The sequence below is a fragment of the Streptomyces sp. NPDC034099 genome (genome assembly GCF_055575415.1).
Genome location: NZ_JBVISR010000011.1, coordinates 165,592 through 220,725, shown reverse-complemented (window position 1 = coordinate 220,725; position 55,134 = coordinate 165,592). Strand labels below are relative to the sequence as shown.

Below are 55,134 nucleotides of genomic sequence, written 5' to 3'. Positions count from 1 at the left end.
CGAGGCCGTCCATGGTCCCGCCAACACCGGCAGCGACTGGGCCGCCACCTGGAACCGCCTGGACGGCTGGAAACGCTGGCTGACCGTAACGGGGGCCGGGCACTTCTCCTTCACCGACATCCCCTGGCTGGCCGAGCAGCTGGGGCTCGCTGATCCGGAGGTTCCACTCCCGGGTGAGCGGGGTTGGTACATCACCCGCGACTATGTCCGAGCCTTCTTCGACCTCCACCTGCGGGGCGTCCCCCAGCCGCTCCTCAATGGTCCTACGGCCTCCCACCCGGAGGTCGTTTTCCACCAGCCGTAGAAGCCCCCCGGCAGCCTCACTCCAGCCCCTCCGCCAGCACCTCCGCCAGATGCCGCCCCCGCACCCCCGCCAGCTGCTCCAGCTGGGTCCGGCACGAGAAACCGTCCGCCAGGACCACCGCGCCCCCGGGCGCCTCGCGCACCGCCGGGAGCAGCTGGTCCTCCGCGCAGGCGGCCGACACCTCGTAGTGACCGGCCTCGAAACCGAAGTTGCCCGCGAGACCGCAGCAGCCGCCGCTCAGCTCGCCGGTCAGGCCCGCCGACGCGCGCAGCCGACGGTCGGCCGCGTCGCCCAGGACCGCGTGCTGGTGGCAGTGGGTCTGGCCGGTGACTGGACGGTTCACGGCGGGCGGGGTCCAGTCGGGGGCGTGGCGTTCCAGGGCCTCCGCGAAGGTCAGGACGCGCGAGGCCAGCCGGGCCGCGCGCGGGTCGTCGTGCAGCAGCTCGGGCAGGTCCGTGCGCAGGGCGGCGGCGCAGCTCGGCTCCAGGACGACGACCGGCGCGGACGTCTCCAGCACCGGGGCCATCAGGTCCAGCGTGCGGCGCATCACCGCGCGGGCGCGGTCCAGTTGGCCCGTGGAGACGTACGTCAGACCGCAGCAGACCCGGCCCCGGCGTGCCGTCAGCGAAGACAGGAGCGGGGCCGCCGACCTCGACCTACCGTCCCCGACCACCGCCCGACCCCGCAGCGTCGGCGGCAGCACCACCCGCAGCCCCGCCGCCTCCAGCACCCGTACGGCCGCGCGGCCCACGGAGGGCGAAAGGTGGTCGGTGAAGGTGTCGGGCCACAGGACCACCAGGTCCCCTCCCTCGACCGGTCCGCCCCGCCCCCGCCACCACCTGCTGAACGTCTCCCCCGCCAGCCGCGGCACCTCCCGCTCCCCCGCGATCCCGCCGAGCCGCTTCGCCACCGCGGCCAACGGCCGCACCGACGCGAGCGCGTTGACGACCGGCGCCATCCGCGCCCGTGCCGCCCAGCGCAGCCACACCGGCAGCCGGCCCATCGTGTAGTGGGCGGCGGGCCGGCGGCGCCCCTCGTAGTGGTGGTGCAGGAACTCCGCCTTGTACGTGGCCATGTCGACCTCGACCGGGCAGTCGGAGCGGCAGCCCTTGCAGGACAGGCACAGATCGAGGGCGTCCCGGACCTCCGGCGAGCGCCAGCCGTCCGTCACCAGCTCACCCGCGAGCATCTCGTGCAGCAGGCGGGCCCGGCCGCGCGTGGAGTGCGCCTCGTCCCCCGTCGCGCGGAACGACGGGCACATCACCGCCGGCCCGGACACGGACGTCGTACGGCACTTGGCGACCCCCACGCAGCGGCGCACCGCGGCCGAGAAGTCCCCGCCGTCGGACGGGTAGCCGAACTCCACGTCCACGGGCTCCCGCGGCAACACGGCAAAGCGCAGGTTCGCGTCGAGCGGGGCCGGGCGGACCAGCATGCCGGGGTTGAGGAGGTCGTCCGGGTCCCAGACGGCCTTCGCGCGTTCGAAGAGGGCGACCGTCTCCGCGCCGTACATCCTCGGCAGCAGCTCGGCCCGCGCCTGCCCGTCGCCGTGCTCCCCGGAGAGGGAGCCGCCGTGCGCCACGACCACGTCCGCCAGCTCCTGCGAGAAGCGGCGGAAGCGGGCCACCCCGGCCTCCGTCAGCAGGTCGAAGTCGATGCGTACGTGGATGCAGCCGTCACCGAAGTGCCCGTACGGCGTGCCGCGCAGGCCGTGAGCCGACAGCAGGCTCCGGAAATCGCGCAGATAGCCGCCCAGCCGGGCCGGTGGCACCGCGCAGTCCTCCCACCCCGGCCACGCCTCCGAGCCGTCCGCCATCCTGGTCGCCGTACCGCTGGCGTCCTCCCGGACGCGCCACAGCGTCCGCTGCCCGGCCGGGTCGGTGACCACGAGGGCGTCCACGACGTCCGCCGCGCGGACCACCGCCTCCGCACGCGCGCGGGCCTCCGCCTCCGTGTCGCCGCCGGTCTCCACGAACAGCCAGGCCCCGCCCCGCGGCAGCCCCTCCGTGGACGGCACCAGGTCCACCGCCATGCCCTCCACGGTCAGCGGGCCGAGCGGCAGCAACCCGGCCGCCGCCTCGGCCGCGCCCGCCTCGTCGGCGTATCCCAGCACCGCCAGCGCTCGCGCGCGGGGCGACTCGACCAGCCGCACCACCGCCTCGGTCAGCACGCCGAGCGTGCCCTCCGAGCCGCAGAAGGAGCGGGCCACGTCCGCGCCCTTCTCCGGAAGCAGGGCGTCCAGCGCGTAGCCGGAGATGCGGCGGGGGAGGTCGGGGAAGCCGGTGCGCAGGCGGGCCAGGTCGCCGTCCACGAGATCGCGCAGGCCCTCCGGGGCTCCGGCCCACTCCTGCCCGAGCCGCAGCCGCCGCCCGCGCGCGGTCAGCACCGACAGCTCGCGCACGCTGTCGGCCGTCGTGCCCCAGGCCACCGAGTGGGAGCCGCAGGAGTTGTTGCCGATCATGCCGCCGAGGGTGCAGCGGCTGTGGGTGGAGGGATCGGGTCCGAAGCGCAGCCCGTGCGGGGCGGCGGCGTCCTGGAGGCGGTCCAGGACCAGCCCCGGCTGGACGACGGCCGTACGGGCCTGCGGATCGAGGGCGAGCAGCCGGTTCATGTGCCGGGTGAAGTCCAGCACCACGCCCGTGCCCGTCGCCTGCCCGGCGATCGACGTCCCGCCGCCCCGCGCCACGACCGGTACGCCGTGCTCCCGGCACACCTCCAGTACCGCCGCCACGTCGTCGGCGTCCCTCGGCGCCACGACACCGAGCGGGACCCTCCGGTAGTTCGAGGCGTCCATGGTGGTCAGCGCCCGGGAGGTGACGTCGAACCCGACCTCGCCGCGGACGGCCCTGCGCAGTGCTGCCTCCAGATCGGTCATGCCCTCCAGCATGGGCTCTCGTGGGTCCGTACAGGTCCGCACGGCGGAGATCTCGTCTCATCGGACGGACATGTCTTCGCCCGGTTTGGCCGAGGCGATACCCTCCGGCTCGTGGCTGAGATCCAGATTCCTGCTGACATCAAGCCCGCGGACGGTCGATTCGGCGCGGGCCCCTCCAAGGTGCGGGTGGAGGCGCTGGACGCCCTGGCCGCCACCGGTACGTCCCTGCTCGGCACCTCCCACCGCCAGGCGCCCGTGAAGAACCTGGTCGGCAAGGTCCGCGAGGGCATCCGCGACCTGTTCCGGCTCCCGGACGGCTACGAGGTGATCCTCGGCAACGGCGGCTCCACCGCGTTCTGGGACGTCGCGACCCACGGCCTGATCGAGAACAAGTCGCAGCACCTGAGCTTCGGCGAGTTCTCCTCCAAGTTCGCCAAGGCCGCGAAGCTCGCCCCCTGGCTCGCCGAGCCGACCGTCGTCTCCTCCGACCCGGGCACCCACCCCGAGGCGCGCGCCGAGGCCGGCGTGGACGTGTACGGCCTCACGCACAACGAGACCTCGACCGGCGTCGCCATGCCGATCAAGCGCGTGGCCGGTGCCGACGAGGGCGCCCTCGTGCTGGTCGACGCGACGTCCGGCGCGGGCGGCCTGCCGGTGGACATCACCGAGACCGACGTCTACTACTTCGCCCCGCAGAAGTCCTTCGCCTCCGACGGCGGCCTGTGGATCGGCGTGTTCTCCCCGGCCGCGATCGAGCGCGCCGAGCGGGTCCACGCGTCCGGCCGCCACGTCCCGGAGTTCTTCTCGCTGCCGACCGCGATCGACAACTCCCGCAAGAACCAGACGTACAACACCCCGGCGCTGGCGACGCTCTTCCTGCTGGGCGAGCAGCTGGACTGGATGAACGGCCAGGGCGGCCTGGACTTCACCACCGCCCGCACCAAGGACTCCTCGTCCCGCCTGTACACGTGGGCCGACGAGTCCAAGTACGCCACCCCGTTCGTCTCGGACCCGGCCAAGCGCTCACAGGTCATCGGCACCATCGACTTCGCCGACGACATCGACGCCGCCGCCGTCGCCAAGGTGCTGCGCGCCAACGGCGTCGTCGACACCGAGCCGTACCGCAAGCTCGGCCGCAACCAGCTGCGCGTCGCGATGTTCCCGGCGATCGACCCGTCGGACGTCGAGGCACTCACGAAGTGCGTCGACTACGTCATCGAGAAGCTGTAGCCGCACCTCGTCGTACGACGACGAAGGCCGCCCGGCAGACCATCTGCCGGGCGGCCTTCGTATGTCCGCACGTTCTACTCGCCGACGAACAGCTCCTCGGCGTGCGTCGCGCTCAGCGAGCGGTCGAGCCAGGTGCCCAGAACATCGAGGTCGGTGCAGCCGACGACCCGCTCCCGGACGGAGTCGGAGATCTCGACACCCCGCGCATGGAGGATGTGCAGAATGGCCTCGGCCTTGCCCTCGCTCTGCCCCTTGGCGCGGCCCTCAAGCCAGGACTCCTCAACAATCGAGTTGCTGCCCGGAAAGTTCGGGGTATAAGTGGCCATCAGATGCCTCCAATAGTCACGACCCGGGCCCTCACCCAGACCGATTTCGACGATCTCCGCCCAGTCGACACGGTCGACGTCCCCAGACCCGGACTTCTCGGCGTCGTCCGCCACTCCTGACGCCAGCGCGTCCAGTATGGCAGTCAGCCCCGGGTCCGTGGCGTAGGCGAGTGCGGAGAAGACGGCGACTCCAAGATCCCGGGCCGCCTCGCCCGGCTCCGTGATCACGGGGAGAATTCCAGGTCCCAGGACCAGCGGAAAGACGACCATGCTCGTGTGGAACCCGCGACCAACACGGATCGGTTCCGCCGCCCATGACGCGGTCACCTTGTCCTTGCACACCACCAGAAGAAACGGCGGCAACCGGTACTTCGCGTACATGTGGGCCAAGTAGTACGTCCAGCTGTTGTACTTGTCCGGATCCGGCTTGCCCTGCGACTCCACGGCGAGCACGAAGCCGCCCTCTTCGCCGGGCACATGCACCCGGAACACGCTGTCCACTCGCCGCTCAAGTGGTCTGATCTCGGTGAGATCGGTGTCCAGGGGCTCGATCGCGGTGTGCTCCGGAAAATCAATGCCGGCCCGTGGCAGAAGCCGGGCGAACAGCCCCGGGTCCACCCGGAAGATCCGGTGCAACGCCTCATGCGGTGAACTGACCATGCGACGGAACGTAATCGCACGAGCACCAGACGTATGGTCATCCGACTCGAAGCTCAACCGGACGAGTGAAATTGCCGTTGGCCTATGCCAAACCCGGGGCGCGGGAGACGGCCGACGCCCCGGTGCGGGGGGACCATACGGCCTGGCGCTGGCTGCGGTTGACGATGCCGACCACGACCGGGACGCCGGAGGTGAGACCGAGCACCCAGGGCAGCTCCGGGTGCGAGCCGACCTTCCCGCAGCTGCCGGAAGACGACGAGGTCGACGTCGGGATCCACTCGGTCGTTGCTCCGACCAGGCGCTCAGCACCTGGACCCATGGGTGGAGCCGGGGGTGGAATTCCCCCGGCCCCCGGCTCCACCCCCAGACCGGCCGTGGGTCTCCACCGCCGCCCGGCCAGCCCGGACGCCATTACCTGCCGAGCCGCTGGAACCTGCGTACCGCCAGCGGCAGGAAGACCGCCGTCAGGACCACCGGCCACACACCCGCCATCAGCAGCGCGTGCTGCTCGACCCACGAGTCGCCGCCGCCGACCGGCGTGCCGAACAGCTCGCGGGCGGCCGCCGCCGTGGAGGAGATGGGGTTCCAGGCGGCCACCCAGCCCAGCCAGTCGGGCATGAGCTGCGGGGCGACGAAGATGCTGGAGATCATCGTCAGCGGGAAGGCCACGGCGAACAGGCCGCCCGCCGCCTCCGGGTTGGGGACCAGCAGGCCCAGCCACACCCCGATCCAGATCAGCGCGAACCGCAGCCACAGCAGCAGCCCGAACGCGGCCAGGAAGCCCCAGCCGCCGTCCGGACGCCAGCCCATGGCCATCGCCGTCAGCATCATGATGGCCAACTCCGCGCAGGCGACGAGCAGATCGGTCACCCCGCGTCCCGCCACCACCGCGGACGACGCCATCGGCATCGAGCGGAACCGGTCGATGACCCCCTTGGTGGAGTCGTACACGACGACGGTCGCCGTGTTGATGAAGCCGAACGCCATGGTCATCACGAACATGCCCGGCATCAGGAAGTCCTTGTAGTCCCCGCCGCCGGGCACCGTCATCGCGCTGCCGAAGACATAGCCGTAGAGGAGGACGGACAGGATCGGGAAGCCCAGCTGCCAGGCGATGTTGACGGGCTGGCGCTGGTAGTGGGTCAGGCCGCGGCGGACGATGTTGCCGCAGTCGGCCAGCAGCCAGTACAGCCACCCGCGCTCGGGCGGGGCCGTCGCCGGACCGGCGGCGCCGTCGAGGCCGAGGGTGCTCATGCCGCCACCGCCTCCTTCTCCGTGCTCTCCGGGTTCTCCGCGTTCTTCGCGTTCTTCGCGTTCTCCGCGCCCGTGCGGTGGCCGGTCAGACGCAGGAACACGTCGTCGAGGCTCGGCCTGCGCAGTCCGATGTCCTCCACGGCGACGCCCTCGTCCTGGAGGGTGCGCGCCACCTCGGTCAGGGCCGGCACCCGGTCGGTGACCGGGGCGTGCACACGCAGCGCCTCCTCCTCCACCGCGGGTTCGCCCTTGCAGACCCGGGCGACCGCCCTCACCACCCGCGGGATCTCGGCCCGGTCCGCGACCACGACCTCGATCCGGTCGCCGCCGACCAGGTTCTTCAGCCCGTCCGGGGTGTCGTCGGCGATGGCCCGGCCCCGGTCGATGACGGTGATGCGGGAGGCGAGCCTGTCGGCCTCCTCCAGGTACTGCGTGGTCAGCAGGACCGTCGTGCCGCCCGCCACCAGCGCCCGGACCGACTCCCAGACCTCGCCGCGGCTGCGCGGGTCCAGGCCCGTCGTCGGCTCGTCCAGGAACAGGACGGACGGGGCGAGGATCATCGACGCGGCGAGGTCCAGGCGGCGCCGCATGCCGCCGCTGTACTTGCCCACGCCCCGGTCGGCGGCGTCGGTCAGGTCGAACCGCTCCAGCAGCTCGACCGCACGGGCCCGGGCCCGCCTGCCGCCCAGGTGGAACAGGCGCCCGAACATCTCCAGGTTCTGCCGGCCGGTGAGCACCTCGTCCACGGCCGCGTACTGGCCGGTGAGGCCGATCCGCGCCCGCACCTCACGGGCCTGCCGGGCGAGGTCGAGGCCCGCCACCTCGGCCCGTCCGCCGTCGAGCCGGATCAACGTGGACAGGATGCGCACGGCCGTGGTCTTGCCCGCGCCGTTCGGTCCGAGCAGGCCGTGCACGGTGCCCTCGCGGACGGTCAGGTCGAAGCCGTCCAGGGCGCGTTTGTCGCCGTACCTCTTCTCCAGGCCCTCGGCCCGTACCGCGTACGTGTCGCTCATGGGTCCCAGCCCCCTTTCGCTTCCCAACTGAGTACACCGTACCCGATTGCGCGTACGCCGTACTCAGTTTTTCGGCGCGGACTTAAACTGACCCCATGGCGAGCGGTACGGAGACCAGCGGCAGCGGCGACATCGGCCGCACCCTCGAACTGTTGTGGGACACCGGCCGGCGCCCCAGCCGGGGCCCGAGGCCGGGGCTGACGCTGGAGCGGATCGTGGAGGCCGCCGTCGAGGTCGCGGACCGGGAGGGTCTCGGCGCGGTCTCGATGCGCCGGATCGCCACCGAGCTGGGCACCGGCACGATGTCCCTGTACCGCTACGTCCCCGGCAAGGGCGAGCTGCTCGACCTGATGCTGGACCGCGTGCAGCGCCCGTCAGAGAACCCCGCCGACCTGGGCGACGGCGGCTGGCGCCCGGCGCTGGAGGCCCTCGGCCACGCCACGCTCGCCCTCTACCGCCGCCACACCTGGCTGCTGGAGGTCAACCAGTCCCGCCCGATCCTCGGCCCGGCCGCCCTGGACGGCATGGAGAGGGTGCTCGCCCGGATCAAGCCGATGGGCCTGACCGACCCCGAGCTGGTCTCGGTGATCGTCATGATCGACGGGTACGTCGTCGGCGCCGCCCGCACGCAGGTGTACGAGCGGGAGGCCGAGCGCAGCTCCGGACTGACGGACGCGGAGTTCTGGCAGGCCCAGGAGCCGGTGCTGGTGAAGGCCATGAGCAGCGGGCGCTACCCCGTCCTGTCCTCCCTCTCCGAGGACGCCTTCGGCACCGGCTTCGACCACTTCGAGTTCGGGCTGCAACGCATCCTGGACGGGCTGGAGGTCCTGGTGACCGCACGCCGGGCCGCCGACGCCCCGGCCTCGGGGGACGACCCGGCCGCGGCGGACGGTCCGGCCGTGGCGGACGGCTCAGCGGCGGCGGGCGGCCCGGCGTAGGCCGAGCAGGGCCGCGAGCGCGACGAGCAGTCCGACCGCGCCGACCTTGAGCGTGATCCCGCCCGGGCCGTCGGACCCGTCGGAGTCCCCGCCCGAGGAGCCGGAACCATCCCCGCCCGAACCACCGCCCTTTCCGGGCACGTCCTCGGCCTTCACGGGGCTGTTCGCGCCCTCCATGCCGAGCAGCAGCTTCCTGCCGTCGGTGGTGTAGGTGGCGGACTCGCCCTGCCCCAGGGGCACGCTGATCCGGTCCTGGCGCTGGATCTTCCCGCCGTTCCAGCCGTACCAGATGCCCCCGAGGTAGCCGCGCACGGCGAGCTGCTCGCCGTCCGGGGAGAACGCGGCGTCCGTCGCCCAGAGGTCCACGGGGACGGTGGGCCTGAAGACGTTGGTGCCGGAGGACGACAGCTTCGCCGGGCCCTCGTACAGGTGCCCGCCGTCCTCGTGCTTGTCGATGATGTAGACCCGGCCGGTCCTGGGGTGGACGACCATCGACTCGGCGTCGCGGGAACCGTCCGCGTACTTCACCACGTACTGCGTCGCCCTGACCGTCTGGTCCTTCAGCTCCTTCGGCTCGGGCAGCTCGTAGATCCACACGTACGGCCAGGTCACGCCGTCGTTGTCGCCGATGTCGCCGACGAAGATCTTGTTGCCGGGTCCGATGGCGATCGCCTCGACGTCCCGGGGGGTGCCGACGCCGGACAGCGCGACGCGGGCGACGGTCTCGCCGGTGGCGCCGTCCACGGCGTAGAGGTAGGGCCCGGTGTCCTGGTCGTTGTGCGTCCAGTAGACGCCGGGGTGCAGGCGGGACGCGGCGAGGCCGCTGGACTCGGTGATGCGCGGGTCCTTGATGGTAAACCCGTCGCTCCCGGCGGGCCCGTCGTCCCCGTCCGCCGCTGAGGCGGGCACGGCGAACGCGCCCACGAGAAGGGCCGAGACGAGGAGGGCGAAGGGTCGGCGCATGCGCCAAGCCTGCCATCCCGCGCGGGCGTTCACGTCGCCGGTCACCCCGCCGGTCACCCTGCGTGGTCGGGCTCACATCGCGCCGGTCGGACCGATCGTCCATGATGAGCGGATGCTCAGGTTCATGTTCGTCGGTGACTCCATGACGATCGGAAGCGCCGGCGAACACACGTGGCGCTACCGGCTGTGGCAGCACCTGCGCGACTCCTACGGCCGCCTCTTCACCTTCGTCGGCCCGCGCGAGACCCTCCACGACCAGGTGACGGACGCCCCCACCTCGCACGCCTACGCCGAACCCGACTTCCCCCGCGCCCACCTGGCCGGCTGGGGCGAGGGCTGGCACCACATGGCCCCGCTGATCGAGGAGACGGTACGGACCTGCCGCGCGGACGTGCTCCTGGTCTCCCTGGGCCTGATCGACCTCGGCTTCTACACCAACGCCGAGCAGACCGCCGCCAACGTCCGCGCCTTCGTGGCCGCCGCCCGGTCGGCGAACCCGCGCGTCCGCGTCGCCGTGATGCCGGTGCTCCACAACATCCGGGGGGAGGCCGACCCGTCCTTCGCCGAGCAGGTCGCCCACTTCAACGAACTCCTCGCGAAGACCCTCACCGACCTCGACGACCCGGGCTCCCCGCTGCTGTTCGTCCCGCCGCCGGTGGCGTACGACTTCCACGCGGACACCTACGACGGCACGCATCCCAACGAGAGCGGCGAGCACCGCATCGCGGAGGCGTTCGCGACGGCGATGGACGAGGAGTGGGGGCTGGGCGGGCCCTACTCCCCCGCCCCGTAGGCCGCCCGGATCTCCCGGACCAGCCGGTCGGCACAGGACCGCACGGCCCGGCCGCTCCAGTCCTCCGTCTCCTGCCCGAGGTAGACGGCGCGCGCGTGGGCCAGCGGCGGACGGTACGAGGCGGGCAGCCGCCCCAGGGCCCAGTCCGCCGCCGCGTCCTTGGACCGGATGTCACCGGTGGCGAGCGTGGTCCAGACGCGGGCGAGGGTGAGCAGGACGTTGCGCGTGTCCGACTCCCGTTCCGCCAGCAGCCCCGGCACCCCGGCGGCGATCGCCCGGCGCAGGTCGCCGCGGGGCACGGGGTCGAGGAGGGCCGCGGGCGGCGGGCCGTACAGCGGGGCGTCGGCGCGCAGCACCATCGTCAGGAGCGGGGCCAGGTCGGGGTCGTCCTCCGGCTCCGGGACGGCGCCGCGTTCGTAGGTCTCGCGCAGCCACTCGCCGTACAGGTACTCCCGGCGGGGCGGGTACCGCCAGGGCCGGACCTCGTCCCGTACGACGGCGATCAGCTCGACGGGGCGTCCTTCGCCCCCTGACACACCGGGCAACTCCCGGGTGAGCCCTTCGCGTTGCCCGTGCGTCGTCGGACGCGCCAGCACGACGAGGAGATCGAGGTCGCTGTAGGGGCGCAACCCGCCGAGGGTGGCGGAACCGTGCGCGTAGACGCCGAGCACGGTGCCGTCGCCGAGGTGACGCCGGACGAGGGCGACGAGGTGGTCGGTGCGGTCCCGGTCCCGCTCTGGCATATGCGCGTCCTCCCGTGTCCAGGTCGCCGTGCGTATCGTTGTACCGCGCGGCTGCACTCGTCGTTGGTTCGGCCGGGGAGGATCGGCTCGGTGGATGCGAACACTCGGCGGCTGGACGCGTGGTTCGAGCAGTTGGAGCGGGTACCCCTCGCCGAGAAATTCAGAGTCGAAGTCGTCGGTGGCAACGTCCACATGACACCGCAGCGAACCACTCACTGGGAGATCATCCGCACGATCGCGCACGCCGTCGAGGATCGCTTCGGCAGGGACGCCACGATCTTCTCGAACGTCCGGATCGACTTCCCGGGTCCCGAGAACGGCTTCTGTCCGGACGTCGCCCTGCTCAGCGCGGCAGCGGAGGCCGTCGACGACGGCCACTGGCGCCACCAGGACGTCGAGTTCGTCGCCGAGGTCATCTCCCAGGGCACCGCCGCCAACGACTACGGCCCCAAGAAGCTCGCCTACGCCGCCGCCGAGGTCCCCCTCTACCTGATCGCCGACCCGTACCAGGGCCGCTGCCACATCTTCACGCACCCGAAGGACGGCGACTACACCACCGAGACCAGGGTCGTCTTCGGGGAGGACCTGGACCTCACCGGCACCGGCACCGTCCTCGGCCTCACCCTCAGGACCGACGTCTTCCCCCGCGACTGAGCGGGCCCGCTTGCCTGGAGCGCACTCCAAGTCGTTGGCTTGGGGACCATGAAGTACACGCAGCTCGGACGCACGGGACTCAAGGTCAGCCGGCTCGTCCTCGGCACCATGAACTTCGGTCCGCAGACCGACGAGGCCGACAGCCACGCCATCATGGACGCGGCGCTGGACGCCGGCATCAACTTCTTCGACACCGCCAACGTGTACGGCTGGGGCGAGAACAAGGGCCGTACCGAGGAGATCATCGGCAACTGGTTCGCCCAGGGCGGCGACCGGCGCGACAAGACCGTCATCGCCACCAAGGTGTACGGCAACATGGGGGCCGACGGCGAGGCGTGGCCCAACCACGACAAGCTGTCCGCCGTGAACATCCGGCGTGCCGTCGACGCCAGCCTCAAGCGGCTCCGGACCGACCACATCGACCTGTACCAGTTCCACCACATCGACCGCGCCACCGGATTCGACGAGATCTGGCAGGCCATCGACACCCTGGTCCAGCAGGGCAAGATCCTGTACGCCGGGTCGTCCAACTTCCCCGGGTACAAGATCGCGCAGGCCAACGAGACGGCCGCCCGGCGCGGCGGGACCATCGGGCTGGTCAGCGAGCAGTGCCTGTACAACCTGGCCGAGCGCCGCGCCGAGATGGAGGTGATCCCGGCCGCGCAGGACTACGGCCTCGGCGTCATCCCGTGGTCGCCGCTGCACGGCGGGCTGCTCGGCGGGGTCATCAAGAAGGAGGTCCAGGGCGGACGCCGGGCCTCGGGTCGCGCGGCCGACGCCCTGGCCGACCCGGCGAAGCGGGCGCAGATCCAGGCGTACGAGGACCTGCTCGACAAGCACGGGGTGGAACCCGGCGAGGCCGCGCTGGCCTGGCTGCTGACCCGGCCCGGCGTGACCGGCCCGATCGTGGGGCCGCGCACCGCCGAGCAGCTCGCGTCGGCGCTCAGGGCCGTGGAGCTGGAGCTGCCGGACGAGCTGCTGAGCGGGCTCGACGAGGTCTTCCCGGGCCCTGGGCCCGCTCCTGAGGCCTTCGCCTGGTAGCGGGGTGAGGTGGTGAGCGGGGCGGCGGCCGCCCCACGGGCGGGTCAGCCGAGGGCCGCCGCCACCGCCACCACCACGAGCATCAGCACGAGCACACCGGCCATGATCCGGTTACGGGTCTTCGGGTCCACGCCCCCGAGCCTAACCGGCGGCGCCGAGCGGGCTGCGGGCGACCGCCTCGTAACGGGGCTGCTCGCCCGGCACGCCCGACTCCGGCAGGTTGCTGCGGACCAGCGCCAGGTCGGTCACGGTCCAGGTGGGCCCGGTGAAGCCGGCCAGCGCCTCGACGTAGGGGCGGACGTCGCACGCCTGTCTGCTGCGGGCCAGGGTCAGGTGGGGCCGGTAGCGCCGGTGCTCGCCCATCGGGACGCCCGCCCTGCGCCCCGCCGCCTCCGCGCGGTCGGCCAGCAGCCGCAGTGTCGCGAGCCCGCCCTCCGCTCCCGCCCACAGGGCCCGCCCGCGTCCGAACTGGCCGCCGCCGCGCAGCGCCAGCTCGAACGGCGGCGTGCGGTGGGCCGCCCGCTCCAGGCGGGCCGACAGGTCGGGTACGAGTTCGTCGTCGACCTCACCGTAGAAGGCGAGCGTGAGGTGCCACCCGGGACGGCCGGTCCAGCGCAGCCCGTCCGCCCCGGGCAGCCCCCGCAGCACGCCCACCTCGTCGGCGAGCGAGGCGGTGACGTCCTCGGGCGGCAGCACGGCGGCGAAGAGTCTCATGCCGCCAGCCTGGCAGAGCCCCACCGCCCGGACCCCGGATTCCCACCCCTACGCCGCCGGTGCCAGCGCCTCCCGGCGGTCCCGCGGCACGAAACGGACCTGGGGGTGGCCGCGGTGCCAGCCGACCGACAGGCGCAGGTTGCCGACGCGGGCCAGGACCAGGCCGATGACGAGCGCGGCGGTGGCGGCCACCGCGCCGCCCGCGGCGAAGCCGACCCGGGCGCCGTAGGTGTCCGTGACCCAGCCGACGATCGGGGCGCCGACCGGGGAGCCGCCGAGGAAGACCATCATGTAGAGGGCCATCACGCGGCCCCGCATGGCCGGGTCGGTGGACATCTGGATGCTGGTGTTGGCGGTGACGTTGACCGTCATGCTGAAGACGCCGATGGGGACCATGAGCAGCGCGAAGAGCCACAGCTCGGGCGCGGTCGACGCCACGATCTCCAGGGCGCCGAAGCCGAGCGCCGCCGCGATCAGGACCCGCAGCCGGGCCGTGCCGCGACGGGCGGCGAGCAGCGCGCCGGCCAGGGAGCCGACGGCCATCAGGGTGTTGAAGAGGCTGTACGCTCCGGCACCCGCGTGGAAGACGTCGTCGGCGAAGGCGGACAGGAAGACCGGGAAGTTGAAGCCGAAGGTGCCGATGAAGCCGACCAGCACGATGGTCCAGATCAGCTCGGGGCGCCCGGCGACGTAGTGCAGACCCTCGCGCAGCTGGCCCTTGCCGCGCGGGGCGCGCTGGACGGTGTGCAGCTCGCGGGCGCGCATCAGCAGCAGGCAGCTGAGCGGCGCGACGAAGGACAGCCCGTTGGCGAGGAACGCCCAGCCGGTGCCCACGCCGGTGATCATCAGACCGGCGACGGCGGGGCCGACGAGCCGGGCGGACTGGAAGTTGGCCGAGTTCAGGCTGACCGCGTTCTGCAGCTGGTCCCGCCCGACCAGCTCGGAGACGAAGGACTGGCGGGCCGGGTTGTCCATGACGGTGGCCAGGCCCATCGCGAAGGCGGCGACGTAGACGTGCCAGACCTGGACGTGGCCGCTCAGGGTGAGGACGGCGAGGGCGAGCGCGGTCAGGGCCATCGCGGACTGGGTGACCAGCAGCGTGGGCCGCTTGCGCAGCCGGTCGACGAGGACGCCGCCGTAGAGGCCGAAGAGCAGCATCGGCAGGAACTGCAGGGCGGTGGTGATACCGACGGCGGCCGAGGAGCCGGTGAGGCTGAGCACCAGCCAGTCCTGGGCGATGCGCTGCATCCAGGTGCCGATGTTGGAGACGACCTGGCCCATGAAGAACAGGCGGTAGTTCCTGACCTTCAGGGAGGCGAACATCGACGTCTTGCGAGGGGCGTCGCAGGTGGTGGTGGTCGGGTTGTCGTGGCCGTCAGGTGCGGGGGCGGAAGCTGCTCCGGGTCCCGTACTCAAAAGGGTTCGCCTCCTCGCGAGAACTGCTTACTTGTGTGCGAGCTTCTCCAGTACGGGGGCGGCGGCGCGCAGTTTCGCCCACTCGTCCTCGTCGAGCCCCTCGACCAGGGTGGCCAGGAACGCGTTCCGCTTGCGGCGGCTCTCCTCGAGCATCACCACGGCCTGCTCGGTCTGCGTCACGACCTTCTGGCGCCGGTCCTCGGGGTGCGGCTCCAGCCGGACCAGCCCCTTGGCCTCGAGGAGTGCCACGATGCGGGTCATCGAGGGCGGCTGGACGTGTTCCTTGCGGGCCAGCTCGCCCGGGGTCGCGCTGCCGCAGTTGGACAGGGTGCCCAGCACCGACATCTCGGTGGGGCTGAGTGACTCGTCGACCCGCTGGTGCTTGAGCCGACGGGACAACCGCATCACGGCGGAGCGCAGGGAGTTCACGGCGGCGGCGTCGTCGCCATGCTTGAGGTCCGGCATGTTCCTTAGCGTAACTCATTAGTCTCGCGAAATACCACCGCTCAACCGCCCGTCTCCCCGTGACACCCGCCACTGAAACCCGCAGTTCACCCGTACGAGTGAGTCGTTTCCGGAAATCGGAGCATCACCCGGTGCGGCGGGGCGACCCTCGTGCTCATGGGGACCAGCGTGCTCAGCCTGCGGATAGACGGGGAGCTGCTCGACCGGCTCCGGGACCATGCCGCCAAAAGGGGAATGAGCGTCCAGGACTATGTCGTCCGGACGCTCATTCGCGATGACTTCGACGAGCGGTTCCAGTCCGCCGTGGAGGAGACGGAACGGTTCTACGGGGTGCCGTGACCCCGCGGGATCACGTCAGACCCAGGGCCGGCATCAGGTAGTAGAAGGCGAAGACCGCCGACACCACGTGCATCGCCACCGGCACCTCGCGGCCCCGTCCGGCCGCCAGGCGCAGCACCGAGAAGGTGATGAAGCCCATGCCGATGCCGTTGGTGATCGAGTAGGTGAACGGCATCATCAGCATCGTCACGAAGGCCGGGATGGCGATCGTGAAGTCCGACCAGTCGATCTCCCTGATCGAACCGGCCAGGATCAGGAAGCCGACCGCGATCAGCGCCGGGGTCGCCGCCTGGGACGGGACCATGGTGGCGACCGGCGTGAGGAACAGCGCCACGGCGAAGAGCCCGCCGGTGACGATGTTGGCGAAGCCGGTGCGGGCGCCCTCGCCGACGCCCGCCGTGGACTCCACGAAGCAGGTGGTGGCGGAGGCGGAGCTGGCGCCGCCCGCGGCGACCGCGATGCCGTCGACGAACAGGACCTTGTTGATGCCCGGCATCTGGCCCTCGCCGTCGGTCAGCTTCGCCTCGTCGCCGACGCCCATGATCGTGCCCATCGCGTCGAAGAAGCACGACAGCAGCACGGTGAAGACGAACAGCACGCCGGTCAGGACGCCGACCTTGTCGAACCCGCCGAACAGGCTGACCTCGCCGACCAGCCCGAAGTCGGGCGTGGCGACGGGGTTGCCGGGCCACTCGGGAGTGGTCAGGCCCCAGGACGGGATGTCGGTGACCGCGTTGATGATCATCGCGACGCCGGTCATCACCACGATGGAGATCAGGATGGCGCCCGGGGTCTTGCGGACGATCAGCGCGAGGGTCAGCAGCACGCCGAGGACGAAGACCAGAACCGGCCAGCCGTGCAGGTGGCCGCCCACGCCCAGCTGAAGCGGGACGGTGGTCTGCGCGGCGTCGGGCATCCGGGTGATGAAGCCCGAGTCGACGAGGCCGACGATCATGACGAACAGGCCGATACCGATGGAGATGGCCTTGCGCAGGCCGTAGGGCACCGCGTTCATCACGCGCTCCCGCAGACCGGTGGCGACCAGCAGCATGACGATGAAACCGGCCAGCACCACCATGCCCATGGCGTCCGGCCAGGACATCCGCGGGGCGAGCTGGAGGGCGACGACCGAGTTGACGCCGAGGCCCGCGGCGAGCGCGATCGGGACGTTGCCGATGACGCCCATCAGGAGGGTGGTGAAGGCCGCCGTCAGGGCGGTGGCGGTGACCAGCTGGCCGTTGTCGAGCTGGTTGCCGTACATGTCCTTCGCGCTGCCCAGGATGATCGGGTTCAGCACGATGATGTAGGCCATCGCGAAGAAGGTGGCGAAGCCGCCGCGGATCTCACGGGGCAGGGTGCTGCCGCGCTCGGAGATCTTGAAGTAGCGGTCGAGGCCGTTCTGCGGGGGCCGCCGGTCTTCCGGCGGCTCGGGGGACGGGGGGACCTTGGCGGAGGCCGAGGTGGACATGCGGGGACCTCATCACCAACAGGTTCCCCCACGGCCTTGTCGGTGTTCCTATTGGTGTTTTCTACGAATGAAAGCGGTCAGAGACAAACGGGTTCAGTATGAACGTATGAGCCACAGATCGCTATCTCCGCGCGTAGACCCCGGGTGGCGCCGCGCCGTCAACCCGTTCGCCCGCTCCTCGTAAGCTGTACGCATGACGAAGTGGACACCCACGCACGAGGCGCCGGAGCCCCTGGAGGGCCCCGTGGTTCCGACCGTCGTCGGCGGCACCATCCTCTGGTTCGTCCTCTTCCTGGTGCAGCTGCCCTTCTACGGCTGGTTCGACGACCACGGGCACACCTGGTGGGTGTGGACCTGCCTGGCCGGCGCCGGCCTCGGCCTGATCGGCATCTGGTACGTCCGGGGGCGCGACGCCGCGATCAAGCGGGACGCCGCCGCACAGGGATCGCGGGACGCCCGGACGGACCGGCCCACCGCCTAGTACCTGGGCAGCACACCGCGCCGGTACGCCTCGTACCCAGGTCGGATCTTCTCCGCACTCGGTGGGTGAAGCCGTAAAACCGCACGTACCGTCGATTGCATGACGCATCTCGACGCGGACAGACGCGATCCCGCGCACCCCGCGCACGCCGTTGACACCCCTTCGCCCGCGACCGGACTCACGGCGGCCGGGGTCGCCGAACGCATCGCCCGCGGCCAGGTCAACGACGTGCCGGTGCGCAGCAGCCGCTCACTGGCCGACATCGTCCGCGCCAACGTCTTCACCCGGTTCAACGCGGTCATCGGCGTGCTCTGGGTGATCATGCTGTTCGTGGCGCCGATCCAGGACAGCCTGTTCGGCTTCGTGATCCTCGCCAACACCGGTATCGGCATCGTCCAGGAGTGGCGGGCGAAGAAGACCCTCGACTCGCTGGCCCTGATCGGCGAGGTGCGGCCGACGGTGCGCCGGGACGGGAAGCCCGCCGAGATCAGTACGTCCGGGATCGTGCTGGACGACGTCATCGAGATCGGCCCCGGCGACAAGGCCGTCGTCGACGGGGTGTGCGTCGAGGCGGACGGGCTGGAGATCGACGAGTCGCTGCTGACCGGTGAAGCCGACCCGGTGGTCAAGCAGCCCGGCGACCAGGTCATGTCGGGCAGCTTCGTGGTCGCGGGCGGCGGCGCCTTCCGGGCCACCAAGGTGGGCCGCGAGGCGTACGCCGCCCAGCTCGCCGAGGAGGCCTCCCGCTTCACGCTGGTCCAGTCCGAGCTGCGCTCCGGCATCTCCACGATCCTCAAGTACGTCACGTGGATGATGGTCCCGACCGCGATCGGCCTGATCCTCAGCCAGCTGCTCGCCAAGGACAACGAGCTGGACGACTCGATCGCGCGCACCGTCGGCGGCATCGTGCCCATGGTCCCCGAGGGCCTGGTGCTGCTCACCTCCGTCGCCTTCGCGATCGGCGTGGTCCGCCTCGGCCGCAAGCAGTGCCTCGTCCAGGAGCTGCCCGCCATCGAGGGGCTGGCCCGGGTGGACACCGTCTGCCTGGACAAGACCGGCACGCTCACCGAGGGCGGCATGGACGTCACCGGCCTGCGCCTGCTCGACGGTGCCGACGAGGCGTACGTGCGCGCCGTGCTCGGCTCCCTCGGCGCCTCCGATCCGCGTCCCAACGCCTCCCTCCGGGCGATCATCGACACCTACCCGGTCGACGGGTCCGCCGGGGCGTGGCGGCGCACGGGGGCGCTGCCCTTCTCCTCGGCCCGCAAGTACAGCGGCGCCGCGTTCGACGAGGGCGACGGCGTCTCCCGTACGTGGCTGCTGGGCGCACCGGACGTGCTGCTGGCCGAGGACGACCCGGCACTCGCCGAGACCGGGCGGCTCAACGAGCAGGGGCTGCGGGTGCTGCTGCTGGCCCGCGCGGAGGGAGAGCTGGACGGCCCCGAGGTGGCCCGGGGGGTGACGCCCACCGCCCTGGTCGTCCTGGAGCAGCGGCTGCGCCCGGACGCCGCCGACACCCTGCGCTACTTCGCCGACCAGGACGTGCGCGCCAAGGTCGTCTCCGGCGACAACGCGGTGTCGGTCGGCGCGGTCGCCGCCAAGCTGGGGCTGTCCGGAGCCACCGTCGACGCGCGCCGGCTGCCGGCCGAACGGGAGGGGATGGCCGAGGCGCTGGACGAGGGGACGGTGTTCGGGCGGGTCACCCCGCAGCAGAAGCGGGACATGGTGGGCGCCCTCCAGTCACGCGGCCACACGGTCGCGATGACCGGCGACGGCGTCAACGACGTCCTCGCGCTCAAGGACGCCGACATCGGCGTGGCGATGGGCTCCGGCTCGGAGGCGACCCGGGCGGTCGCGCAGATCGTGCTGCTCGACAACAGCTTCGCCACGCTGCCGTCGGTGGTGGCCGAGGGCCGCCGGGTGATCGGCAACATCACGCGGGTGGCGACCCTGTTCCTGGTGAAGACCGTGTACTCGGTGCTGCTCGCGATCCTGGTGGTCTGCTCGCAGGTGGAGTACCCGTTCCTGCCTCGCCACCTGACCCTGCTCTCGACCCTCACCATCGGCGTCCCCGCGTTCTTCCTGGCCCTCGCCCCGAACAGGGAACGGGCCAGGCCCCACTTCGTCCGGCGCGTGATGCGGTACGCGATCCCGGGCGGCGTGCTGGCCGGGGCGGCGACCTTCGTGACGTACCTGGTCGCGCGGCACCACTACTCGGGGCCGGACGCGCTGGACGCGGAGACGAGCGCGGCGACGCTGACGCTGTTCCTGATCTCGATGTGGGTGCTGGCGATCATCGCCCGGCCGTACACCTGGTGGCGGGTGCTGCTGGTGGCGACGATGGGTCTGGCCTTCGTGGTGGTACTGGCGGTGCCGTGGTTGCAGGACTTCTTCGCGCTGAAGCTGGTGGGCGTGACGATGCCGTGGGCCGCGGTCGGCGTCGCGGTGGCCGCGGCGGCCGTTCTGGAACTCCTGTGGAGGTGGGTCGGCCGCCGCTTCCCCGCGTAGCGGGCTACTTCACGTCGACGAAGTCGGAGACCGAGGTGATCGCCCCGGACGCCGAGTTGCCGGCGAAGACGTAACGGTAGTAGCCGTCCGCGCCGGCCTTGACGGTGGTGCTGAGCTTGCCCGCCGAGTTGCTCTTGACGGTCTTCAGCACGGTGTACGCCTTGGTGCCCTTCTTCAGGTACTGGAGCTGCACCGACTGGCCGGAGTACGCCCCGTACTTGAGGGTCTCCCAGTTGGCCCGGCTCAGCTTGCCGGTGACCGTGAGGGTCTTGCCCTTCTTCACCGGCTCCGGCGCGGCGTTGGTCGTCAGGGCGCTGCCGCGCTGGAACTTGAAGGACCCGGCCTTGTCCTTCCACACGTAGTCGCCGTCCTTGGCGTCGACCCAGACGCCGACGTACCAGGTGCCGGCCATCGCGTTGCCGAGGTAGTCCGTGCGCGGGTCGATCTTCACCGAGGCCGTGCAGGTGGAGGTGGTCGCGCTGACCTTCTTGCAGGTCGGCTTGCCCGTCGTCTCGTATCCGTACCCCGGACCCTTCAGGTCGAAGGACTCGGCGCCCAGGATGCCGGAGTCGTCCGTGGCGGTCACGCTGACCGAGAAGGTCTTGGCGCTGCCGGTGCCGATGGACACCTTGTTGTCGCCGTCCACGACGACCTTGGTGATCCGGATGTCGCCGCTTCCGCCGTCGGCCTGCGCGGCCGGGACGGCGAGGGCGGTCAGGGCCAGGGCGCCGGTGGCGGCCGCCACCAGGACTCGTGTGCGCATGTGTTCCCCACGTGAGGACAAGGGGCCCCGGCGGTCGTCACCGCGCCGGGACCCGGAGGGTCGTGAGTCTGCTGACTCGAAACTCATAGATCCACGACGCGGCGCGATGGTTGTACGGAACGTGAAGAAAATGTGCCCACACCTTCACATCCGGCGGTCCGGGCGGAGCGGTTCAGTCGAACCAGCGGTCCCGGGCCAGTTCCTCCGTGCGCGACTCGTCCTCCAGCAGCGCCGCCACCTCGAAGCGCCGCGGCCACTGGCGCGCCGCCCAGGCGAGGCCGGCCGCCACGCCCTCCAGCGTCGCCGCGTGCAGAACACCGTCGTCCGTCAGCCGCCAGTCGATCTCCACCCCGTCGACGACCAGTTCCTCGTGCTCCACATACGTCGCCGGGGTCCGCGCCCCGAGCAGCACCCGCACCGGCTCCGGTACGCCGTGCTCGGCGCCCTCGGAGTCGACGCGCCCGGTGACGGACTCGCTCAGCCGGCGCACCTGGAACAGCTCCGCCAGTTCGGCGGCCCGGGCCGGGCGGACCGGCAGCAGCGGCACGCCGGACGTGAAGGGCAGCAGGTCGGGCGAGTCGACCACGACGGCGTCGGCGGCGTCCACCACGCGCACCTCGCCGTCGACCACGGCGCGTACGTCGTCCGGCAGAGTCACCCGCTCCGGGTCCAGCTCGGCCAGCGCCCCGTACAGGGCGTGCAGTTGGGCGGCCGTGACCGGGCGGTCGGGGTCGGCGAGGCGGTCCAGGAGTTCGGCCGCGCCGCCGGGTTCGTCGAGGAGCGCGGCGACCGAGGTGCGCACGCCCAGCGCCCGCAGCACCTGCTCGTCCTCGAAGCCGGTCGCGTCGGCCTCCTCGTACAGGCCCCGCAGCAACGGGTCGCCGCCCGCCGCGCGCAGACCGGCCGGGCGGCGTCCGCCGAGCACCGGGTGCCCGCGCAGCCACCACGCGGTGTACGGCCGTACGACCTCGTGGGTGCCGTCGGGCAGCAGGATGCGCACGGGCTGGACGAGCGCGTCGCGCAGCGGCGGCCGGGACAGCAGGGCGAGGGCCTCGGGCCAGTGGTCGTCGTCCACGAGGTCGAGGTCGCGCACGGCGACGATCTCGGTGGCCACCGGCGGGACGGGGGTGTCCGGGAAGCGGTCGAGGACGTCCTCGCTCCACACGTCGACGGCGTCGAGCAGTCCGGCGTCGTCGGGCTCGGCGAAGTCCCCCTCGCGGGGCTCCAGTTCGTCGGGGTCCAGGACCACGTCGGTGGCGCGGACCAGGGCGAAGGTGACCAGGACACCGCAGGCGGCCAGCGGCTCGGGGCCCCACCTCTCGGCGAGTCCGGCGTCCACGGCGGCGAGTTCGTCCTCGCGCATGACCCGGGCGAACGGGCCGCCGGGGAAGACGAGTTCGCCCGCCGGGGAGAGTTCGCCGTCCTCGTCGGTCAGGGCGAGGGCGCCCAGCCAGGGCTCGTCCCCGGGGTCGAGTCCGGCGTCGCGGACCAGGCCGAGCACGGTGTCGGCCAGTTCCTCGGCGTCGAGGGCGTCCTCCTCCCAGTTGGCGGCGCCCTCGTCGTCCAGGGAGGCGGCGACGGCGGCCCGGACCTGCGGGGTGGTCAGCACGGCGCGCGGGGTGGCCGGGAGGGCGCCGAGCTTCTCCAGGAGCGGGTGCGCGGCGTCCGGGTGGGCGACCTTCAGGCCGAGGCGGGTGAGGACCTCCGGGTCGAGCGAGGCGGCCTCCGGGGAGGGCAGCAGCACCTGCCGGGGCCCGATGGTCGTACGCCCGTCGGCGAGCGGCACGGGCAGCCCGGACAGCCGGTCGGGGTCGACCCCGGCGAGGCTGTCGTAGAGGCCGCGCCACCAGGCGGGCGCCTTCTCCAGGCCCGCCAGCCGGTCGATCGCGTCGGTCAGCGGCACCCGGGCCACGCCCAGCGTGCGCAGTTCGGCGCGGCGTTCGAGACCGGCGGGCAGCAGGGTCGGCAGCACCTCGGCCAGGACGCGCACGGTGTCGGCGCCCGCGCCCTCCACCACCTCGGCGTCGCGCGGCCGCAGGGACTCCGGAAGGTCGTCCTCCGCGTCCTGGCCCGCGGAGGGGGCGGCGGGCGGCAGGAAGGACGTACGCGGCAGCCGGTCGAGGATCGCCTGGCGCAGCGCGCCGTCCAGTTCGCCCCGGCCCAGCGCGCCGGGCACCAGGTCGATGAGGCCGGTGGTGACCGGGCGCCAGTCGGCGAGCAGTCGGGCGTAGGCGTCGGCGGCCCGCTCCGTCAGGAAGTCGGTGAGCGGTCCCGGCGCGGTGTGCCGCCGGGTGGCGTCCAGCGGGAAGGACGCGATGAGCAGGGCGGGCACGCCGAGGGGCTCGTCGCTGGGGGTGGGCGCGTGGACCACCGGGCTGGTGCGGGGGCGTTCGGGGGCACCGTCGGCGTCCACGGGCACCGCCCAGGTCACCGACCAGTGGGGGCGCAGCCGCTCCTCGACCGGCCGGTCGGCGAGGAGGCCGGCGGTGAGGGGGCCGTGCGCGGCGGCGGTGCGCCAGCGGGTGACGCCCTGCCGGGAGTCCTCCACGACGGTCAGGGCGTCCTCGGTGCGGCGCGTGAGGGTGCGTACCTCGTCGCCTGCCTCGATCACCACCTCCGCCAGGCCCGGCAGGGCGAGGAGCAGGGCGTCGTCCACCCCGTGCAGGAGCCGTTCGGCGAGGTCGGCGGCGGCCGTGTCGCGCAGCGGCAGGATGACGGCCGTGTCGTAGGGGGCGGGGGCGCTGCCCTCGGCGGGGAACGGCAGCCGCAGCAGCGGGACGTGCCCGTCGCGCCGCCGGATCTCGTCGCCCAGGCCGGGGCTGTGCCGGGCGGTGTCGGCGGCCAGGTCGCGGGCCTCGGCGAGCGACCAGCGCACCCCGCCGTGCCGGCCGACGACGGCGGGCTCGTCGGTGACGGCCAGGACGGCGGCGAAGCCGACCCCGAACCGGCCGACCGAGCCCTCCACCGCGTCCCGCTTGGCGGAGGCGCGCAGGGTGGACAGCGACTCGACGCCGGTCGCGTCGAGCGCGGCGCCGGTGTTGGCGGCGACGAGGACGCCGTCGCGCAGGGTGAGCCGGAGCCGGCCGGGCACGCCGGACCGCGCGGCGGCGTCGGCGGCGTTCTGCGCGAGTTCGACGACCAGCCGGTCGCGGTAGCCGCCGAGGACGAGGTCCTCCTCCGCGTTGGCGTCCTCACGGAACCGGGCCGGGCTCGTCGCCCAGGCGTCCAGCACCCCGCGCCGCAGCCGCGCCGTCCCGAACGGATCGGCACCCTCGGCGGCAGGCCGTACGAACATGCTCACGGTGACTCTCCTCATCGACGGACCACGAAGGTACCGCCCCGGCACTCACCCGTTGGACGCCGGCGACGCACCATCATGCCGACGGCGCCCTGCCGGCCCGGTCGGCATCATCCAGCCCGTTGGGGGTGCCCCCTCTGGGGGAGCTTGAGGACGAGGCCGTCAAGGCCGAAGGGGGGGTCCGGGGGCACGGCCTCCGGGGACGCGAGCCACGACGCACCCGCACCCTACGAATGCCCCAGCTCCGCCGAGGCCACGTCCTCGGCCACCGGCACCGAGCCGGAATCCGCGGCCGGCCGCAGCGGGAACGGGTCCACCCGCGTCTCGTCGATCACCGGCGGAGCCACCCGCGGCGGCTTCGGCATGACCGCCGCCTCGGAGTGCCCCCCGCACCCGTAGGCCAGCGACACGACATGCCCGTCGGCCGGGGAGAACTCGTTGGCGCAGACCCCGAAGGCCTGCCCGAGCGAGCCGCCGATCCTGGCGAGGAAGCCGCAGCTGACGCAGGAGGCGGGGGCCGCCTGGGCCATCGCGGTCTTGGGGCCGTAGCCCTCCTCCCAGCGGTCGGCCGCGACGTGCAGGCCGTACCGGGAGAGCACCCGGGTGCGGCGCAGGCCCAGCTCCTCGGCGACCGCCGAGATCGTGCCGCGGGCCGGGACGGCCGACAGCTCGGCGGGCGGCCCGGAGGTCACCTCGGCGTCCTCGGCCTCGACCAGGTCGGCCATCTCGTGGGAGACGGCGGAGTTCGGCGGCGGCTCGTCCTCGCCGGTCCAGCCGGGCTCGAGGCGCAGATCGTCCGCGTCGGTGGGCAGCAGGTCGCCGGGGCCCATGTCGCCGGGCCGCAGCCGCTCGCTCCACGGCACCCACTCGGGGGCCAGCAGCGCGTCGGGGCCGGGCAGCAGCACGGCCTCGTCCACCGTGACGATCTTGGCCCGGGAGGCGCGGGCCACCGTCACGGCCCAGCGCCAGCCCCGGTATCCCAGCTCCTTGCAGGCGAAGTAGTGCGTGACGACCCGGTCGCCCTCCGACACCATGCCCTCGTGCTCGCCGACGACGCCGGGTGCGGCGGCCTCCTCGGCTGCGGCGCGGGCGAGGTCGACGGCCTCGGCGCACAGACGGTCAGGGGTGCGGCTTCGCGTTGTCGCTGCGCTCACAGGTATCGCTTCTCTCCATACGCCGTCTCACGAGTGCGCCGCTGCCTGCGAGGGACGGACGGAGCGGACCTGTGGACCGCGTCGACGTCCGCGCCCGATCGCGCTCGGGCGCACCTACGTCATCCATTCTGCGGGATGGCCGTACGGCGCGCGGCCGAGAACGTTCGCCACGACGCGCTACGCACGCTACCTGCTCATGTGCCCTGGGCCTACACCGACGGGAGTTTCGGCGGGGTACGACCCGGTGTTCCCCGGCGGCGCGTGCGCCGGAGTCACTCGACCCGATCACCGCCATACGCGCCGTATCGACGCTACAGCGGCCGCTCTCGGGGCACTATGACGGGGTGGCAACCGCACGGACGGAGTTCAAGCGCGGGAGCCGGCGGCGCGGCCCCGGCTCCCGGTTCCGTGCGGTCGGCCGGGTTCTGCGCCTGCCGGTGACCGGCACCGCGCGCGGCATCCGGCGGGCGACGCACGCGCACGGCGCGGGCGAGTCGGGCCTCGGCAAGCTGATCGAGCTGCACGGGGTGAACGGCGCCGGGGACGTGATGATCACCGTCGCGCTGGCGTCCACCGTCTTCTTCTCCGTCCCCACCGACGAGGCGCGCGGGCGGGTCGCGCTGTACCTCGCCATCACCATGGCGCCGTTCACGCTCCTGGCGCCGGTGATCGGCCCGCTCCTCGACCGGCTGCCGCACGGCCGCCGCGCGGCGATGGCGACCGCGATGGGCGCCCGCGCGGTGCTCGCGCTGGTGCTGTCCGGCGCGGTCGTCACCGGCGGCATCGAGCTGTACCCGGCCGCGCTGGGCGTGCTGGTCGCCTCGAAGGCGTACGGGGTGGTCAGGAGCGCGGTGGTGCCGCGGCTGCTGCCGCCCCGGGTCTCCCTGGTGAAGGCGAACTCGCGGGTCACGCTGTGCGGGCTGCTGGCCACCGGCGTGGCCGCGCCGATCGGTGCGGGGCTCCAGCAGGTGGGGCCGCGATGGCCGCTGTACGGTGCCTTCGTGATCTTCGTGGCGGGCACCGTGCTGTCGTTCACGCTGCCGCGCAAGGTGGACTCCGCGCGCGGCGAGGACCGGGCGCTGCTCGCCGCGGACGAGGGGCACCTGCCGGGGCCGCTGCGGAAGCGGGGCAAGCGCCCCGGCCTGCGCACGGTGGGTCCGGCGGTGACGCACGCGCTGGCCGCCAACGCCGCCATCCGCTGTCTGACCGGCTTCCTGATCTTCTTCCTGGCGTTCCTGCTGCGGGTGCACCCGATGACCGGCCAGAGCGCGGCGGTGTCGCTGGGGATCGTGGGCGTCGCGGCCGGAGCGGGCAACGCGCTGGGCACGGCGGTCGGGGCGTGGCTGCGGGCCCGGGCCCCGGAGGTGATCATCGTGACGGTGGTCGTGCTCGTGCTGGGCGCGGCGGTGGTCGCCGCGGTGTTCTTCAGCGCCTTCCTGGTGGCGTGCCTGGCGGCGGTCGCCGGGTTCGCGCAGGCGCTGGCCAAGCTGTCCCTGGACGCGCTGATCCAGCGGGACGTGCCGGAACTGGTGCGCACGTCGGCGTTCGCGCGCTCGGAGACGCTGCTCCAGGTCTCCTGGGTGCTCGGCGGCGCGGTGGGCATCGTGCTGCCGCTCAACGGCACGCTGGGCCTTTCGGTGGCCGCCGCGATCATCGCCGCCGGGTGGCTGACGACCGTACGGGGGCTGCTCGACTCGGCCCGGCACGGCGGACGGACTGGGCCGAGGGTGGCGTGACCACGCCACGCCGTACCCAGGTGGGGAGCGGGACAGGGGCGCCGTATAGCCTTCCGCCATGACCACGTTGCCCCGCGGCACCGCCGCTCTCGGACACCGCGTTGTGCGACGCCGCCGCGCCGTCGCCGCCGTAGGCGCCGTGTCCGCCGGACTTCTCCTGCTGTCCGCCTGTGACGAGCCGACCCCGATCTCGACGATCACGGTCGGCAGTGACTCGGTCAGCTCCGAGGCCACCTGCGGCGGAGAGGGCAAGACCCTTTCGGCCGACGAGATCGACAAGTGCCTGAAGGACAAGGACGCGAAGTCCATCACCGTCGACCAGGACGAGACCGTGCGGTTCGGCGTCGACCCGGACGTCGCCGACAAGCACTGGACGATCCTGATGAACGGTCAGCAGCTGGTCGAGGACAGCGACAAGACCTACCGCACCGTGCCGGGCAGCGTGTTCTTCAACGCGCAGTACGGCGCCCAGGGGAACTCGACGAACGTCGCCGTCGCGGCCCGGGACGGCAAGGACGACAGCCAGAACGTCACCGGTGTGTGGGTCTTCAAGCTGAAGAAGGACTGACCGCCCACGTCCTCCGTGCACCTCCTCGTGGCCACCGCGGTCCCCGCCGAACGGGACGCGGTGGCTCGGGCGTTCCCGGCGCCGGGCGCCGAGGTGTCCCGTCCCGGGATCGTCCTGCACCGGCTGCCGGACGGCTGGGACCTGCTGGCCGCCGGGGTCGGCCCGGCCCTGGCCGCCGCCTCCACGGCCGCCGCGCTGACCGCCGCGGCCCTCGACGGCACGCCCTACGACCTGGTCGTCTCGGCCGGCATCGGCGGCGGCTTCGCCCCAAAGGCGCCCGTCGGCTCGCTCGTCGTCGCCGACGCGATCACCGCGGCGGACCTGGGCGCCGAGACCGCCGACGGCTTCCTGCCGGTCACCGACCTCGGCTTCGGCACCGTCACCCACCTCCCGCCGGCCGGACTGGTCCGCGCCGTCGCCGCGGCGACCGGGGCCCGGCCCGGCACCGTCCTGACCGGCTCCACCGTCACCGGCACCGCGGAACGCGCCGCGCTGCTGCGCGCACGCCACCCGGGCGCCCTGGCCGAGGCGATGGAGGGCTTCGGCGTCGCCGAGGCGGCCGCCGCGCACGGCGTGCCGGTGCTGGAACTGCGCGCGGTCTCCAACCCGGTCGGCCCGCGCGACCGTGCCGCCTGGCGCATCGGCGAGGCCCTCGCGGCCCTGACGGACGCCTTCGGGAAGCTCTCCCCCGCCCTCACGAGTTGGAACCGACATGACGACTGAGCCCTTGCAGATCGCGTACTCCCCCTGCCCGAACGACACCTTCGTCTTCGACGCCCTGGCCCACGGCCGCGTCCCGGGCGCCCCCGCCCTCGACGTGACCTTCGCGGACATCGACATCACCAACGGCATGGCCGAGCGCGGCGAGTTCGACGTGCTGAAGGTGTCGTACGCCGTGCTGCCGTACGTCCTGGACGACTGGGCCCTGCTGCCCTGCGGCGGTGCGCTGGGCCGGGGCTGCGGTCCGCTGGTGCTGACCCGGGAGGCGGGCGCGGACCTGCGCGGACGCACGGTGGCGGTGCCCAGCGAGACCTCGACGGCCTACCTGCTCTTCCGCCTGTGGGCGGCGGACACGGTGCCCGGCGGGGTCGGCGAGATCGTGGTCATGCCCTTCCACGAGATCATGCCGGCCGTGCGGGACGGGAAGGTCGACGCGGGACTGGTGATCCACGAGGCGCGCTTCACGTACCAGAACTACGGGCTCCACAAGCTCGCCGACATGGGCGAGCACTGGGAGCGGACGACCGGGCTGCCGATCCCGCTCGGCGCGATCATCGCGAAGCGCTCGCTGGGCGCCGAGGCGCTGAACGGCCTCGCCGACGCCGTCCGCCGCTCGGTCCGCGCGGCCTGGGACGACCCGGAGGCGTCCCGGCCGTACGTGATGGAGCACGCGCAAGAGATGGACCCGGCCGTCGCGGACCAGCACATCGGGCTGTACGTCAACGAGTTCACCGCCGACCTCGGCGAGGACGGCTACGCGGCGATCCGGGGCCTGCTGACCCGCGCGGCGGCCGAGGGACTCGTACCGGCCCTCGGCCCGAACGCGCTGGCGTTCCCGTAACGGGGCGCCCCTGGCGGGACGGCGGTCAGACGTCGAGCTGGTCCGCGACCGCGCGGAGCAGCCCGGCGATCTTCTTGCCCGCCGTCTTCTCGGGGTAGCGGCCGCGCTCCAGCATCGGCGTGATGTTCTCCAGGAGCGTCGTCAGGTCCTGCACGATGGAGGCCAGCTCGTCCGGCTTCTTGCGCTGCGCGGCCGCGACCGAGGGAGCCGGGTCGAGGAGGGCCAGCGACAGTGCCTGGTCGCCGCGCTGTCCGGCGACGACACCGAACTCGACGCGCTGTCCCGGCTTCAGGCTCTCGACTCCGGCGGGGAGGACCGAGGAATGGACGAAGACGTCACCGCCGTCGTCGCGGGAGAGAAAGCCGAAGCCCTTCTCGCTGTTGAACCACTTGACCTTGCCGGTAGGCACGTCTGTCCTCGTCCTCGTACTCGTCGGAAAACTGCTCGGAAACATGCTCGGAAACGGCTCTTGATAGCACTTGGGCGGGTCGTCCTGACCCGCCGGTACCAAGGCTAATGGTCTTCGACCCGGTGACAAGACGTCCCCGGGTCGTTCTCCAGGCCTGGGAACTACCCTGGTCGGGTGCGTGAACAAACCCAAACGAATTCCGCCGCGCCCGGTGACCGGCTGGTCCGCGCCGGTGCGATCGTCTTCTTCGTCGGCGCCGTGGCCACTCTGGTCACGGTGACCCCGCTGCTGCTGGGCACGACGCCGTTTCCCACCTACATGTTCGGACTGAGCATGCTGATGGGAGTGGGCTTCCTGGTCGCCGGTGCCGGAGTGCTCCGGTCGATCGCCGCCGGGCGGCGTCAGGCGCGCGCCGCGTCGAGCCCCGCGGCGTCGCCCTCGCCGTCCCGGTAGGCCGCGAGCCACGCCGGGAACCGGGTGAGGTCGGCGAGGACCACGTCGGCGCCGGCCGCGCGCAGTTCCCCGGCGTCGCACGGCCCGCTGGCCACGGCCACCGAGCGGGCACCGGCGGCGCGGGCTCCGCGTACGTCGCCGACATGGTCGCCGACGTAGACCTCCGCGTCGTGCTCGCGCAGCGCGACGGCCTTCTGCTCGGCCCACAGACCGCCGATCACGGCGTCCGGCTCGATGCCGAGGTGCGCCAGGTGCAGCTTGGCGTTCGGCTCGTACTTGGCGGTGACGACGACGGCCCGTCCGCCGGCCTCGCGGACGGCGGCGACGGCCTCACGGGCGCCGGGCAGCGCGAGCGTCGGCTCGATCGCGTACGCCGGGTAGATCTCCCGGTACAGGTCGGCGACGGCCTCGATCTCCCCGGCCGGGAACCAGTTCGCCAGCTCCTCGGCCAGCGGCGGCCCGAGCCGGGTGACGGCCAGGTCGGCGTCGACGTACGTCCCGGTGCGCGCGCTCAGCTCGGTGTAGCAGGCACGGATGCCGGGCCGCGAGTCGATCAGCGTCATGTCGAGGTCGAAGCCGACGGTGGGCGCGGGGCGGGTCGTGGAAGCCATGGCCCCCATTGTGCCGGGCCCCCCGCGGGCCCGGCCGGCCGCCGGTGCGGTCAGCCGCGGAGGCGGCGGGTTCGCCAGAGGAGGTAGAGGGCGGTGGCCACGGCGGCGGTGCGCAGCACCCAGGGCCAGGTCTCGGCGATCGCGTCGTTCATGTGCCCCTCGGCTACCGGGTCGCCCCAGCGGCCCTCGGTGCGGCCCCACAGCCAGACGACGCCCGCGGCGGCCACCGTGCCGGGCAGACCCAGGACGGCCCACTTCGACTGGGCCGGGGTCAGCCGGCGGGAGAGGTAGGCGATCAGCCAGCCCAGACCGAGGGGGACCAGGTTGCCGAGCACGGCACCGACGATCAGCAGGGCCGCGGCGCACAGCAGCAGCGGGTTGTTCCAGCCGCCCTCGGGCCACAGGCGGGGCAGGCGGCGGGCCTTGCTCTCCCCCGCCGTCCCGGCCGCCGGGCCGTCGGTCTCCACCAGGGCCGCGGCACCGGGGGCCTTCTCGGTGGGGGTGTGCTTCCTGTCCGCCTCGTCCTCCGGGCCCGGCGGTCGCCTGAGCAGCTCCGGGATCTCCACGCCGCCGACGAACCCGGGCACGCTGTCGCCGAGGCCCCCGCCGGCGAAGGGGCCGTCGTCGACGCGCCACCAGTCCGGTTGGCCGTCGCCGACGTCCCCCAGTTCCCGCGCGCTCGCCAGGTGGGGCGGGGAGGCGGCCGGACGCGCGGCCGGGGGTTCGGGTGCGGGGCGCCGCCGGCCCTTGCGCGGCTCGGTGTCGCGCGGCCCGGTCTCCCGCTGCTCGGGCACGGCGGTGGGCGACGGCGCCGCCTGCTGCCGTACGCCGCTCGCGCCGCCCGCCGCGGTGACGATGTCGTCGGGGTCGCCGAGCCGGTCCAGGATGCGGCGGACCGCGGCGGGACTGTCCACGGTGGTCTTCGCCCGGTGCCGGTCGATCTCGTTGCGCAGCTCCGACACCAGCCGCATCCGGGTGGCCGACGGCAGCTGCCGCTGCTGGGCCACGTCGCCGACGCGGCTCAGATACTCGAAGACGACCTGGTCGCTCTCGATCCCCACGTTCCCCTCCGGGGCGGTGCGTCGCGGTATCCGTCGTACCCCGTCGGACGACGGTACCGAATCTTCCCCGTCCGGCCGACGGCACCGCACCGTCGCACGCGCACCCCCGCCGTCCGACCCACCCGCTAACGTGGACCGGATGAGCACCGAGGAGAAGTCCGCGGCCCCCCGGTCCCTCGCGGAAGCGCTCCGCGTCAGGGACGACGTCTCGCTGGCCGCCCTCCTGCGCAGCCGTCCCGACCTCATCACCCCCGTGCCGACCGACCTCACCCAGCTCGCCGCCCGCGCCGGCACCCGGGCCTCCGTCGTGCGGGCGCTGGAGCGGCTGGACCGGTTCACCCTGCAGACGGCCGAGGCGCTGGCCGTGGCGCCGGACCCGGCGTCGTACGGCGAGCTGCTCGCCCTGATGGGCGGTGACGAGGAGGACCCGGCCGTCGCCGCCGCGCTGCCCCGGGCCGCCGCCCTGCTGCGCGAACAGGCACTGGTGTGGGGCGCCGACGACCAGCTGCGGCTGGTGCGCACCGCCCGCGAGCTGCTCGCGCCCTCCCCGCAGCATCCGTCCCCGACGGGGCTCGGCCCCACCGTGCGGGAGGCGACGGCGGGGATGTCCCCGGGCCGGATCCAGGAGATCCTCCGCGCGGTCGGTCTGCCCTCGACCCACGACTCCGTCTCCGCCGTGTCCGCGCTCGCCGCCCTGTTCTCCGACCGCAGACGCATGTCGGCGCTCCTCGCCGAACTGCCCGAGGAGTCCCGGGAGGTGCTGGACCGGCTGGTGTGGGGGCCGCCGTACGGCCAGGTCACCCACGACCCCGCCGCGCACCTGCGCGCGCTCCTCGGCCGCGGCCTGCTGCTGCCGACCGCGCCCGGCACGGTCGTCCTGCCCCGCGAGGTCGCCCTGCACCTGCGCGCGGGCCGCGCGCACCGCGTGCCCGAGCCGGTGCCGCCGCCGGTGGAGGCGGCCGCCACCCACCGTCCACAGGTTGTGGACGCCACCGCGGCCGGCCAGGCCCTGGCGGCGCTGGCGACCGTCGACGAGCTGCTGAAGGAGTGGGACGAGGGGGGTCCCTCGGTGCTGCGGGCCGGCGGTCTGAGCGTGCGCGACCTGAAGCGGACCGCCGTCGCCCTGGACCTGCCCGAGCCGGTCGCCGCGTTCTGGGTCGAACTGGCCTACGGCGCCGGTCTGATCGCCTCCGACGGCGGTGGGGGTACCTCCCACGCCGTCAAGGCAGTGGGGGACGACGAACGGTACGCGGCGACCCCGGCGTACGACGAGTGGCGCGAGCTGCCGCCCGCCGAGCGCTGGGCGCGGCTCGCGGGGACGTGGCTGACGGCCACCCGGACACCGGGCGTGGTCGGCGGGCGGGACGCGAAGGACCGCACGCTCTCGGCGCTGGGCCCCAACCTGGACCGTTCGGCGGCGCCGGAGGTGCGGCACCGGGTGCTGGCCCTGCTGGCGGGGCTGCCCGAGGGCGCCTCGCCCGTCGAGGAGTCGCTGCTGGCCCGGCTGCGCTGGGAGCGCCCGCTGCGCGGCCCGCAGCGGGAGCAGCGGGAGCACCGGGAGCACCGGGAGCCAGGGAAGGCGCGGGACGACGATCTGCGGAGCCGGATCGCCCGGTGGACGCTGTCCGAGGCCGAGCTGCTGGGCGTCACCGGGCGCGGCGCGCTGGCGGCACCGGGGCGGGCCCTGATCGGCGCGCCCGAGGCACCCCGTCCGGCGGCGGAGGAGGAGGCGGGGGAGCCCGAGGGGCCGGGCGACAAGCTCCCCGTCCACCACCACCGCACGCCCCCGGTGACCGCTCCCCCGACCCCCGCCGAACGGGCCGCGGCCACCGCGAGGGCCGCCCGGCTGCTCGCGCCGCTCTTCCCCGAACCGCTGGACCACGTGCTGCTCCAGGCCGACCTGACGGCGGTGGCGCCGGGGCCGCTGGAGCGGGAGCTGGCCGACGTGCTGGGGGTGCTCGCGGACGTGGAGTCCAAGGGCGGGGCGACCGTCTACCGGTTCACGCCGGGTTCGGTACGCCGTGCGCTGGACGCCGGGCGGAGCGCCGCCGACCTGCACGCGTTCCTCGCCCGGCACTCCCGTACGCCGGTGCCGCAGCCCCTGACGTACCTGATCGACGACGTGGCCCGGCGGCACGGGCGGCTGCGGGTGGGCGCGGCCTCGGCGTACGTGCGCTGCGACGACGACGCGACGCTGGACGAGATCCTCGCCGACAAGCGGGCCGCCGGTCTCGGCCTGCGCCGTCTGGCGCCCACCGTGCTGGCCGCGCAGGCCGACCCGGTGGCGCTGCTCGACGGGCTGCGCGCGATCGGGTTCGCCCCGGCCGCCGAGTCCGCCGCGGGCGACGTGCTGATCGCCCGCGCGGACTCCCACCGCACCCCGCCGCGGGCAGCCCCCGAGCCGGTCCCGGACGGTCCCCCGCCGCCCGACGACACGCTCCTGGCGGCCGCGATCCGCGCCGTGCGCGCCGGTGATCTCGCCTCCACGACCCCGCGCAAGCCGGGCCCCGGCGGCGAGGAGAGCGGCGGCGAGGGCGGGGCGCCGGGCGGCAGCCTGCCCCGCACGGGCGCCGCCGAGACGCTGGCCACGATGCAGGCGGCGGTCCTGACCGGCGAGGCGCTGTGGATCGGCTACGTGAACGCCGAGGGCGCCGCCAGTCAGCGCGTGATCGCGCCGATCCGGGTCGAGGGCGGCTTCGTCACGGCGTACGACCACACGGCGGACGAGGTGCGCACCTACCCGCTGCACCGGATCACGGGCGTGGCCGAGCTGGCCGACGACGCGGGCTGAACCGGCGTACGACGCGCGGCGCACTTTCGGGTGTACGCCGTGGTTCATGCACGCCACGCCGGGTGATTCGCACCTGCGGGGGAGCTTTTTTCATATTCCGCATCGGGTCACGGGCGGTCGGGCAGCCACCGGGTGCCCCGCAAACCAACCGAAAGGAAGAACCCGATGCGTACTGCCGTTCGCCGTGTCGCCACCGTCCTGACCTCCACCGCGGCCCTGCTCGCGGCGTTCGCCGCCGAGGCCGCCGCGGTCGGCATCGACCTCGGCGGAGGCCTCACCCTCTGACCGTTCCGCTACCGCGTTCCCTCCGGCGGGCCGGACCCCCCAGCCCTTCCGGGTCCGGCCCGCCGCCCTCCCCCTCGGCTCCTCGAAAGGCCTCCCGTGCGCGACACGACCACCGACCCCGACCGTTCCGCCGCCCGCTCCACCGCCCGTTCCGCCGTCGCCGTCTCCGTCGCCGCCCTGATCACCGCCGCGGCCCTGTTGGGGGCTCTCGCGCCCAAGGCCGCCGCGCTGGAGGGGCCGCTCATCAACAACATCACCATCGGTCTCCGGTAGGCCCGGCCCCGCGATCAGGCACACTGGACGTTTGGCCGAGCCGTCGTCCGGCCGTACGCACGCGAAAGGGTGCCGCCCGTGAATGGTCCGCTGATCGTCCAGTCCGACAAGACCCTGCTCCTCGAAGTCGACCACGAGCATGCCGCCGACTGCCGTCGGGCCATCGCGCCGTTCGCGGAGCTGGAGCGGGCGCCGGAGCACATCCACACCTACCGGGTGACCCCGCTGGGCCTGTGGAACGCCCGGGCGGCGGGCCACGACGCCGAGCAGGTCGTGGACGCCCTCGTCGAGTACAGCCGCTACCCGGTGCCGCACGCGCTGCTGGTCGACATCGCCGAGACGATGGACCGCTACGGCCGGCTCACCCTCTCCAAGCACCCGGCGCACGGCCTGGTCCTGACGACCACCGACCGGCCGGTGCTGGAAGAGGTGCTGAAGTCGAAGCGGATCGCGCCGCTGGTCGGCGCCCGCATCGACGCCGACACGGTGGCCGTGCACCCCTCCGAGCGCGGGCAGATCAAGCAGACGCTGCTGAAGCTGGGCTGGCCGGCCGAGGACCTCGCCGGGTACGTCGACGGCGAGGCGCACGCGATCGAGCTGGCCGAGGACGGCTGGGCGCTGCGCCCGTACCAGAAGCAGGCGGTGGAGAACTTCTGGCACGGCGGCAGCGGTGTCGTCGTACTCCCCTGCGGCGCGGGCAAGACGCTGGTCGGGGCGGGTGCGATGGCGCAGGCCAAGTCGACGACGCTGATCCTGGTCACCAACACCGTCTCCGCCCGGCAGTGGAAGCACGAGCTGGTCAAGCGCACGTCGCTGACCGAGGAGGAGATCGGCGAGTACAGCGGCACGCGCAAGGAGATCCGGCCGGTCACCATCGCCACGTACCAGGTGCTGACGACCCGGCGGAAGGGTGTCTACCCGCACCTGGAGCTGTTCGACTCCCGGGACTGGGGGCTGATCGTCTACGACGAGGTGCACCTGCTGCCCGCGCCGGTCTTCAAGTTCACCGCCGACCTCCAGGCCCGGCGGCGGCTCGGCCTGACCGCGACTCTCGTCCGCGAGGACGGCCGTGAGTCGGACGTGTTCTCCCTGATCGGCCCGAAGCGGTTCGACGCGCCGTGGAAGGAGATCGAGGCGCAGGGCTACATCGCGCCCGCCGACTGCGTGGAGGTCCGGGTCAACCTCACCGACTCCGAGCGGCTCGCGTACGCCACCGCCGAGACGGAGGAGAAGTACCGCTTCTGCGCGACGACCGACACCAAGCGGAAGGTGACGGAGGCGATCGTGCGGCGGTTCGCCGGGCAGCAGATCCTCGTCATCGGCCAGTACATCGACCAGCTCGACGAGCTGGGCGAGCACCTGGGCGCGCCGGTCATCAAGGGCGAGACGTCCAACGCCCAGCGGGAGAAGCTCTTCGAGTCCTTCCGGCAGGGCGAGATCAGCGTGCTGGTCGTCTCGAAGGTCGCGAACTTCTCGATCGACCTGCCGGAGGCGACGGTCGCCATCCAGGTGTCGGGCACCTTCGGCTCGCGGCAGGAGGAGGCCCAGCGCCTGGGCCGGGTGCTGCGGCCGAAGGCCGACGGCCACCAGGCGCACTTCTACTCGGTCGTCGCCCGCGACACCCTCGACCAGGACTTCGCCGCCCACCGCCAGCGCTTCCTGGCGGAGCAGGGCTACGCCTACCGGATCATGGACGCGGACGAGGTCCTCGGCTGACGGTCAGTGGCGGCGGACGCCGGCCTCCTCGCCGTACTCACCGAGGATGACCACGTCGAAGGCGGCGCCCGCGAACACCCTGACGGCGCGCAGGGTGTCACCGAGCCGGTGCCGGTGGCTGCCGGCCACGGGCGTGGCACCGGACACGCGGCCCGGTGCCGGGGCGGGGGAGATGGTTGCTGCGCTCATGTCTCCATGGTGCGACCGCCACCCCCCGACCGGCATCGGTCTACGGACCCAACCCTCCTCCGCCTCCGCTACGACCCTGGAGGGAGCGCATCCCCCGGAGCGGATGACGTGATCCCCTAGGGGTCGGGCGGCAGGGCTCGGGCGGCCGGAGAAAAACGGTTGGCCCGCGCCGCGTCCGCTCCCCTAGAATCTCCGCTCTTGCCCGCCTCCCCACGGAGTGCTGCCGTCCGGACGGAAACCGGTCGGCCCACCGCGCGCGTCCCGCGCCCACCGCACCGCAGGTCATCCGGAGGCACCCCCTTGTCCACGCCCGTCCACGACGACCCCCTCTCCAAAGAGCGCTCCCACCTCGCCGCTTCCCGTTCCGCGCTGCGCGCCATGCGCGAGGACGTCGAGTCCCTGGACATCACCGACGTCACGGCGAACTGGGTCAACGCCGCCGTCCTGGAGAGCCAGATCGAGCAGCGCATCAAGGCGCTCGCCGACCTCAGCGAGACCCCGCTGTTCTTCGGGCGGCTCGACTACCTGCACGCCCCGGGCGCCGAACAGGCCGAGGGCGGCGAGGGTGAACGCTTCTACGTCGGGCGGCGGCACGTGCACGACGCGGACGGCGACCCGATGGTGATCGACTGGCGGGCGCCGGTCTCCCAGCCGTTCTACCGGGCGTCGAAGAAGGACCCGCAGGACGTCTCGCTGCGCCGCCGCTTCGGCTACACCGGCGGCGACCTGACCGCGTATGAGGACGAGCACCTGCTCGACCCGGCCGAGGCGGCGACCACCAGCAGGCTGCTCCAGCAGGAGATCGAGCGGCCCCGCGTCGGACCGATGCGGGACATCGTGGCGACGATCCAGCCCGAGCAGGACGAGATCGTGCGCGCCGGACTGTCCGGCTCGGTCTGTGTGCAGGGCGGCCCCGGCACCGGAAAGACCGCCGTCGGCCTGCACCGGGTGGCCTACCTCCTGTACGCCCACCGCGAGCGTCTGGCCCGCACGGGCACGCTGGTCATCGGCCCGAACCGGTCCTTCCTGCACTACATCGAGCAGGTCCTCCCGGCACTCGGCGAGCTGACGGTCCGCCAGGCCACCGTCGACGACCTGGTCGCCCACGTCGAGGTGCGCGGCACGGACGAGGCGGCGACGGCCGTGATCAAGGGCGACGCGCGGATGGCGGAGGTGCTGCGCCGGGCCCTCTACTCCCACGTCACGCCGCCCACCGAGGGTGTCGTCGTGGTGCGCGGCTCGCGCCGCTGGCGGGTGCCGGTGTACGAGGTGGAGGAGATCGTCCGGGAGCTGCTCGCCCGTGACATCCGCTACGGGGCCGCCCGCGAGGCGCTCCCGCAGCGGATCGCGCACGCCGTGCTGGTCCAGATGGAGCGGGCGGGCGAGGCGCCGGACGACCGGGTGCAGAACGCGGTGGCGCGCGACGCGGCCGTGAAGGCGCTGGTGAAGTCGGTCTGGCCGCAGGTCGACCCCGCCAAGCTGGTGCTGCGCCTGCTCGCCGACGCGGACTTCCTCGCCGAGCACGCCGAGGGCGTCCTCACCGAGGACGAGCAGAAGGCGGTGCTGTGGGTGAAGCCGGCCCGCTCGGTCAAGTCCGCCAAGTGGTCACCGGCCGACGCCGTGCTGATCGACGAGGCGACCGACCTGATCGAGCGCACCCACTCCCTCGGGCACGTGGTCCTCGACGAGGCACAGGACCTGTCCCCGATGCAGTACCGCGCGGTGGGCCGGCGCTGCACCACCGGTTCGGCGACCGTCCTGGGCGACCTGGCGCAGGGCACCACGCCGTGGGCGACCCGGAGCTGGTCTCAGGCGCTGGGGCACCTGGGCAAGGGCGATGCGGTGGTCGAGGAGCTGACGGCCGGTTTCCGCGTGCCGACGGACGTCATCGCGTACGCCTCCCGGCTGCTGCCGCACATCGCGCCGGGTCTGACGCCGGTGGCGTCGATCCGCGAGAACCCGGGCTTCTTCGACATCCGTACGGCTCCGGGCGGGGCGGCCGACGTGGTGGCCGCGTGCCGTGAGCTGCTGGGGCGGGAGGGCTCGGTCGGCCTCATCGCCGCCGACGCGAGGGTGCCGGAGCTGGCGGCGGCGCTTGCGGCGGCCGGGATCGGCCACGTCGGCCCCGGCGAGGAGACCACCCACGCCACCCGCCTGACCCTGGTCCCGGCCTCGCTGGCCAAGGGCCTGGAGTACGACTACGTGGTCCTGGACGAGCCGCAGGCCGTGGTCGACGGCGAACCGGACGAACGGACGGGACTGCGCCGCCTGTACGTCTGTCTGACCCGAGCGGTCTCGGGCCTCATCGTGACCCACGCGACGGGGCTGCCGCAGCAGCTCACCTAGCTGCGGGCAGTCGTGCCTCCCCCAGTGCCTGAACGGCCTGGGAGGTACCCCCAGACGGCACGGGTGGGCGCAGCGGCACCCTGCCACGCCGGCTGCGCTCCCCACCCCCCGCGAGCACCAGCGCAGGCTCAGGGACCAGCCGAACGCTCAGTGTCCGAGCACCCGCCGCCACTGGGAAACCGCCTCCGCCGACACCGGCCCCTCCCACCCGGAGGGCCGCGCAGCGCCGCCGATGTGGAAGCCGTCGATCCCCGCGTCCAGCAGCCCCGGCACGTGGTCAAGGCGCAGACCGCCGCCGACCAGCAGCTGCTGCTCGTACCCCGGCTCCCCCCGCCGCCGCGCCTCCGCGAGCAGCACGGTCAGGCCGTCGTCCACACCCCCGGCCGCCCCGGCCGTCAGATACGTGTCCAGGCCCGGGAAGTCCGCGAGCTGCTTGCGCAGCGCGTCCCGGTTCGCGGCGCGGTCGATCGCCCGATGGAAGGTCCACCGGCATCCGTCCAGCACCTCGGCGATCCGCTCCACCGCGCCGAGGTCCACGTCGCCCTCCGCGTCGAGGAATCCCAGCACGAACTGCGTGGCCCCGGCCTCCCGCAGCTCACCGGCGGCGCGTGTCAGCCGCTCGACGTCACCGGCGGCGAACCCGTCCGCGAGCCGCAGCATCACCCGTACGTCGATGTCGACGGCGGAGCGGATCGCGGCGACGGTCGCGGCCGACGGGGTGAGTCCGTCGGCCGCCATGTCGGTGACCAGTTCGAGGCGATCCGCGCCTCCGGCCTGGGCGGCGACCGCGTCCTCGACGTCGAGGGCGATCACCTCCAGGACTGCACGCTTGCTCATGGGACCCCATTCGTCGGCCTGCTACAGGTCTAGTCCAATCCAAGACTACGCGCCCGACGGCAGGCCCGGCTCCCCGCGTCGCCGCTCAGCCGCCGAAGATGTTCAGTTCCTTCGCCTCCACCCCGGCCAGCTCGTACCCCGCCGCTCCGTCCAGGGGGCGGCCCGAGTAGAGCCGTACGAGGGTGGGGCCGTCGCCGATGAACCGGCCCGGCGGCCGCTCACCGCTCGCCCCGCCCAGCTTCAGGGGCTCGTCCAGGTCGTCCAGGTCGGCGTGGAGCGGCACGTGGCCGCGCGCCCGGGTGACCGTGCCGAGCAGCGCGAGCGCCTCGGGGAGCCCGCGCCCCGCGTACGCCCCCGGCTCGCCGAAGGTCACCCGTACGTCACCGGCGTGCACCCACTCGCCCAGCGCCACCGCGTCCAGCCTGCCGTCCGAGCGCGCGATCACCGGGCCGGCCTCGGTCATGCCGCGTTCCAGTTCGTCGATGACCCGGGCGTTGCTCCAGTCGGCGCGTTCGGCGATGTCGCGGTCGTTGCACTCGGGTGAGAAGACGCCCTCCTCGAAGCGTTTCTCCACCACCCGGATCAGCGCGCTGGAGCAGTGCGCCAGCACATCGCGCACGGTCCAGCCCGGACACGCGGCCACCGGCAGCGCGAAGTCGGCGTCCGGGCGGGAGCGCAGCAGCGGCACCAGTTCGTCGCGTTCGAGGGTCAGCAGCCGGCCGGGCAGTTCGGGGTCGCGTACGTCGTGCAGGTCTGCGGGAGTCGTCATGGACTCCACGTTAGGGGCCCAGCAGGTCCTTCAGTTCGGCCTCGAAGAGAAGAGCGGGGTCGAAGCCCATGCCGGTGAACTGCCCGGCGAGTTCCAGGGACAGCACGCCGTGCAGCCGGGACCAGAAGGACAGGGCGCGGTGGAGGACCGGGGCGGGCGCCGGACGGTCCCCCGCCCACTGCCGGTGGGTGTCGAGGTGGGCGTCGAACGCCCCGTCGGTGCCGCCGCCCGGCGACGGCGGTGCGGCGGCGGCGTCGACGATGACCGCCATGGTCTCGGCGGCGATCTCGGTGATGTCGTCGGGCGCGTGGTAGCCGGGGACGGGGGTGCCGAAGATGAGGAAGTAGCGCTGCGGGTCGTCCAGGGCCCAGGCGCGCAGGGCGTGCGCGAGTCCGGCCAGGTCGGCGCCGGCCTCGGCGGCGGCGCGGAGGGTGTCGGCCTGGCTGCGGTAGGCGTCCCGGATGAGTTCGGTGATCAGCTCGTCGCGGCCGTCGAAGTACCGGTAGAGCGCGGGCCCGCTCATGCCCATCCGCTTGGCGATCGCGTTGAGGGAGAGCGCGGAGGCACCCGCCGTGGCGATCTGCTCCCAGGCGTGTTCCTTGATCTCCGCGCGTACCTGGGTGCGGTACCGCTCGCGCGGGGTGCTGGTGCGCGCCTCCGGCATGGCCGCCCGCCGCCTCTCGAGTTCCGCCCGGCCCACCCGGCCGGGCACGCAGACATTCGGTTAGAAGCTATCACGAACATTATCTGGAAGAATGCGCCCATGGCCGACCTCGACGCCCTGCGCACCCGCTTCGCCCACGCCCTGGCGGGAGCCACCGCCCCCGGCGCCACCCCCGCCGACCCCGCGCCGTACGCCGACGACCTGCTCGCCCGCTGGCAGGAGCCCCAGCGGCGCTACCACACCCTGGCGCACCTCACCGCGGTCCTGGACCGCGTCGACGTCCTGGCGGAGCACGCCGACGACGTGGACCTCGTACGTCTCGCCGCGTGGTTCCACGACGCCGTCTACCGGCCCGACCGGTCCGAGAACGAGGAGCGCTCGGCCCGTCTCGCCGAGCGCGCGCTCCCCGAGGCCGGGGTGTCCGCGGCGAAGACCGCCGAGGTGGCCCGGCTGGTGCGGCTCACCGTCACCCACGCTCCGGACGGCGACGACCGCGACGGGCAGGTGCTGTGCGACGCGGACCTGGCGGTCCTCGCCTCGCCGCCGTCGGCGTACGCGGCGTACACGGCGGCCGTCCGCGAGGAGTACCACTTCGTGCCGAACGCGGCCTTCCGCGAGGGCCGGGCGGCGGTCCTGCGCCAGCTCCTCGGCCTGCCCACCCTGTTCCACACTCCGCACGGGCGGCGGGAGTGGGAGGCGACCGCCCGCCACAACCTCACCGGCGAGCTGGAAATGCTGTCGCTCCCGGACACCCCGGACGCCTAGCCTGCCCGGCATGCGATGCATGGGTGGGGACCAGGTGGAAGAGGCCGTGGCGGACGCCGTCGCGCTGCTGCGGACGGCGACGGACCGGGACTGGGAGACGACGCGGGCCGGACGGCCGGAGTGGAGCTGCCGGTACACGGCCGAGCACGTCGCGGGCGTCCTCCTCGCCTACGCGGGCCAGCTGGCCGGGCGTGCCACCGAGGCGTGGGTGCCCTTCGAGATCACCCTCGACGAGGGCACCGGCAACGAGGACGTGCTCCAGGTCGTCGAGACGGCCGGCGCGCTGCTCGCCGCCACCCTGCGCACCACCCCGCGCGAGGTCCGGGCCTTCCACCCGTACCCCTTCCGCAGCGCGGACCGCGAGGGCTTCGCGGCGATGGGGGTCACCGAGGTGTTCCTGCACACGCACGACCTCGCCGAAGGTCTCGGGCTGAGCTACGAACCGCCCGCCGAGCGGTGTGCGGACCTCCTCGCCCGGCTCTTCCCGCACGTCCGGCCCGACACCGACCCCTGGCGCACCCTGCTGTGGGCCACCGGACGCGGCGACCTGCCCGGACGGGCCCCGGTCACCGAGTGGCGCTGGCGCAACAACCTGGTGATCCCGGCCGAGCGGCTCACCCTCCAGGGCCTCACGCCCGCCGCCGCCACCGACCTCGCCGCGGGCGGCGACGGCGGCTTCGCGTGGATCGACGGCGGGCCCTTCCAGGGCACCCGGGACGCCGCCGGAATGCTGGTGAAGGCCTACGAGACGGGGGTCCACCGCCCGGTGTGGGGGGTCTTCGTCCTCGTCCGGCGCGAGGACGGGCGCGCGGTCGGCGGCATCGGCTTCCACGGGGTGCCGGACGAGAAGGGCCGGGTGGAGATCGGCTACGACCTCGCCGAGGCGGCCCGGGGCAACGGCTACGCGACCGAGGGGCTGTGCGCGCTGTCCGCGTGGGCGCTGGCGCGGGAGACGGTGACGTCCGTGCGCGCGACGACCGAGCCGGAGAACACCGCGTCGCAGGCCGTCATCGCCCGCGCCGGGTTCGTCCGGATCGCCGGGGAGCCCTCCGAGGGCGGCGAGGGCGCCGGGCAGTTCGCCTACGAGCTGCGCGGCTGAGCACCCGGGGCGCCGCGCGAGGTCCCCTTGCGGCGCCGCAGTCCCGCCCCGTGCAGCAGCCGCACCACCTCGCGGCTGCTGACCTCCAGCGCCCCGGCGGACACCGCGTCGGCGTACCGGTGGGCGGGCAGGTCGTAGTGGTCGCGTTCGAAGGCGCGCCGCGGCACGCCCAGGGCCTCGGCGAAGGCGTGCAGTTCGGCGTAGGAGACGTCGCTGACCAGGTGGGACCAGAGACGGCCGTGGCCCGGCCAGGTCGGCGGGTCGATGTACAGGGTCACCGGAGCGTCCTCACGAGGAGGCACCGCCGGTGGCCGCGCCCAGCGAGCCGACGGCCGCGACCTTCACGCCCGCCTTGCCGCACACCCAGTGCGGGTCCGGACCCAGTTCGGGCTCGACGTCCAGCGCGTGCGGGTCGCCGGAGCCGCACACCGGGCACAGCGGCCAGCGCCCGTACCGCTCCAGCAGGGCGTCCTGCACGTCCTGGGCGACCAGCCCGGCCACGAACTCCGCGCCCTCGGGCCACTGCTCGACCCACCAGCGCCGCTGCACGACGGACTCCTCGACCAGCGAGACGACGTCCGGTTCGGCGACCTCGCCCGCCACCAGGTCGGCGAGCACGAGGGCGCGCGCGGCGTGCAGCGCCTGCTCCAGGGGGCTGATGGGGTTCATGCACCCATTGTGCGCACTCTTGACCCGCGGACTGAAACGAAAATATCTTTCATGAGTGACCGATGAAGTGAAGGAAACTTTCGTGAACGCTTCCGGGGCCCGCCGTGCCACCGGAGGCGGGAGCGCACCACCCGCACCACCCGCACCGCCCGCGCCCGCCGCCCTCGCGGCCAAGGTCCGCACCCTGGCGCCGTCGATGACCCGGTCCATGCAGCGGGTCGCCGAGGCCGTCGCGGGCGACCCGGCCGGCTGCGCGGCCCTCACGGTCACCGGTCTGGCCGAGCTGACCGGCACCAGCGAGGCGACCGTCGTACGCACCGCCCGGCTGCTCGGCTATCCCGGCTACCGCGACCTGCGCCTCGCGCTCGCCGGGCTGGCCGCCCAGCAGCAGTCCGGCCGCGCCCCCGCCATCACCACGGACATCGCGGTCGACGACCCGATCGCCGACGTGGTCGCCAAACTGGCCTACGACGAGCAGCAGACCCTCGCGGACACCGCCGCCGGACTGGACACCGTCCAGCTCGGCGCGGCCGTCGCCGCACTGGCCGCCGCCCGGCGCACCGACGTGTACGGCATCGGCGCCTCCAACCTGGTCGCCCAGGATCTCACCCAGAAGATGCTGCGCATAGGGCTCATAGCCCACGCCCCGGGCGACCCGCACCTCGCCGTCACCAACGCGGTGCAGCTGCGCGCGGGGGACGTGGCCCTGGCGATCACGCACTCCGGTTCGACGGGGGACGTCATCGAACCGCTCCGGGTCGCCTTCGAGCGGGGCGCGACGACCATCGCCATCACCGGCCGCCCCGACAGTTCCGTCACCCAGTACGCCGACCATGTGCTGACCACGTCCACCTCCCGGGAGAGCGAGCTGCGGCCGGCGGCGATGTCGTCGCGGACCAGCCAGCTGCTGGTGGTGGACTGCCTGTTCGTGGGGGTGGCGCAGCGGATCTACGAATCGGCCGCGCCGGCTCTGGCGGCGTCCTATGAGGCGTTGGCGCATCGGCACGGGGCGCTCCGCGCGGACCGCAGTAGGTAATCACCGTGCACGGCTGCGGGTTCGTCGTGGCTGGTCGCGCAGTTCCCCGCGCCCCTGGGAACCTCGCACTACCCGGCATCTACAAGTCACTGGAAAGAGCCATACCCTCATGACCTCCACCCCCCATCACCCCGATCTGCGTTCCCAGTTGGAGTCGTTGACCACCGAGGCGTTTCGGCCGGAGCTGGCCGAGATCGATCAGTTGCCGACGCTCGACATCGCGCGGCTGATGAACGGCGAGGACGCCACCGTGCCCGCCGCCGTCGCCGCGCGACTGCCCGAGATCGCCGCCGCCATCGACGCCGTGGCCGCCCGGATGGCGCGCGGCGGACGGCTGGTCTACGCGGGCGCCGGTACGGCCGGCCGGCTGGGTGTGCTGGACGCCTCGGAGTGCCCGCCCACCTTCAACACCACCCCCGGGCAGGTCGTCGGCCTGATCGCGGGCGGCCCGGACGCCATGGTCACCTCCATCGAGGGCGCCGAGGACTCCCCCGAGCTGGCCCGCGCCGACCTGGACGCCCTCGGGCTGACCGCCGGCGACACGGTGGTCGGCGTCTCCGCCTCGGGCCGCACCCCGTACGCCGTCGGCGCCGTCGAGTACGCTCGCTCGCTCGGTGCCCTGACCGTCGGCCTCGCCTGCAACGGGGGCAGCGCCCTGGCCGCCGCCGCCGAGCACGGCATCGAGGTGGTCACCGGGCCCGAGCTGCTCACCGGCTCGACGCGGCTGAAGGCGGGCACGGCGCAGAAGCTGGTCCTGAACATGCTGTCGACGATCACGATGATCCGGCTCGGCAAGACGTACGGGAACCTGATGGTGGACGTCCGCGCCTCCAACGAGAAGCTGCGGGCCCGCTCGCGCCGCATCGTCGCGCTCGCCACCGGTGCCGCCGACGTCGACATCGAGCGTGCCCTGACGGCGACCGACGGCGAGGTCAAGCACGCGATCCTGGTCCTGCTGGCCGACGTGGACGGTCCGACGGCCGCCCGGCTGCTGGCGGAGTCCGGCGGTCACCTGCGGGCGGCGCTGGCGGCGGCGCTCGGCTGACCGGTCCGCCGCCTCCGGTCCGGCCGGGGGCCCGGGGCGGTCCGCGCCGTGTGCGATTCTGAAGGACATGAACCACGCCCAGCTGACCGCCCTGGGCCGCGCCCTGCGCCTCCTCGGTGAGCACGGCGAGGCCCTGACCGCCGACACCCCGGAGGCCAAGCTGCACGAGGTCCGCGCGGACCTGAAGCGTGCGCTGGACCAGCTGGAGGAGAGCGTCACGACGGCGGCCCCCAGCACCCGCTGCCCGGAGCACCCGAACGGGCCGGTCGACAAGGCCGCCCCCGACCTGTGCCTGCTGTGCGAGACCCGCCGCCGCACGGCCCGCCGCGCCGAGTACAACGGCGGACCGCTGCCGGCCCGCCCCGCCGAGCCGGTCCAGTCCCGCTACGGCGTACGGGGGGACCGGCCGCAGCCCCAGCAGCGCTGGCTGCCCGAGCAGTGGACCGGCCAGGCGTGGCAGCTGTGCGGCACCCCGCGCCGCGACCGCCGCGAGGCCGAGCTGTACATCGCGGCCCAACTGCGCGGACCGCACGCGGCGATGGCGTACCGCCTCGTCCACGAGTTCACGGACTACGAGGTGCTGCGGGTGTGGGGCACGCCGGTACGGGTGGACATCGAGCCGATGGGCGGCCTCTGACATGGTGAGACGCAACGACCAGCGCCGCGCGGCCCTCGTCGACGCCGCGATCGAGGTGCTGGCCGCGCAGGGCGCCCGGGGGCTGACCTTCCGGGCGGTGGACACGGAGGCCGCCGTCCCGGCCGGCACCGCGTCCAACTACTTCGCCAACCGCGACGACCTGCTCACCCAGGCGGGCGCCCGCGTCTACGAGCGGCTGCGCCCCGACGAGGCCACCCTCGCCCGCCAGCGCACGGCCGGCCGCGACCGCGACACCTACGTGCGGCTGATGCGGGAACTGGTCGATCGCATCGCCTCGTTCCGCACCGGCTACCTCGCCCTGCTGGAGCTGCGCCTGGAGGCCACCCGGCGCCCCGGTCTGCGCGCGGTGCTGACCGAACGCGTCCGCGAGGACGTCGCCGCCAACGTCGCCTACCACGAGGCGTCCGGCCTCCCCGGCGACGCCATGGCCGTCAAGCTGCTCATCCTCGCCCTGAACTGGCTGATCGTCGAACAGCTCACGCTGCCGGACGTGTTCACCGAGGAGGAGCGGGACCAGCTGGTGACGGCGGCGGTCGAGCGCATCGTGGTCACGGACTGACCGGACCGGGGCTGAGCCCTCCGCCGGGTCAGATCTGGTTCTCGCCGCCGTCGACGTACCAGTTGGCGCCGAGGACGAAGCTGCTCTGGTCGGAGGCGAGGAAGGCCACCACCGCGGCGACCTCCTCGGGGCGGCCCATCCGGCCGATCGCGGTGTCCCCGGCGAGCTTCGTGTGCACGGTGGGCGCGTTCGACTCGCCGAAGAGGTTGATGATCCCGGGGGTGTCGACCGGTCCCGGGGAGATCGCGTTGACCCGGACGCCACGCCCCTGGAGTTCGTTGGCCCAGCCCCGCGCGAAGCTCCGGACGGCGGCCTTGGACGCGGCGTACAGGCTGAATGCCTCCGTGCCGTTGTCGGCGGCGGTGGAGGCGTTGAGGATCACCGAGGCACCGTCGTTGAGCAGCGGCAGCGCCTTCTGCACGGTGAAGAGGGTGCCCCGCACGTTGACGCCGAGGGTCTCGTCGATCTGCTCCTCGGTGATCTCCTCCAGCGGCGCCAGCGAAGCGGTCGCCGCGTTGGCGAAGACCACGTCGAGCCCCCGGCCGCGGGCGCGGACCGCGTCGTAGAGCCGGTCCAGGTCGGCCGGGTCCGAGACGTCACCGGCCACGGCCGTGACCCGGTCCGCGCCGATGGTCTCCACGGCCGCGTCCAGCGCGGCCTTGCGCCGCCCGGTGATGAACACGTGCGCGCCCTCGTCCGCCAGCCGCACCGCGCTGGCCAGGCCGATCCCCGTGCTGCCGCCGGTGACGACGGCGGTCCTGCCTTCGAGCTGTCCCATGGTGAAAGACCTCCAGAGATTCCGTACCGATCGGTACTGAAGTCGACCGTAGCACATCTGTACCGGTCGATACGGAAGACGTAGACTGGGGTCCATGGAGACGCGACAGAAGACCTCGATCGGCCGGCCGAGGGGCTTCGACGCCGACGAGGCGCTGGAGAAGGCCATGCGGGTCTTCTGGGAGCAGGGCTACGAGGGCGCCAGCCTCACCGACCTGACCAGCGCCATGGGCATCACCCGCACCAGCATGTACGCGGCCTTCGGCAACAAGGAGGACCTGTTCCGCAAGGCGCTCGAACGCTACGAGGAAGGCCCCGCCTCCTACGTCGCCCGCGCCCTGCGCAGGCCCACCGCCCGCGAGGTGGCCACCGCGTTCCTGAACGGCGCCGTGGAGGTCAGCACCCGCCCCGACTGCCCGACCGGATGCCTGGGCGTCCAGGGCTCCCTCGCCGCCGGGGAGACGGGACGCTCCGCCCGGGACCTGCTCGCCGAGTGGCGCGAAGGGGGCGTCGCCCAGCTCCGCGACCGGTTCCGGCAGGCCGTCGACGAGGGGGACCTGCCGCCCGGCACCGACCCGCTGCACATCGCCCGCTACCTGATGACCTTCGCCAACGGCATCTCCGTACAGGCCACCGGGGGCGCCACTCGGGAAGACCTCCGTCGGGTGGCCGAGACCGCCCTGCGCAACTGGCCGCCCGCGTGATCCGTCAGGGGCTGACGGGGCCGGCCGCCGCCAGGGCCTCCGCCACCGCCTGCCGCAGTGCACGGCCGGTGATCCAGCGGTTTTCCCCGCCGGTCAGGGAGGCCGCGGCACGACCCACCCATTCCGGGTCGCCGAGGAGCTGGAGCCTTCCCTCATCGGTGAGCTGCCGCAGCAGTGCCTCCAGCCGGAGCGCGTCAACCGCCCGGTAAGGGCGCGCGTGCTGGTCGAAGCGCAGTTGGTGGTCCTCGTAGGGGTGGCGCAGTGTCATGTGCAACCAGCCGCCGTCACGCGTGGCGACCATGCCCCTCAGTGTGTACAGGCCCCTGTCGTTCGTGTTCCAGGGGTGCTTGCCCCAGGTGATCCTGACGCCGTTCATGATCCTCGACCAGGGGACCAATCGCCCCTCGGAGCCCGGCTCGTGCTGGTGGAGCCCTTCCGGACGGAACTCCACCCAGTGGGCTTCAGGCCGCGTGGCGTCCCCGACCCGCCAACGGCCGTCGGTCAGTTCCAGCGGTCCCAGAGACACACGGTCCTCCCCCTGCGGTCATTGAACCACCCGTTCACCGCTGCGCCCCCGGGGCGACCCCAGGGGCGCCCACTGTCCTGGTGCGCCCCGCGCAGCCGCGCCCTCAACACCTTCCAGGCCGAGGCCTGGTCGGTCTTCGTCGACGGGATCAGGCGCGGCGGCGTTTCAGGCCGAGGCGGGCGGTGACGGCGGCCAGCCCGGCCACGCCGTACGCCAGCCACCAGCCCCCGGTCCGGTAGCCGTCCGCCGCCCCTTCCTCCTGCGCCTTCCTCTGCTGCTCGTACGTCCGCGTGCCCGCCGACCGGCCGTCGGTGAAGTCGTACAGGTCGCACGTCTCGCCCGGCTTCATGGGCCCGGAGCGCTCCGCGTCCCCGTACTCCTCGATGATGCCGTCGCACCGGGGCGTGCCATCGGCGGTCACCGCCTCGGTGAGGAAGTACGCGCCGACGACGACCGGGACGAGGAACAGGCCCAGCAGGAGACCCCGGAAGCTCACGCCTCCGGTCCCACCAGCGGCAATGCCGTGAACTCGTAGCCCTCCCACAGGCGGCGGGACGTCTCCTCCGGGTACGGCGCGACGGTCGGCTCCGCGTCGAACACCCGCACGAGGCGCCGCTGCGCGTCGTATCCGGGCCAGCCGGGGTCGCCGGTGCGGGCGAACGCCGTCCAGGAGGCGCGGAAGCCGGACGACAGGGCCAGCGCCTCCTCGGACGGCTCCTCGCCGCCGAACTGAAGCAGCGCCAGGTCGGCCTGGAAGGTGCCGAAGAGGAGCGCGATGTCCAGGGCGTGACAGGCACCCAGGGCGCCGTCGAAGGCCGGGGCGGGCCAGGTGAGTTCGTAGACGTGGGCCCGGCCGCCGCCCGCGAGCTGGGCCTCGGCCAGGTGGAGGGACGGCATGGCGAACAGCCAGTCGGTCTGGACGTGTTCGTAGAGGTCGTTCGCGGACGCGCCCGGGAACGCCGCGCGGTAGGCCGCCTCGCCGTCCGGGGCGTACAGGCGCAGGGCGGCGCTCGCGCGCTCTTCGCCGATCTCGCCGAGCTTGCCCGCCATCATCGTGAACAGGCGGTTCTCGTCGCGGTTGTGACCAGCCATCAGCTCGATGCCGCGGGCCGCGCCGGACGCCAGCGCCTGCCACGGCGTGGTCGGCAGGAACTCGCCGTCCACAACGGGTGCGTACGGGGTGAGCGTGGGCGCCGCCTGGCCCCAGCGGGCGACGTTGCCCGGCATCTTCGGGGTGAGGGCCTGGCCGGCCTCGACGAGCCGGCCCGGGGCGATGCCCGAGAGGTCGGCGACGGTCGGGCGCAGGCCCAGCTCGGCGGCGAGGGCGGTACCGATGTCGGCGGCGAGTTCCGGGGAGAAGAACGTGCCCGGCACGCTCTGGGCGACGGCCCGCCGGAAGAGTCCGGCCGCGCGGGGCATCGCCAGCAGGGACGCCACGGAACCGGCGCCGGCCGACTCGCCGAAGACCGTGACCTGGTCGGGGTCGCCGCCGAACGCGGCGATGTTCTCCTGCACCCAGACCAGCGCGGCCACCTGGTCGAGCAGGCCCCGGTTGGCGGGGGCGTCCTCGATGTGGGCGAAACCCTCCATGCCGACGCGGTAGTTGAGGGTGACGACGACGAGGTCGCCTTCGGCGGCGATGCGGCGGGCGTCGTAGGCGGGGTTGCCGGAGTGGCCGAGTTTGTAGGCGCCGCCGTAGATCCAGACCATGACCGGGCGGTGGGCGGCCGGGTCGGGGGCGGGCGTCCAGACGTTGACCGTCAGCCAGTCGTCGCCCCCGGGGACGTCCGGAGGACCGGCGGTGCCCGCGGCGCCGAGGTCCTGCGGGGGCGGCGGGCCGAAGGCGTACGCGTCGCGGGTGCCGTCCCAGGGGCGGGGGCGGCGCGGGGCGGCGAACCGGGCGTCCCCCACCGGGGGTTGGGCGAAGGGGATGCCGCGGAAGACGGCCAGGCCGCCCTCGGTCCGGCCGCGCACCGCACCGGAGGAGGTGCGCACCACGGGTTCCACTGACTCGGCAGGTCCAGGGATCGTCATCCCACGGACCCTACGCCGTGGCGCGCACCGTGCCCGGGCGAGGGTCCGGTCAGCTCAGGGTCTTGATCGCCGCCGCGTCGTACGGGGCGAGCGCGTCGAAGCGGCCGGTGAGGACCTTCTCGGCCCACTGCGGGTCCTGGAGCAGCGCGCGGCCGACGGCGACGAGGTCGAACTCGTCGCGCTCCATGCGGTCGAGGAGGTTGTCGAGGCTGCCGATCGGGGCGCCCTCGCCCTGGAAGGACTTGGTGAAGTCCCCGTCGAGACCGACCGAGCCGACGGTGATGGCGGTCTTGCCGGTGAGCTTCTTGGTCCAGCCGGCCAGGTTGAGGTCCGAGTCCTCGAACTCGGGCAGCCAGTAGCGGCGGGTGGAGGCGTGGAAGGCGTCGACACCGGCCGAGGCGAGCGGGGCGAGGATGGCCTCCAGCTCCTCCGGGGTCTCGGCGAGGCGGGCGTCGTAGGCGTCCTGCTTCCACTGGGAGTAGCGGAAGATCACGGGGAAGTCGGCGGAGACGGTCTCCCGTACGGCGGCCACGATCTCGGCGGCGAACCTGGTCCGGGCCACCGGGTCGCCGCCGTAGGCGTCGGTGCGCCGGTTGGTGCCGGACCACAGGAACTGGTCGACGAGGTAGCCGTGGGCGCCGTGGATCTCCACGCCGTCGAAGCCGATGCGCTCGGCGGCCGCGGCGGACTCGGCGAAGGCGCCGATGACGTCGTCCAGGTCGCGCTGGGTCATCGCGGTGCCGGTGGGCTCGTCCTCGCCGATGCGCAGGCCCGACGGGCCGACGGCGGGAGCCTCCGGGAAGGGCTGCTCCCCGGCCTTGCGGACCATGCCGATGTGCCACAGCTGCGGCACGATCGTGCCGCCCGCCGCGTGCACCGCCTCGGCGACCTTCGCCCATCCGGCGAGCTGCTCCTCGCCGTGGAAGCGCGGGACGCGGTCGCTCTGCCCGGCCGAGTCGTGGCCGACGTAGGTGCCCTCGGTGACGATCAGTCCTACTCCGGCGGCGGCGCGGCGGGAGTAGTACGAGACCACGTCCTCGCCGGGGACGCCGCCCGGGGAGAACATCCGGGTCATCGGCGCCATCGCGATGCGGTTGGGCACGGTGAGGCCGTTGATGGTGGCCGGGCGGGCGAGGAGTTGAGCGGCGCGGGTGGCGGCCTCGGCGGGGGTGACGGTCACGTGGGGGCTCCTGAGATGGGTACCGGTCAGTATGTGCGCGCGCATTCATCGCACTCCAACGGGAACCGGCCCACCCCGCCGGACCATTCCGCCCGGCGCCCCGATGTGACGCTGGCCATAGCGGAAGGGGGCGAGGGGCGGCAAGAACGAGGGCAAACGCCCGAGGGCGGCACCCCCCTCTCGGGGAATGCCGCCCTCGGTCCGTACGGGACGGTCGATCAACCGGAACCGGTCGATCAGAAGTCCATGTCACCGCCCGGCATGCCGCCCGGGGCGCCCGCCGCGGCGGCCTTCTCGGGCTTGTCGGCGATGACGGCCTCGGTGGTGAGGAACAGCGCGGCGATGGAGGCGGCGTTCTGCAGAGCAGAGCGGGTCACCTTCGCCGGGTCGATGATGCCCTCGGCGATCATGTCGACGTACTCACCGGTCGCGGCGTTCAGGCCGTGGCCGACGGTCAGGTTGCGGACCTTCTCCACGACGACGCCGCCCTCGAGACCACCGTTGACGGCGATCTGCTTCAGCGGGGCCTCCAGGGCGAGCTTCACGGCGTTGGCGCCGGTCGCCTCGTCACCCGACAGCTCCAGCTTCTCGAAGACCTGGGAGGCCTGGAGCAGGGCCACGCCACCACCGGCGACGATGCCCTCCTCGACGGCCGCCTTCGCGTTGCGAACGGCGTCCTCGATGCGGTGCTTGCGCTCCTTGAGCTCGACCTCGGTGGCGGCACCGGCCTTGATGACGGCCACGCCGCCGGCCAGCTTCGCCAGGCGCTCCTGGAGCTTCTCGCGGTCGTAGTCCGAGTCGCTGTTCTCGATCTCGGCGCGGATCTGGTTGACGCGGCCCTGGACCTGGTCGGCCGAGCCGGCGCCGTCCACGATCGTGGTCTCGTCCTTGGTGATGACGACCTTGCGCGCGCTGCCCAGCAGGTCCAGCGTGGCGTTCTCCAGCTTGAGGCCGACCTCCTCGGAGATGACCTCGCCGCCCGTGAGGATGGCGATGTCGCCGAGCATGGCCTTGCGGCGGTCGCCGAAGCCCGGGGCCTTGACGGCGACGGACTTGAAGGTGCCGCGGATCTTGTTGACGACCAGGGTCGACAGGGCCTCGCCCTCGACGTCCTCGGCGATGATCAGCAGCGGCTTGCCCGACTGCATGACCTTCTCCAGGAGCGGCAGCAGGTCCTTGACGTTGCCGATCTTGGAGTTGGCGATCAGGATGTACGGGTCGTCGAGCGACGCCTCCATACGCTCCATGTCGGTGGCGAAGTACGCCGAGATGTAGCCCTTGTCGAAGCGCATACCCTCGGTGAGCTCCAGCTCCAGACCGAAGGTCTGGGACTCCTCGACGGTGATGACGCCTTCCTTGCCGACCTTGTCCATGGCCTCGGCGATCAGCTCGCCGATCTGGGTGTCGGCGGCGGAGATGGAGGCCGTGGAGGCGATCTGCTCCTTGGTCTCGACGTCCTTGGCCTGCTCCAGCAGGGCGGCGGAGACGGCCTCGACGGCCTTCTCGATGCCGCGCTTCAGGGCCATCGGGTTGGCGCCGGCCGCGACGTTGCGCAGGCCTTCCTTGACCAGGGCCTGGGCGAGAACGGTCGCGGTGGTCGTACCGTCACCGGCGACGTCGTCCGTCTTCTTGGCGACTTCCTTGACCAGCTCGGCGCCGATCTTCTCGTACGGGTCCTCGAGCTCGATCTCCTTGGCGATGGAGACACCATCGTTGGTGATCGTGGGGGCGCCCCACTTCTTCTCGAGGACGACGTTGCGGCCCTTGGGGCCGAGCGTCACCTTGACGGCGTCCGCGAGCTGGTTCATGCCGCGCTCGAGGCCGCGCCGTGCCTCCTCGTCGAACGCGATGATCTTGGCCATGTGAAGTGGTCCCTCCAGGACTGGGGGTGATTCCTTCGGACCGCGCCCGCGCCCGCGACGGACGGCTCGCCTGCCGTGTGGTTCCTTCCCCACCCGGCCTGCGGGCCTCACCGACCCGGTCCTTCGTTGTCACTCTCACCTTCAGAGTGCTAACGCCAATGATTAGCACTCGGCATGGTCGAGTGCAAGCGCCCCTCGGGGATCGGGCCCGGCCGTCAGCCACCCGCGAACACGGACCCGGCGGGCGTCCGGGCAGGCCGAAGGGCCCGTACCCAGTGGGTACGGGCCCTTCGGATGAAGACCGGGTGCTGTGGTGGCCGCGCGTCTCAGGCGCTGAGGCGAACCATGTCGGCCTGCGGGCCCTTCTGACCCTGCGAGATCTCGAACTCGACCCGCTGGCCTTCTTCGAGGGTGCGGTAGCCGTCCATCTGAATCGCGCTGTAGTGGACGAAAACATCCGCACCACCGTCGACCGCGATGAAGCCGTACCCCTTCTCCGCGTTGAACCACTTGACGGTGCCCTGAGCCATGCCTAACTCCCCTATTACTGG

Annotated in this window: 55 protein-coding genes (1 of these 55 only partly in view); 25 read left to right on the top strand and 30 right to left on the bottom strand. The window is 73.0% G+C overall.

From position 1 onward, the window contains the following. A protein-coding gene (locus tag ACZ56V_RS29280; protein ID WP_468946369.1) for an alpha/beta hydrolase family protein crosses the window boundary here: on the top strand, nt 1-304 show its 3' portion. Its footprint begins 857 nt before the window's first position; the window shows 304 of its 1,161 coding nt (coding positions 858-1,161); its start codon lies off the left edge, out of view; the stop codon is at nt 302-304. A gap of 16 nt (nt 305-320) precedes the next feature. On the opposite strand, the gene ACZ56V_RS29275 is transcribed toward ACZ56V_RS29280, so the two are convergent. Next, a complete protein-coding gene (locus tag ACZ56V_RS29275) occupies nt 321-3,179 on the bottom strand; it encodes an FAD-binding and (Fe-S)-binding domain-containing protein (protein ID WP_468946366.1) in 2,859 nt (952 codons plus the stop codon). A gap of 111 nt (nt 3,180-3,290) precedes the next feature. On the opposite strand from ACZ56V_RS29275, the gene serC reads away from it, so the two are divergent. Then, entirely contained in the window at nt 3,291-4,409 is a 1,119-nt protein-coding gene (gene serC / locus ACZ56V_RS29270) for a phosphoserine transaminase (RefSeq protein WP_467379536.1), read from the top strand. 74 nt (nt 4,410-4,483) lie between these two features. On the opposite strand, the gene ACZ56V_RS29265 is transcribed toward serC, so the two are convergent. The 4 genes from ACZ56V_RS29265 to ACZ56V_RS29250 form a co-directional block, all read right to left on the bottom strand. Then, nucleotides 4,484-5,452, bottom strand: a complete 969-nt coding sequence (locus tag ACZ56V_RS29265) for a hypothetical protein (RefSeq protein ID WP_468946364.1) — start codon at nt 5,450-5,452, stop codon at nt 4,484-4,486. Between the two features lie 25 nt (nt 5,453-5,477). Next, complete coding sequence (locus ACZ56V_RS29260) at nt 5,478-5,714, bottom strand: hypothetical protein (protein WP_468946362.1); 237 nt, start codon at nt 5,712-5,714, stop codon at nt 5,478-5,480. A gap of 92 nt (nt 5,715-5,806) precedes the next feature. After that, nucleotides 5,807-6,649, bottom strand: a complete 843-nt coding sequence (locus tag ACZ56V_RS29255) for an ABC transporter permease (RefSeq protein ID WP_468946359.1) — start codon at nt 6,647-6,649, stop codon at nt 5,807-5,809. Next, nucleotides 6,646-7,662: an ATP-binding cassette domain-containing protein gene (locus ACZ56V_RS29250; RefSeq protein ID WP_467379534.1), complete on the bottom strand. Its 1,017-nt coding sequence runs from the start codon at nt 7,660-7,662 to the stop codon at nt 6,646-6,648. Before ACZ56V_RS29250 ends, ACZ56V_RS29255 begins: the two co-directional genes overlap by 4 nt. Nucleotides 7,663-7,757: 95 nt before the next feature. Here ACZ56V_RS29250 and ACZ56V_RS29245 point away from each other — a divergent pair, with 95 nt between their 5' ends. After that, a complete protein-coding gene (locus ACZ56V_RS29245; protein ID WP_398914605.1) occupies nt 7,758-8,600 on the top strand; it encodes a TetR/AcrR family transcriptional regulator in 843 nt (280 codons plus the stop codon). Here ACZ56V_RS29245 and ACZ56V_RS29240 read toward each other — a convergent pair. Continuing rightward, a complete protein-coding gene (locus ACZ56V_RS29240; RefSeq protein WP_468946355.1) occupies nt 8,574-9,563 on the bottom strand; it encodes a WD40 repeat domain-containing protein in 990 nt (329 codons plus the stop codon). The genes ACZ56V_RS29245 and ACZ56V_RS29240 overlap by 27 nt on opposite strands. A gap of 112 nt (nt 9,564-9,675) precedes the next feature. Between ACZ56V_RS29240 and ACZ56V_RS29235 the strand changes: the two genes are divergently transcribed. After that, nucleotides 9,676-10,356: a GDSL-type esterase/lipase family protein gene (locus ACZ56V_RS29235; protein WP_468946352.1), complete on the top strand. Its 681-nt coding sequence runs from the start codon at nt 9,676-9,678 to the stop codon at nt 10,354-10,356. Here ACZ56V_RS29235 and ACZ56V_RS29230 read toward each other — a convergent pair. Continuing rightward, nucleotides 10,338-11,099, bottom strand: coding sequence for an aminoglycoside adenylyltransferase family protein (locus tag ACZ56V_RS29230; RefSeq protein WP_468946349.1), 762 nt, complete (start codon nt 11,097-11,099; stop codon nt 10,338-10,340). The genes ACZ56V_RS29235 and ACZ56V_RS29230 overlap by 19 nt on opposite strands. Here ACZ56V_RS29230 and ACZ56V_RS29225 point away from each other — a divergent pair, their 5' ends adjacent. Beyond that, nucleotides 11,100-11,753, top strand: coding sequence for a Uma2 family endonuclease (locus tag ACZ56V_RS29225; protein WP_398914599.1), 654 nt, complete (start codon nt 11,100-11,102; stop codon nt 11,751-11,753). It abuts the gene before it with no gap. A gap of 48 nt (nt 11,754-11,801) precedes the next feature. Continuing rightward, the gene (locus ACZ56V_RS29220; protein ID WP_398914597.1) at nt 11,802-12,794 is read left to right on the top strand and encodes an aldo/keto reductase; all 993 of its coding nucleotides are present in this window, start codon (nt 11,802-11,804) and stop codon (nt 12,792-12,794) included. Between the two features lie 141 nt (nt 12,795-12,935). Here ACZ56V_RS29220 and thpR read toward each other — a convergent pair whose 3' ends face one another. From thpR to ACZ56V_RS29205, 3 genes are read right to left on the bottom strand one after another with little or no spacing between them, the layout of a single operon-like run. Beyond that, nucleotides 12,936-13,508, bottom strand: coding sequence for an RNA 2',3'-cyclic phosphodiesterase (thpR, locus tag ACZ56V_RS29215; RefSeq protein ID WP_398914595.1), 573 nt, complete (start codon nt 13,506-13,508; stop codon nt 12,936-12,938). A 48-nt stretch (nt 13,509-13,556) separates the two neighbouring features. After that, nucleotides 13,557-14,924, bottom strand: coding sequence for an MFS transporter (locus tag ACZ56V_RS29210; RefSeq protein ID WP_398914593.1), 1,368 nt, complete (start codon nt 14,922-14,924; stop codon nt 13,557-13,559). Nucleotides 14,925-14,951: 27 nt separating this feature from the next. Then, nucleotides 14,952-15,389, bottom strand: a complete 438-nt coding sequence (locus tag ACZ56V_RS29205; protein WP_003974639.1) for a MarR family winged helix-turn-helix transcriptional regulator — start codon at nt 15,387-15,389, stop codon at nt 14,952-14,954. Between the two features lie 150 nt (nt 15,390-15,539). Between ACZ56V_RS29205 and ACZ56V_RS29200 the strand changes: the two genes are divergently transcribed. Beyond that, nucleotides 15,540-15,728 carry a hypothetical protein gene (locus ACZ56V_RS29200; protein WP_003974640.1) on the top strand — a complete coding sequence of 63 codons (189 nt, stop codon included), beginning with the start codon at nt 15,540-15,542 and terminating at the stop codon, nt 15,726-15,728. Nucleotides 15,729-15,738: 10 nt separating this feature from the next. Here ACZ56V_RS29200 and ACZ56V_RS29195 read toward each other — a convergent pair whose 3' ends face one another. Next, complete coding sequence (locus ACZ56V_RS29195) at nt 15,739-17,196, bottom strand: NCS2 family permease (protein WP_398914590.1); 1,458 nt, start codon at nt 17,194-17,196, stop codon at nt 15,739-15,741. Nucleotides 17,197-17,389: 193 nt separating this feature from the next. On the opposite strand from ACZ56V_RS29195, the gene ACZ56V_RS29190 reads away from it, so the two are divergent. Next, on the top strand, nt 17,390-17,677 hold the full coding sequence (locus ACZ56V_RS29190; protein ID WP_398914588.1) for a DUF2530 domain-containing protein: 288 nt from the start codon (nt 17,390-17,392) through the stop codon (nt 17,675-17,677). A gap of 99 nt (nt 17,678-17,776) precedes the next feature. Then, entirely contained in the window at nt 17,777-20,185 is a 2,409-nt protein-coding gene (locus ACZ56V_RS29185) for an HAD-IC family P-type ATPase (protein WP_467379528.1), read from the top strand. Nucleotides 20,186-20,189: 4 nt separating this feature from the next. Here the strand turns inward: ACZ56V_RS29185 and ACZ56V_RS29180 are convergent, their stop codons facing one another. The 3 genes from ACZ56V_RS29180 to ACZ56V_RS29170 form a co-directional block, all read right to left on the bottom strand. After that, the gene (locus ACZ56V_RS29180) at nt 20,190-20,948 is read right to left on the bottom strand and encodes a calcium-binding protein (RefSeq protein WP_467379527.1); all 759 of its coding nucleotides are present in this window, start codon (nt 20,946-20,948) and stop codon (nt 20,190-20,192) included. Between the two features lie 172 nt (nt 20,949-21,120). Continuing rightward, nucleotides 21,121-24,249, bottom strand: a complete 3,129-nt coding sequence (locus ACZ56V_RS29175) for a sacsin N-terminal ATP-binding-like domain-containing protein (RefSeq protein WP_468946342.1) — start codon at nt 24,247-24,249, stop codon at nt 21,121-21,123. Between the two features lie 224 nt (nt 24,250-24,473). Further along, the gene (locus tag ACZ56V_RS29170; protein ID WP_356359497.1) at nt 24,474-25,400 is read right to left on the bottom strand and encodes a DUF3027 domain-containing protein; all 927 of its coding nucleotides are present in this window, start codon (nt 25,398-25,400) and stop codon (nt 24,474-24,476) included. Between the two features lie 344 nt (nt 25,401-25,744). Between ACZ56V_RS29170 and ACZ56V_RS29165 the strand changes: the two genes are divergently transcribed. From ACZ56V_RS29165 to ACZ56V_RS29150, 4 genes are read left to right on the top strand one after another with little or no spacing between them, the layout of a single operon-like run. Continuing rightward, complete coding sequence (locus ACZ56V_RS29165) at nt 25,745-27,136, top strand: MFS transporter (protein ID WP_398914580.1); 1,392 nt, start codon at nt 25,745-25,747, stop codon at nt 27,134-27,136. A gap of 58 nt (nt 27,137-27,194) precedes the next feature. After that, nucleotides 27,195-27,704: a DUF2771 domain-containing protein gene (locus ACZ56V_RS29160; RefSeq protein WP_398914578.1), complete on the top strand. Its 510-nt coding sequence runs from the start codon at nt 27,195-27,197 to the stop codon at nt 27,702-27,704. A 15-nt stretch (nt 27,705-27,719) separates the two neighbouring features. Continuing rightward, entirely contained in the window at nt 27,720-28,427 is a 708-nt protein-coding gene (locus ACZ56V_RS29155) for a futalosine hydrolase (protein ID WP_468946337.1), read from the top strand. Beyond that, nucleotides 28,417-29,265 (top strand): 1,4-dihydroxy-6-naphthoate synthase, encoded by an 849-nt coding sequence (locus tag ACZ56V_RS29150; protein WP_398914574.1) that lies wholly within the window; start codon nt 28,417-28,419, stop codon nt 29,263-29,265. Before ACZ56V_RS29155 ends, ACZ56V_RS29150 begins: the two co-directional genes overlap by 11 nt. Before the next feature lie 25 nt (nt 29,266-29,290). On the opposite strand, the gene ACZ56V_RS29145 is transcribed toward ACZ56V_RS29150, so the two are convergent. Continuing rightward, on the bottom strand, nt 29,291-29,674 hold the full coding sequence (locus ACZ56V_RS29145; RefSeq protein ID WP_003974650.1) for a cold-shock protein: 384 nt from the start codon (nt 29,672-29,674) through the stop codon (nt 29,291-29,293). Nucleotides 29,675-29,848: 174 nt separating this feature from the next. Between ACZ56V_RS29145 and ACZ56V_RS29140 the strand changes: the two genes are divergently transcribed. After that, nucleotides 29,849-30,127 carry a hypothetical protein gene (locus tag ACZ56V_RS29140; protein ID WP_398914572.1) on the top strand — a complete coding sequence of 93 codons (279 nt, stop codon included), beginning with the start codon at nt 29,849-29,851 and terminating at the stop codon, nt 30,125-30,127. Here ACZ56V_RS29140 and ACZ56V_RS29135 read toward each other — a convergent pair. After that, entirely contained in the window at nt 30,076-30,738 is a 663-nt protein-coding gene (locus ACZ56V_RS29135; protein WP_398914570.1) for an HAD family hydrolase, read from the bottom strand. The two genes, ACZ56V_RS29140 and ACZ56V_RS29135, sit on opposite strands and share 52 nt — an antisense overlap. A 50-nt stretch (nt 30,739-30,788) precedes the next feature. Next, nucleotides 30,789-31,799, bottom strand: coding sequence for a hypothetical protein (locus ACZ56V_RS29130; RefSeq protein WP_468946332.1), 1,011 nt, complete (start codon nt 31,797-31,799; stop codon nt 30,789-30,791). Nucleotides 31,800-31,938: 139 nt separating this feature from the next. Here ACZ56V_RS29130 and ACZ56V_RS29125 point away from each other — a divergent pair, with 139 nt between their 5' ends. The 3 genes from ACZ56V_RS29125 (at nt 31,939) to ACZ56V_RS29115 (ending at nt 36,864) form a co-directional block, all read left to right on the top strand. Beyond that, nucleotides 31,939-34,590, top strand: coding sequence for a helicase-associated domain-containing protein (locus ACZ56V_RS29125; protein ID WP_468946329.1), 2,652 nt, complete (start codon nt 31,939-31,941; stop codon nt 34,588-34,590). Nucleotides 34,591-34,971: 381 nt separating this feature from the next. Next, nucleotides 34,972-35,148: a hypothetical protein gene (locus ACZ56V_RS29120; protein WP_467379523.1), complete on the top strand. Its 177-nt coding sequence runs from the start codon at nt 34,972-34,974 to the stop codon at nt 35,146-35,148. A gap of 78 nt (nt 35,149-35,226) precedes the next feature. Further along, nucleotides 35,227-36,864, top strand: coding sequence for a DNA repair helicase XPB (locus ACZ56V_RS29115; RefSeq protein WP_468946325.1), 1,638 nt, complete (start codon nt 35,227-35,229; stop codon nt 36,862-36,864). A 3-nt stretch (nt 36,865-36,867) separates the two neighbouring features. Here the strand turns inward: ACZ56V_RS29115 and ACZ56V_RS29110 are convergent, their stop codons facing one another. Further along, nucleotides 36,868-37,053 carry a hypothetical protein gene (locus ACZ56V_RS29110; protein ID WP_356359520.1) on the bottom strand — a complete coding sequence of 62 codons (186 nt, stop codon included), beginning with the start codon at nt 37,051-37,053 and terminating at the stop codon, nt 36,868-36,870. Between the two features lie 300 nt (nt 37,054-37,353). Here ACZ56V_RS29110 and ACZ56V_RS29105 point away from each other — a divergent pair, with 300 nt between their 5' ends. Further along, on the top strand, nt 37,354-39,399 hold the full coding sequence (locus ACZ56V_RS29105) for a HelD family protein (protein WP_398914560.1): 2,046 nt from the start codon (nt 37,354-37,356) through the stop codon (nt 39,397-39,399). Between the two features lie 147 nt (nt 39,400-39,546). Here ACZ56V_RS29105 and ACZ56V_RS29100 read toward each other — a convergent pair whose 3' ends face one another. The 3 genes from ACZ56V_RS29100 to ACZ56V_RS29090 form a co-directional block, all read right to left on the bottom strand. Then, nucleotides 39,547-40,236, bottom strand: coding sequence for a copper homeostasis protein CutC (locus ACZ56V_RS29100; protein ID WP_468946321.1), 690 nt, complete (start codon nt 40,234-40,236; stop codon nt 39,547-39,549). 85 nt (nt 40,237-40,321) lie between these two features. Next, nucleotides 40,322-41,005, bottom strand: coding sequence for a maleylpyruvate isomerase family mycothiol-dependent enzyme (locus tag ACZ56V_RS29095; RefSeq protein WP_398914556.1), 684 nt, complete (start codon nt 41,003-41,005; stop codon nt 40,322-40,324). A gap of 10 nt (nt 41,006-41,015) precedes the next feature. After that, on the bottom strand, nt 41,016-41,669 hold the full coding sequence (locus ACZ56V_RS29090; RefSeq protein WP_356359528.1) for a TetR/AcrR family transcriptional regulator: 654 nt from the start codon (nt 41,667-41,669) through the stop codon (nt 41,016-41,018). Nucleotides 41,670-41,768: 99 nt separating this feature from the next. Here ACZ56V_RS29090 and ACZ56V_RS29085 point away from each other — a divergent pair, with 99 nt between their 5' ends. Together ACZ56V_RS29085 and ACZ56V_RS29080 are read left to right on the top strand one after the other, a co-directional pair. Next, nucleotides 41,769-42,434, top strand: a complete 666-nt coding sequence (locus ACZ56V_RS29085; protein WP_398914552.1) for a hypothetical protein — start codon at nt 41,769-41,771, stop codon at nt 42,432-42,434. Nucleotides 42,435-42,444: 10 nt separating this feature from the next. Then, nucleotides 42,445-43,533 (top strand): GNAT family N-acetyltransferase, encoded by a 1,089-nt coding sequence (locus tag ACZ56V_RS29080; RefSeq protein WP_468946316.1) that lies wholly within the window; start codon nt 42,445-42,447, stop codon nt 43,531-43,533. Here ACZ56V_RS29080 and ACZ56V_RS29075 read toward each other — a convergent pair. Together ACZ56V_RS29075 and ACZ56V_RS29070 are read right to left on the bottom strand one after the other, a co-directional pair. After that, nucleotides 43,515-43,811, bottom strand: coding sequence for a DUF4031 domain-containing protein (locus tag ACZ56V_RS29075; RefSeq protein ID WP_398914548.1), 297 nt, complete (start codon nt 43,809-43,811; stop codon nt 43,515-43,517). The two genes, ACZ56V_RS29080 and ACZ56V_RS29075, sit on opposite strands and share 19 nt — an antisense overlap. 10 nt (nt 43,812-43,821) lie before the next feature. Further along, nucleotides 43,822-44,202 (bottom strand): hypothetical protein, encoded by a 381-nt coding sequence (locus ACZ56V_RS29070; protein ID WP_356359536.1) that lies wholly within the window; start codon nt 44,200-44,202, stop codon nt 43,822-43,824. A 55-nt stretch (nt 44,203-44,257) separates the two neighbouring features. Here ACZ56V_RS29070 and ACZ56V_RS29065 point away from each other — a divergent pair, with 55 nt between their 5' ends. The 4 genes from ACZ56V_RS29065 to ACZ56V_RS29050 all read left to right on the top strand — a co-directional run bounded on the left by ACZ56V_RS29065 (nt 44,258) and on the right by ACZ56V_RS29050 (nt 47,500). Then, nucleotides 44,258-45,238 carry a MurR/RpiR family transcriptional regulator gene (locus ACZ56V_RS29065; RefSeq protein WP_398914546.1) on the top strand — a complete coding sequence of 327 codons (981 nt, stop codon included), beginning with the start codon at nt 44,258-44,260 and terminating at the stop codon, nt 45,236-45,238. 109 nt (nt 45,239-45,347) lie between these two features. Beyond that, the gene (gene murQ / locus ACZ56V_RS29060) at nt 45,348-46,283 is read left to right on the top strand and encodes an N-acetylmuramic acid 6-phosphate etherase (RefSeq protein WP_467379520.1); all 936 of its coding nucleotides are present in this window, start codon (nt 45,348-45,350) and stop codon (nt 46,281-46,283) included. A gap of 67 nt (nt 46,284-46,350) precedes the next feature. Further along, nucleotides 46,351-46,920 carry a hypothetical protein gene (locus tag ACZ56V_RS29055; protein WP_356359542.1) on the top strand — a complete coding sequence of 190 codons (570 nt, stop codon included), beginning with the start codon at nt 46,351-46,353 and terminating at the stop codon, nt 46,918-46,920. A gap of 1 nt (nt 46,921) precedes the next feature. Next, nucleotides 46,922-47,500, top strand: a complete 579-nt coding sequence (locus ACZ56V_RS29050) for a TetR/AcrR family transcriptional regulator (protein ID WP_468946312.1) — start codon at nt 46,922-46,924, stop codon at nt 47,498-47,500. Nucleotides 47,501-47,528: 28 nt separating this feature from the next. Here the strand turns inward: ACZ56V_RS29050 and ACZ56V_RS29045 are convergent, their stop codons facing one another. After that, the gene (locus tag ACZ56V_RS29045) at nt 47,529-48,278 is read right to left on the bottom strand and encodes an SDR family NAD(P)-dependent oxidoreductase (protein ID WP_362420316.1); all 750 of its coding nucleotides are present in this window, start codon (nt 48,276-48,278) and stop codon (nt 47,529-47,531) included. Nucleotides 48,279-48,372: 94 nt separating this feature from the next. On the opposite strand from ACZ56V_RS29045, the gene ACZ56V_RS29040 reads away from it, so the two are divergent. Next, nucleotides 48,373-48,981: a TetR/AcrR family transcriptional regulator gene (locus ACZ56V_RS29040; RefSeq protein WP_468946308.1), complete on the top strand. Its 609-nt coding sequence runs from the start codon at nt 48,373-48,375 to the stop codon at nt 48,979-48,981. Between the two features lie 4 nt (nt 48,982-48,985). Here the strand turns inward: ACZ56V_RS29040 and ACZ56V_RS29035 are convergent, their stop codons facing one another. The 6 genes from ACZ56V_RS29035 to ACZ56V_RS29010 all read right to left on the bottom strand — a co-directional run bounded on the left by ACZ56V_RS29035 (nt 48,986) and on the right by ACZ56V_RS29010 (nt 55,113). Beyond that, entirely contained in the window at nt 48,986-49,507 is a 522-nt protein-coding gene (locus ACZ56V_RS29035) for a hypothetical protein (RefSeq protein WP_398914538.1), read from the bottom strand. Between the two features lie 148 nt (nt 49,508-49,655). Beyond that, a complete protein-coding gene (locus ACZ56V_RS29030; protein WP_398914536.1) occupies nt 49,656-50,003 on the bottom strand; it encodes a hypothetical protein in 348 nt (115 codons plus the stop codon). After that, on the bottom strand, nt 50,000-51,541 hold the full coding sequence (locus ACZ56V_RS29025) for a carboxylesterase/lipase family protein (protein WP_398914534.1): 1,542 nt from the start codon (nt 51,539-51,541) through the stop codon (nt 50,000-50,002). The genes ACZ56V_RS29030 and ACZ56V_RS29025 overlap by 4 nt, the downstream gene beginning before the upstream one ends. A 49-nt stretch (nt 51,542-51,590) precedes the next feature. Then, a complete protein-coding gene (locus ACZ56V_RS29020; RefSeq protein ID WP_398914532.1) occupies nt 51,591-52,721 on the bottom strand; it encodes an NADH:flavin oxidoreductase in 1,131 nt (376 codons plus the stop codon). A gap of 236 nt (nt 52,722-52,957) precedes the next feature. Next, nucleotides 52,958-54,583 (bottom strand): chaperonin GroEL, encoded by a 1,626-nt coding sequence (groL, locus tag ACZ56V_RS29015; RefSeq protein ID WP_356359560.1) that lies wholly within the window; start codon nt 54,581-54,583, stop codon nt 52,958-52,960. Nucleotides 54,584-54,909: 326 nt separating this feature from the next. Continuing rightward, entirely contained in the window at nt 54,910-55,113 is a 204-nt protein-coding gene (locus ACZ56V_RS29010; protein WP_004929928.1) for a cold-shock protein, read from the bottom strand. Between the last annotated feature and the right edge of the window lie 21 nt (nt 55,114-55,134).

Excerpts from the sequence above, each read along its gene's own strand:
- ACZ56V_RS29275 (WP_468946366.1), bottom strand. The coding sequence starts at position 3,179 with ATGACCGATCTGGAGGCAGCACTGCGCAGGGCCGTCCGCGGCGAGGTC.
- ACZ56V_RS29260 (WP_468946362.1), bottom strand. The coding sequence starts at position 5,714 with ATGGGTCCAGGTGCTGAGCGCCTGGTCGGAGCAACGACCGAGTGGATC.
- ACZ56V_RS29255 (WP_468946359.1), bottom strand. The coding sequence starts at position 6,649 with ATGAGCACCCTCGGCCTCGACGGCGCCGCCGGTCCGGCGACGGCCCCG.
- ACZ56V_RS29250 (WP_467379534.1), bottom strand. The coding sequence starts at position 7,662 with ATGAGCGACACGTACGCGGTACGGGCCGAGGGCCTGGAGAAGAGGTAC.
- ACZ56V_RS29245 (WP_398914605.1), top strand. The coding sequence starts at position 7,758 with ATGGCGAGCGGTACGGAGACCAGCGGCAGCGGCGACATCGGCCGCACC.
- ACZ56V_RS29240 (WP_468946355.1), bottom strand. The coding sequence starts at position 9,563 with ATGCGCCGACCCTTCGCCCTCCTCGTCTCGGCCCTTCTCGTGGGCGCG.
- ACZ56V_RS29235 (WP_468946352.1), top strand. The coding sequence starts at position 9,676 with ATGCTCAGGTTCATGTTCGTCGGTGACTCCATGACGATCGGAAGCGCC.
- ACZ56V_RS29230 (WP_468946349.1), bottom strand. The coding sequence starts at position 11,099 with ATGCCAGAGCGGGACCGGGACCGCACCGACCACCTCGTCGCCCTCGTC.
- ACZ56V_RS29225 (WP_398914599.1), top strand. The coding sequence starts at position 11,100 with ATGCGCGTCCTCCCGTGTCCAGGTCGCCGTGCGTATCGTTGTACCGCG.
- ACZ56V_RS29220 (WP_398914597.1), top strand. The coding sequence starts at position 11,802 with ATGAAGTACACGCAGCTCGGACGCACGGGACTCAAGGTCAGCCGGCTC.
- thpR (WP_398914595.1), bottom strand. The coding sequence starts at position 13,508 with ATGAGACTCTTCGCCGCCGTGCTGCCGCCCGAGGACGTCACCGCCTCG.
- ACZ56V_RS29205 (WP_003974639.1), bottom strand. The coding sequence starts at position 15,389 with ATGCCGGACCTCAAGCATGGCGACGACGCCGCCGCCGTGAACTCCCTG.
- ACZ56V_RS29195 (WP_398914590.1), bottom strand. The coding sequence starts at position 17,196 with ATGTCCACCTCGGCCTCCGCCAAGGTCCCCCCGTCCCCCGAGCCGCCG.
- ACZ56V_RS29190 (WP_398914588.1), top strand. The coding sequence starts at position 17,390 with ATGACGAAGTGGACACCCACGCACGAGGCGCCGGAGCCCCTGGAGGGC.
- ACZ56V_RS29185 (WP_467379528.1), top strand. The coding sequence starts at position 17,777 with ATGACGCATCTCGACGCGGACAGACGCGATCCCGCGCACCCCGCGCAC.
- ACZ56V_RS29180 (WP_467379527.1), bottom strand. The coding sequence starts at position 20,948 with ATGCGCACACGAGTCCTGGTGGCGGCCGCCACCGGCGCCCTGGCCCTG.
- ACZ56V_RS29160 (WP_398914578.1), top strand. The coding sequence starts at position 27,195 with ATGACCACGTTGCCCCGCGGCACCGCCGCTCTCGGACACCGCGTTGTG.
- ACZ56V_RS29150 (WP_398914574.1), top strand. The coding sequence starts at position 28,417 with ATGACGACTGAGCCCTTGCAGATCGCGTACTCCCCCTGCCCGAACGAC.
- ACZ56V_RS29135 (WP_398914570.1), bottom strand. The coding sequence starts at position 30,738 with ATGGCTTCCACGACCCGCCCCGCGCCCACCGTCGGCTTCGACCTCGAC.
- ACZ56V_RS29125 (WP_468946329.1), top strand. The coding sequence starts at position 31,939 with ATGAGCACCGAGGAGAAGTCCGCGGCCCCCCGGTCCCTCGCGGAAGCG.
- ACZ56V_RS29110 (WP_356359520.1), bottom strand. The coding sequence starts at position 37,053 with ATGAGCGCAGCAACCATCTCCCCCGCCCCGGCACCGGGCCGCGTGTCC.
- ACZ56V_RS29100 (WP_468946321.1), bottom strand. The coding sequence starts at position 40,236 with ATGAGCAAGCGTGCAGTCCTGGAGGTGATCGCCCTCGACGTCGAGGAC.
- ACZ56V_RS29095 (WP_398914556.1), bottom strand. The coding sequence starts at position 41,005 with ATGACGACTCCCGCAGACCTGCACGACGTACGCGACCCCGAACTGCCC.
- ACZ56V_RS29090 (WP_356359528.1), bottom strand. The coding sequence starts at position 41,669 with ATGCCGGAGGCGCGCACCAGCACCCCGCGCGAGCGGTACCGCACCCAG.
- ACZ56V_RS29085 (WP_398914552.1), top strand. The coding sequence starts at position 41,769 with ATGGCCGACCTCGACGCCCTGCGCACCCGCTTCGCCCACGCCCTGGCG.
- ACZ56V_RS29080 (WP_468946316.1), top strand. The coding sequence starts at position 42,445 with ATGCGATGCATGGGTGGGGACCAGGTGGAAGAGGCCGTGGCGGACGCC.
- ACZ56V_RS29070 (WP_356359536.1), bottom strand. The coding sequence starts at position 44,202 with ATGAACCCCATCAGCCCCCTGGAGCAGGCGCTGCACGCCGCGCGCGCC.
- murQ (WP_467379520.1), top strand. The coding sequence starts at position 45,348 with ATGACCTCCACCCCCCATCACCCCGATCTGCGTTCCCAGTTGGAGTCG.
- ACZ56V_RS29055 (WP_356359542.1), top strand. The coding sequence starts at position 46,351 with ATGAACCACGCCCAGCTGACCGCCCTGGGCCGCGCCCTGCGCCTCCTC.
- ACZ56V_RS29050 (WP_468946312.1), top strand. The coding sequence starts at position 46,922 with ATGGTGAGACGCAACGACCAGCGCCGCGCGGCCCTCGTCGACGCCGCG.
- ACZ56V_RS29045 (WP_362420316.1), bottom strand. The coding sequence starts at position 48,278 with ATGGGACAGCTCGAAGGCAGGACCGCCGTCGTCACCGGCGGCAGCACG.
- ACZ56V_RS29040 (WP_468946308.1), top strand. The coding sequence starts at position 48,373 with ATGGAGACGCGACAGAAGACCTCGATCGGCCGGCCGAGGGGCTTCGAC.
- ACZ56V_RS29025 (WP_398914534.1), bottom strand. The coding sequence starts at position 51,541 with ATGACGATCCCTGGACCTGCCGAGTCAGTGGAACCCGTGGTGCGCACC.
- groL (WP_356359560.1), bottom strand. The coding sequence starts at position 54,583 with ATGGCCAAGATCATCGCGTTCGACGAGGAGGCACGGCGCGGCCTCGAG.
- ACZ56V_RS29010 (WP_004929928.1), bottom strand. The coding sequence starts at position 55,113 with ATGGCTCAGGGCACCGTCAAGTGGTTCAACGCGGAGAAGGGGTACGGC.